We start from the raw sequence: 57,671 nt of genomic DNA on the forward strand, positions 1-57,671 counted from the left end.
TTTACCCGTAATCGGGTGCACACGCACTTAGAGCGGGACAGTCATGTCGGAATAAGACCGACCGTCCACTGCGTCCTCGCTGTGTAATTGCCTGCAAGCATCACCCGAAGGCGACCTCACAGGTCTTTTTCAAAGGAACCTCATCCACCGAAGTGGACGGGGTATCAACTTCTGGCGTTGATTTTTGGCACGCTGTTGAGTTCTCAAGGAACGGACGCTTCCTTCGTACTCACCCTCTCGGGCTTTCCTCCGGGCGCTTCCTTCGTTCTTGCGTTTCCGACTCTATCAGACTCGGTCCCGCTGCTTTCCAGTTCTTCGCTTTCGCGCTTTCCCTTTCCGGCGTTTCCAACTCTACCAGATCATTTCCTCGCCGTTTTCGGCTTGGATTTGAATTGGATGGCCATTGGAGGGCCTTTCCCTTTCGGGCGAGCCAGACTTTATCAGGTTTCCCAGGTCTGGATTCCCACCCGCCCGCCTCGACCGGTCCGGGCACACGTATGTGCCCGGGTGTCGTGCGGGGTGGAGACGTAAACGTACTGGAGCGGGGCCCCCGGACGCAAATCCGGTTGCCCCGCTCCAGTGATGTCAGTACGACGAGGCTCAGACCTCGACGACGACCGGGAGGATCATCGGGCGGCGGCGGTAGCTGTCCGACACCCACTTGCCCATGGTCCGGCGGATGAGCTGCTGGATCTGGTGGGGCTCCGCGACGCCGTCGGCGGCGGCGCGGCCGATGGCTTCCTCGATCTTCGCGACGACCGGGCCGAAGGCCGAGTCCTCGATGCCCGAGCCGCGGGCCTGGATGTTCGGGCCGCTCACGACCTTGCCGGTGGTGCTGTCCACCACGACGTAGACCGAGATGATGCCCTCGTCACCGAGGATCCGGCGGTCCTTGAGCGAGGCCTCCGTGACATCGCCGACCGAGAGGCCGTCGACGTACACGTACCCGGCCTGGACCTTGCCGGCGATGCGGGCCTTGCCGTCGATCAGGTCGACGACCACGCCGTCCTCGGCGATGACGATGCGGTCCTTCGGGACGCCCGTCATGGCACCGAGCTCGGCGTTGGCGCGCAGGTGGCGCCATTCGCCGTGGACCGGCATCAGGTTCCGCGGCTTGCAGATGTTGTAGAAGTACAGCAGCTCGCCCGCGGAGGCGTGGCCGGAAACGTGCACCTTGGCGTTGCCCTTGTGCACGACGTTGGCGCCCCAGCGCGTCAGGCCGTTGATCACGCGGTAGACCGCGTTCTCGTTGCCCGGGATCAGGGACGACGCCAGGATCACGGTGTCGCCGGGGACGATCCGGATCTGGTGGTCGCGGTTGGCCATGCGGGACAGGGCCGCCATCGGCTCGCCCTGCGACCCCGTGCAGACCAGGACGACCTCGTGGGCCGGCAGGTCGTCGAGGGTCTTGACGTCCACGACGAGGCCCGGCGGGACCTTCAGGTAGCCCAGGTCGCGCGCGATGCCCATGTTGCGGACCATCGAGCGGCCGACGAAGGCGACGCGGCGGCCGTACTCGTGGGCGGCGTCGAGGATCTGCTGGATGCGGTGCACGTGGCTGGCGAAGCTGGCCACGATGATCCGGTTGTGGGCGTTCGCGAAGACCGTGCGCAGGACGTTGGAGATCTCGCGCTCGGGCGGGACGAAGCCCGGGACCTCGGCGTTCGTCGAGTCCGAGAGGAGGAGGTCGATGCCCTCTTCGCTCAGACGCGCGAAGGCGTGCAGGTCGGTGAGGCGCTTGTCCAGCGGGAGCTGGTCCATCTTGAAGTCGCCGGTGGCGACGACCAGGCCCGCGGGGGTCCGGATCGCGACGGCCAGGGCGTCCGGGATGGAGTGGTTGACCGCGATGAACTCGCAGTCGAAGGGGCCGAGGTTCTCGCGCTCGCCTTCCTTCACCTCAAGGGTGTAGGGGCGGATGCGGTGCTCCTGGAGCTTGGCCTCGATGAGGGCCAGCGTCAGCTTGGAGCCGATCAGCGGGATGTCCGGCTTCTCCCGGAGGAGGTAGGGGACGGCGCCGATGTGGTCCTCGTGGCCGTGCGTGAGGACGATGCCGTCGATGTCGTCGAGGCGGTCCCTGATGGACGTGAAGTCCGGCAGGATCAGGTCGATGCCCGGCTGCTCCTCCTCGGGGAAGAGGACGCCGCAGTCGACGATCAGCAGACGGCCGTCGAACTCGAAGACGGTCATGTTGCGACCGATCTCGCCCAGGCCACCCAGGGGGGTGACCCTCATGCCGCCCTTGGGCAGCTTCGGCGGCGGTCCGAGTTCAGGATGCGGATGGCTCAAAAGTATCTCCTCACCACACACGCCACGTACCTCGTAAGGCACGTGGCGCGCATGTCATTCGTGCACTTGCTTTTGTCGGTTTCGGTCTTGCTTATTCAGTTGTGAAGTCTGTTGTCAGAGCTGTACCCCGCCGGCGGCAAGATCGATCTTGAGCTGGGCCGTCTCTTCGGCGGTCAGCTCGACCAGCGGGAGCCGCAGCGGGCCCGCGGGCAGGCCCTGCAGGTTCAGCGCGCCCTTGGTGGTGATCACGCCCTGGGTGCGGAACATGCCGGTGAAGACGGGGAGCAGCTTCTGGTGGATCTCCGTGGCCTTCTGGACGTCGCCGCCCAGGTGGGCCTCGAGCATGGCGCGCAGCTCGGGGCTGACCACGTGGCCGACCACGGAGACGAAGCCGACCGCGCCGACGGACAGGAGCGGCAGGTTCAGCATGTCGTCGCCCGAGTACCAGGCCAGGCCGCTCTGCGCGATGGCCCAGCTGGCGCGGCCGAGGTCGCCCTTGGCGTCCTTGTTGGCCACGATACGGGGGTGCTCCGCCAGGCGGACCAGGGTTTCGGTGTTGATCGGGACACCGCTGCGGCCGGGGATGTCGTAGAGCATGACCGGCAGCTCGGTGGCGTCGGCGATGGCCGTGAAGTGCCGGTAGAGGCCCTCCTGCGGCGGCTTGCTGTAGTACGGGGTGACCGCGAGCAGGCCGTGGGCGCCGGTGCGCTCGGCCTGGCGGGCGAGCTCAAGGGTGTGGCGGGTGTCGTTGGTGCCGATGCCGGCGACGACGTGGGCGCGGTCTCCGACCGCCTCGAGTACGGCTCGTACGAGGTCGTTTTTCTCCGCGTCGGTGGTGGTCGGCGACTCACCGGTGGTGCCGTTGACGATCAGGCCGTCGTTGCCTGCGTCCACCAGGTGGACGGCGAGCCGCTGCGCGCCGTCGAGGTCGAGTGCGCCATCAGCCGTGAACGGCGTGATCATGGCGGTGAGGACCCGCCCGAAGGGGGTCTGCGGAGTCGAGATCGGAGCCATGGGTAACACGCTACTCGCTGCCACGCTCGCGGTGTCCCCTCGGGGGACGTGATGACGGTGTTGGAGCCCGGCACTGCCTGCTCGGGGGTTCAAGCAGTGCCGGGTCCGTTTGATCAGCCTAGATGAACTTTACGAAACGCCGCAATACGGACACTTCGGACTTCGTTCCGCACATCTGTACGTCGCCCGTCAGAACGGGCCCGGGCAGGCCTTACGGGGCAACGCGACCGTTGCCGTTGAAGGCGGCGTACGTCAGCGGCATGAGCTGCGCCCAGTGCTGTTCCATCTTCTCGCCGACCATCTCGATCTCCCGCTGCGGGAAGGAAGGGACCGCCGCGAGCTCGTGCTGCGTGCGCAGACCGAGGAAGTGCATCAGCGAGCGCGCGTTGCACGTGGCGTACATCGAGGAGAAGAGACCGACCGGCAGGACCGAACGGGCAACCTCGCGGGCCACGCCCGCCGCCAGCATCTCCTGGTAGGCCTCGTACGCCTGACGGTACGAGTCCTCCATGACCCGGCTCGTCAGCTCCTGCTGGGCCGCGGTGCCCTCGACGAAGACGTACTTGCCCGGGCGGCCCTCCTGGACGAGCTTGCGCTCGGCGTCCGGGACGTAGAAGACCGGCTCCAGCTCCCTGTAGCGGCCGGATTCCTCGTTGTAGGACCAGCCCACGCGGTGCCGCATGAACTCGCGGAACACGAAGATCGGGGCACTGATGAAGAAGGTCATCGAGTTGTGCTCGAAGGGGCTGCCGTGGCGGTCCCGCATCAGGTAGTTGATGAGGCCCTTGGAGCGCTCCGGGTCCTTCTGCAGCTCCTCCAGGGACTGCTCACCGGCCGTGGAGACACGGGCGGCCCACAGCACGTCGGAGTCGGCGGCGGAGTGCTTCACCAGCTCCACCGTCACATCGCTGCGGTAGCTGGGTTTCAGATCTGAAGCGGCGGTCTCGCTCACCGGGGGTCCTTCCGAACGCTCTTACCTGGGGCGCGCCCACTCTACGGCGCCCGCCGCACCTCTCGGCGCACGTCCGTGCGGCCGGTCCGGTCACCCGGTCGGCTGACGGAGCGCCATAAAATTTGGTGAATGTCCCGAAATCCGGCACCGATCCGGCCGTTCGTGCGTCCTACGTAGTAGAACGCACACCAACTCGATCGTGAGGAGATCCACCCCATGTTCCGCCGGCGCGAACCCGTCCCGTTTGCCTTCGTCGCCGAGGCCGACCGTTTCCGCAGTAACGTCACTCCACCGCCGCGCGAGAGTCTGAGCAAGACCCAGATCGCCGCCCGTAGTCTGGTCGGGATGACCGTGGTGGCGGGGCTCGTCGGCTCGCTGCTCTTCGGACTGCCCGCACTGCAGCCCAGCAAGGCGCCCGAGAAGTCGCAGCAGTCGGAGGCGTCCCAGGGGCGGTAGCCTCACGGGCACTGCCCAACCGAACGTGCATGTGAGTGAGGTCCAGCCGTGCCCCTGCCCTTCTTGACGGCCGACGGCGCATTCGACGCGCACGACGGGGAGGACGTCCTCCCCTACGAAGACCACGACCGCTGGCGCCGGCCCTACCGGCCCGGCCCCTGGCGGGTCGCCATCGCCGCCCTGCTGCTCCTGCTGGCCGCGTTCATGCTGCTCGCGACGATGATCATCGCCGCCGCGGGCACGTGGGGCGGTGCGGCGGCCAGCCTGGCCGCCTCGCTCGCCGTGGTCGGCTCGGCGCTGCGCCTGCTGCGCACCGGCGTCTGGGTGAGCCGCAAGGGGCTGCGCCGGGTGTCCTTCTTCGCGACCCGCTCGCTCGCCTGGAGCCAGGTCGCCGAGGTCCGTACGGTGCAGCAGCCCGTGCGCTGGCTCGGACTGCCGAGGACCGTACAGGGGCAGGCCCTGACGGTGGCCGGGCACGGCGGCGCGGAGCTGCCGGTGCTGCTGACCGACCACAACGCCGACTTCCTGTCGCGGACCGAGGCCTTCGACCGGGCTGCCGACACGGTCGAGGCCTGGGCCCACGAGTACCGGGCCGTTCCCGCCTGACCGGCGCCGCCCGGTTCTCCCGCCCGCGCACGGACGGCCCGTACAGGATTCAGACCTGTACGGGCCCTTCCTGTACGGGTACGGCGGCGTGCAGGGAGATCGCCCGCTGCATGGCCTTGCGCGCCCGCGGGGTGTCGCGGGCGTCGTGGTAGGCGACGGCGAGGCGGAACCAGCTGCGCCAGTCCCCCGGGGCGTCCTCCGTCTCGGCCTTGCGGCGCGCGAAGACCTCGTCGGCCGAGTCCCGCAGGATCCGGCCGTACTTGTCCCGCTCCAGCTCGTCCACGGGGAGTCCGCCCTCGGCCTCCAGCTCGGTCGCGAGCTGGTTGGCCTTGGTGACGAACTGCGTGTTCTTCCACAGGAACCACACGCCGATGACGGGCAGGATCAGCACGGCCACCCCGAAGGTGACCGTGATCCAGGTGCCGTGCCGGATCAGCATCAGGCCCCGACTGCCGACCAGGACGAAGTACACGGCCAGGACGGCGGCCGTGATGAAGTAGGTGATCTTCGCGCGCATGGGGACTACTGCCTGCTCATCAGCCGAGGTCGAGGAAGTTTTCCAGGCCGAAGGTGAGGCCCGGGGTCTGCGTCACGCGGCGCACGCCGAGCAGGATGCCCGGCATGAAGCTGCTGTGGTGCAGGGAGTCGTGACGGATGGTCAGGGTCTCGCCCTCGCCGCCGAGCAGGACCTCCTGGTGGGCCAGCAGGCCGCGCAGGCGGATCGCGTGCACCGGGACCCCGTCGACGTTCGCGCCGCGGGCTCCTTCGAGCCCGGTGGCGGTGGCGTCCGGCTGCGGGGCGCAGCCGGCCTCGGCGCGTGCGGCGGCGATGAGCTGGGCCGTACGGGTCGCGGTGCCGGAGGGGGCGTCGACCTTGTTCGGGTGGTGCAGTTCGACGACCTCGACGGACTCGAAGTAGCGGGCCGCCTGGGCGGCGAACTTCATGGTGAGGACGGCGCCGATGGAGAAGTTCGGGGCGATGAGCACACCCGTCGCCGGGGAGGCGGCGAGCCAGGTGTTCAGCTGCGCGAGGCGGTCCTCGGTCCAGCCGGTGGTGCCGACCACTCCGTGGATGCCGTGGCGGACGAGGAAGTCGAGGTTCCCCATCACCGAGTCCGGTGTGGTCAGCTCGACCGCGACCTGGGCACCGGCCTCGGCCAGCGTCTCCAGATCGTCGCCGCGGCCGAGGGCGGCCACGAGCTCCATGTCTTCGGCGGCCTCGACCGCCCTGACCGCCTCGGCGCCGATACGGCCCTTGGCGCCGAGGACTGCCACGCGCAGCTTGCTCATCTTCGCTTCCTAACCTACGTACGGAACTAGGCGACGGCCTCGTCGAGGCGGGCGGCCTGCTTTTCCTTCAGCGGGCCGATCACAGCGAGCGAGGGGCGCTGGGCCAGTACATCCTGTGCGACCGACCGGACGTCGTCCGGGGTCACGGCGGCGATCCGGGCCAGCATGTCGTCGACCGACATCTGGTCGCCCCAGCACAGCTCGCTCTTGCCGATGCGGTTCATGATCGCTCCGGTGTCCTCCAGGCCGAGGACGGTGGAGCCGGACAGCTGGCCGATGGCCCGCCGGATCTCCTCGTCGGAGAGCCCGTCGGAGGCGACCTTGTCGAGCTCGGCCCGGCAGATCCGCAGCACGTCGTGGACCTGGCTGGGCCGGCAGCCGGCGTAGACGCCGAAGAGGCCGGTGTCGGCGAAGCCCGAGGTGTACGAGTACACGCTGTAGGCCAGGCCGCGCTTCTCCCGGACCTCCTGGAAGAGGCGGGAGGACATGCCTCCGCCGAGGGCGGTGTTCAGGACGCCCAGTGCCCAGCGGCGCTCGTCGGTGCGGGCGAGACCCGGCATGCCGAGGACCACGTGGGCCTGCTCGGTCTTGCGGTTCACCAGCTCGACGCGGCCGGAGGTGCGGATGCGCTTGGTGCCGGTGCGCGGGCCGATCGGTTCGGCGTCGGTGCGGGTGAGCGAGCCGGCCTTCTCGAAGGCCGCGCGGACCTGGCGTACGACCTTGTTGTGGTCGACGTTGCCCGCGGCCGCCACGACCAGGTGGGTGGGGTCGTAGTGCTTCTTGTAGAAGCGGCGGATCCGGTCGGCGCCGAGTGCGTTGATCGTCTCGACGGTGCCCAGCACGGGGCGGCCCAGCGGGGTGTCGCCGTACATGGTCTGCGCGAAGAGGTCGTGGACCATGTCGCCCGGGTCGTCCTCGGTCATCGCGATCTCTTCGAGGATGACGCCGCGCTCGGCGTCGACGTCCTCTTCGCGGATCAGCGAGCCGGTGAGCATGTCGCAGACGACGTCGATGGCCAGCGGCAGGTCCGTGTCGAGCACCCGTGCGTAGTAGCAGGTGTACTCCTTCGCCGTGAAGGCGTTCATCTCGCCGCCGACCGCGTCGATCGCGGAGGAGATGTCGAGGGCACTGCGCTTGCCGGTGCCCTTGAAGAGGAGGTGTTCCAGGTAGTGCGTGGCGCCGTTGAGCGTCGGGGTCTCGTCGCGGGAGCCGACGTGCGCCCAGATGCCGAAGGTGGCGGAGCGGACGGAGGGCAGCGTCTCGGTGACGACGCGCAGTCCGCCGGGCAGGACGGTGCGGCGGACGGTGCCGATGCCGTTGCTGCCCTTGAGCAGTGTTTGGGTACGGGCGACGGCCCGCCCCTCCGAGGAGGGGCGGGCCGTCACACGGGAACTACGCGACGTCACTTGTCGGAGTCGTCCTTGTCAGCCTCGTCGCCGGCGGCCTCGCCGTCGATCACGGGGATCAGCGAGAGCTTGCCGCGCTGGTCGATCTCGGCGATCTCGACCTGGACCTTGGTGCCGACCGCGAGCACGTCCTCGACGTTCTCCACGCGCTTGCCACCGGCGAGCTTGCGGATCTGCGAGATGTGCAGCAAGCCGTCCTTGCCGGGCATGAGGGAGACGAAGGCACCGAAGGTGGTGGTCTTGACGACCGTACCCAGGTAGCGCTCGCCGACCTCCGGCATGGTCGGGTTGGCGATCGCGTTGATCGTGGCGCGGGCGGCCTCGGCGGCCGGGCCGTCGGCGGCACCGATGTAGATGGTGCCGTCGTCCTCGATCGTGATCTCGGCGCCGGTGTCCTCCTGGATCTGGTTGATCATCTTGCCCTTGGGGCCGATGACCTCACCGATCTTGTCCACCGGGATCTTGACGGTGATGATCCGCGGGGCGTACTGGGACATGGCGTCCGGCGTGTCGATCGCTTCCATCATCACGTCGAGGATGTGGAGGCGGGCGTCGCGGGCCTGCTTGAGGGCCGCGGCCAGGACGGAGGCCGGGATGCCGTCCAGCTTGGTGTCCAGCTGGAGGGCGGTCACGAACTCCTTGGTGCCGGCGACCTTGAAGTCCATGTCGCCGAAGGCGTCCTCCGCACCGAGGATGTCGGTGAGGGCGACGTAGTGGGTCTTGCCGTCGATCTCCTGGGAGATCAGGCCCATGGCGATACCGGCGACGGGGGCCTTGAGGGGCACACCGGCGTTCAGCAGCGACATGGTGGAGGCGCAGACCGAGCCCATGGACGTCGAACCGTTGGAGCCGAGGGCCTCGGACACCTGACGGATCGCGTAGGGGAACTCCTCGCGGGTCGGGAGGACCGGCACGATGGCGCGCTCGGCGAGCGCGCCGTGGCCGATCTCGCGGCGCTTGGGCGAGCCCACGCGGCCGGTCTCACCGACGGAGTACGGCGGGAAGTTGTAGTTGTGCATGTAGCGCTTGCGGGTCACCGGGGAAAGGGTGTCCAGCTGCTGCTCCATACGGAGCATGTTGAGGGTGGTGACGCCCAGGATCTGGGTCTCGCCACGCTCGAACAGCGCCGAGCCGTGCACGCGCGGGATGGCCTCGACCTCGGCGGCCAGCGTACGGATGTCCGTGACGCCGCGGCCGTCGATGCGGACCTTGTCCTTGATGACGCGCTCGCGCACCAGGGCCTTGGTCAGGCTGCGGTAGGCGGCGGAGATCTCCTTCTCGCGGCCTTCGAAGGCCGGGAGGAGCTTCTCGGCGGCGATCTCCTTGACGCGGTCCAGCTCGGTCTCGCGGTCCTGCTTGCCGGCGATGGTCAGCGCCTGGGAGAGCTCGCCCTTGACGGCGGCCGCGAGGGCCTCGTACACGTCGTCCTGGTAGTCCAGGAAGACCGGGAACTCGCCCTCGGGCTTGGCGGCCTTGGCGGCCAGGTCCGACTGGGCCTTGCAGAGGGCCTTGATGAACGGCTTCGCGGCCTCGAGGCCCGCGGCGACGATCTCCTCGGTCGGCGCCTCGGCGCCGCCCTTGACGAGGGCGATGGTCTTCTCGGTGGCCTCGGCCTCGACCATCATGATCGCGACGTCGCCGTCCTCCAGGGCGCGGCCCGCGACGACCATGTCGAAGACGGCGTCCTCGAGCTCGGTGTGCGTCGGGAAGGCCACCCACTGGCCGCGGATCAGCGCGACGCGGACGCCGCCGATCGGGCCGGAGAAGGGCAGGCCGGCCAGCTGGGTGGACGCGGACGCGGCGTTGATCGCGATGACGTCGTACAGGTGGTCCGGGTTGAGCGCCATGATCGTGGCGACGACCTGGATCTCGTTGCGCAGGCCCTTCTTGAAGGACGGGCGCAGCGGGCGGTCGATCAGGCGGCAGGTGAGGATCGCGTCCTCGGAGGGCCGGCCCTCGCGGCGGAAGAAGGAGCCGGGGATCTTGCCGGCCGCGTACATCCGCTCCTCGACGTCGACCGTCAGGGGGAAGAAGTCGAGCTGGTCCTTGGGCTTCTTCGACGCGGTGGTGGCGGAAAGCACCATCGTGTCGTCGTCCAGGTAGGCAACGGCGGAGCCGGCGGCCTGGCGGGCCAGACGGCCCGTCTCGAAGCGGATGGTGCGGGTGCCGAAGGAACCGTTGTCAATGACGGCCTCGGCGTAGTGGGTCTCGTTCTCCACTAGCGTTTTCTCCATTTTCGTCGTCTCCGTCCGCCACCCGTGTGGTGGTGGACGGTTGCGGAGAAGCGCTCCTTGCGTGCGGGCCGGTCTTCGATCGAAGCATCCGGATTCTGGGCCCGTGGGGGCTTTCCGGGTGCCACTACCGAGGACCGGCGGCGTAGGGAGGGCGCTCCTCCTCTTCAGTTGTGCACGTACTGCGTCATGCACTGTGCACGTGCGTCCAGACTACAAAGCGTCCGGTACGTCCCGCACGTACAGCAAAGGGAGCGGCCCCCTGAGTGTGGGAACCGCTCCCTTCACAGCGTCTTTACTTGGCGCCGGCCGCACCGCGGCGGATGCCGAGGCGCTCGACCAGCGTACGGAAGCGCTGGATGTCCTTCTTGGCCAGGTACTGCAGCAGGCGGCGACGCTGGCCGACCAGGATCAGCAGACCACGACGGGAGTGGTGGTCGTGCTTGTGGGCCTTCAGGTGCTCGGTCAGGTCCGAGATGCGGCGGGACAGCATCGCGACCTGGACCTCGGGAGAGCCGGTGTCGCCCTCCTTGGCACCGAACTCGCTGATGATCTGCTTCTTCGTAGCGGCGTCGAGCGGCACGCGTACTCCTCGTTTAGGTCTTCGTTGCCACCGAGTGCCCCAGGTCGAATTCTCTGGGGATCTTCCGTAACTCGGGAGGCGGGGTCCGCTGAGCGCAGTCCACAGACCTTCGGAGAAGAGTCCGGGGGACGCGTACACAAACGGCCGTCACACAGCGTACCAGGCTGCCGCTCACCCACGTCTCAGCTGGTGAGCGCCCGGGCCCGGGTGTAGACGTCGAGCACGGCCAGGGCCAGCGGGATCAGGCTGAGCAGTACCGCCGCCTCGGTGAGGTCGAGCAGGCGCCCCCAGAAGGGTGACAGACCGCGGCGGGGGATGACCAGCGAAATACCGACGAGGAGGGCCGCGCCGGCGGCCACGGCGGCGGAGAGCCAGATCGTACGGAGGTCCAGGCCGCTGCGGTCGTGGTAGCGGACGTACTCGGCGATCAGGTCGGCCGGGGGGTGCATGGCCAGGCCCAGGATGAGCAGGCCCACGGCGGCGAGGCCGGCGGCCAGGGTGCAGGCGACCTGCGAGGTGTAGCGGAAGAGGCGGGCGCGCAGCAGCATCGCGAGGCCGGCGGCGAGGGCCAGCAGGCGGCCCCAGGTGTCGTCGGAGAAGCCGAGGACGGCGGCGGAGCCGACGGCGACCGCGGCGCAGCCGCCGACCAGGCCGAGCAGCATCTCGTGGCCGCGGCGGGCCTGGGCGGCGATGGCCTCGGCGTCGAGGCGGGCTCCGGCGTCGTGCTGGTCGGCGCCGTCCTGCTCACCGTACGGCTCGGTGTCGTAGCGGTCCGGGGTCGCCGTGTACTCGGTGTACTCCGTGGCGCTCTGCGGGGCGGCGTATCCGATGGGGAGCCGGGCGAAGCGGGCGGAGAGGCCGGGGAGGAAGGCGACGAGCCCGATGGCGACGGTGGCGCAGACGGCGGCGGTGGCGGTCGCGGTGGCCTCGGTGGCGATGGCGAGGAAGGTGGCCAGGGTCCCGGTGGCGCCGAGGAAGGTGGCCGCGACGAACGGGGCGTCGCCGTGGGGGGTGAGCGCGACCAGGGCGACGGAGGCGACGAGGACGCACACGCAGCCGAACAGGAACTGGAGGCGGCCGGGGCCCTCGCCCGCGGCGGGGGCGATGATCGCGGCGCCGGCGATCAGCAGGTGCGGGACGGCGGCGAGGCCGAGGGCGACGGCGGAGCCCCTGTCTCGGTAGACGCGGGCGCGGACCCCGGCGGCGGCGGTGAGCAGGAGGGCGACGGCGCCGGCGATGACCCCGGGCAGTCCGTGCACGTCGTGCAGGGCGGGGTCGGCGTACCAGAGGACGAGGCCGAGCATGACGAAGAGGAGTGCGGCGCCGGCGAGGCCCGCGCCGCGCAGCATGTCGTCGCTCCAGCGGTGCCGGTCGCGGACGACGGCGGAGGCCACGGCGTCGGAGACGTCGTCGAAGACGGCGGGCGGCAGGGACTCGGCGAAGGGGCGCAGGCTCAGCACCTCCCCGTCGAGGACGCGCTGGGCTGCGAGGGTGCGGGCGCCGTCGAGGACGGTGCCGGAGCGGCGGACCAGGTGGAAGCCGGTGGGGGCGCCGACGGGCTGGGTCTGGCCGGTGAGGCGCAGCAGCTCGGGGTAGACGTCGGCGACCGCGATGTCCTCGGGAAGGGCGACGTCGATGCGGCTGTCGGGGGCCACGACGGTGACCCTGCAAAAGCCCGTGGCTCCGGCCGTACTCACCTTGTGTCCCCCGAGGTCGGCGATGTCGGATTCGCGGATGCGCATGCAGCGCGCGTCACACTACCGGGAGTATGCATGACTGTCGGCAAGTAGGATCGCCGTCGCGCGCAGGAGTCCCCCTCCGCGCCCGGGACTTGGGGCCGCCGGTAGCGATGTCCCGTCCGTTTTCGAGGGATTGATGCTCCGGTGAGCCAGATCGTCGTCAGACGCCCGCCGAGGTCGCTGCCGCCCGAACTCCCTTCTGAGGAATTGAGACTTGAGGCTCCGCCGGAGCTTCCGCGGGGGCAGCAGGAGGGCATGCTGATGCAGCTCCTGCCGATGCTGGGCATGGGCTCGTCGGTCGTCTTCTTCTTCCTGCCGGGCAATCACCCGTTCATGCGCGTCATGGGCGTCCTGATGCTCGTGTCCACGGCAGCCATGGCCGCCGCGCAGATCGTGCGCCACCGGCGCGGTACGCAGGGGCAAATGGCCGATGTGCGCCGTGACTACCTGAAGTACCTGGCGCAGACGCGCCGTCGGGTACGCCGTACGGCGCGGGCGCAGCGCGACGCGCAGCTGTACCTGCACCCCGCTCCGGAGCAGTTGTGGTCGGTGGTGGCCGAGGGTTCGCGGCTGTGGGAGCGGCGGGTCGGCGACGTGGACTTCGGGCAGGCCCGGCTGGGGCTCGGCGCGCAGCAGCTGGTGACGCCGCTGGTGGCTCCGGAGACGGCGCCGGTGGACGAGCTGGAGCCGCTGGCGGCGGGGGCGATGCAGCGTTTCCTGCGGGTGCACTCCTCGCTGGACGGGCTGCCGGTGGCGGTGTCGATCCGGGCCTTCTACCACGTGACGGTGTCGGGTGAGCCGGAATCGGCGCGCGGCACGGCGCGGGCGCTGGTGGCTCAGCTGGCGACGCTGCACTCCCCCGACGACCTGGTGGTCGCGGTGGTGGCCGCGCCGGGCGCGGTGCCCTCCTGGGACTGGATCAAGTGGCTGCCGCACGCGCAGGTGCAGGGCGGAGCCGGCGCCTACGACGGGGCCGGTACGAAGCGGCTGTTCGGCGACGACCTGACCGAGCTGGAGGGGCTGCTGGCGCCCCGGCTGGAGGGGCGGCCGCGGTTCAGCCGGGAGGGGTCCCCGGTACTGGACCAGCCGCACCTGGTGATCGTGCTCGACCCCGACTCGCCCCGCGGGGGTCTGGTTCCGCCGGACTCGGTATTCGCGGCGGCCGAGGGGTTGCAGGGCGTCACCGTCGTCGAGGTGGTGGCGGGCACCCTGGACGAGCCCCGCGGCGGACTGTCGGTCGTGGTGCGGCCGGGCCGGCTGCGGCTGGAGTCGGGCGGAGGCGTCGCGTACGAGGGCGTACCGGACGTCCTGTCGCTGCCCGCGGCGGAGGCGCTGGCGCGGCAGCTGGCGCCGCTGCGCACGGGTGGCGGCGACGATGACGAGCCACTGCTCGCCAATCTGGACTTCACGGACCTGCTGAACCTGGGGGACGCGGCTCAGATCGACGTGGCGCGGACCTGGCGGCCGCGGTCGGCCGGGGAGCGGCTGCGGGTGCCGATCGGCGTGGGCGAGGGGGGCGCCCCGGTCATGCTGGACCTGAAGGAGGCCGCGCAGGAGGGCATGGGGCCGCACGGCCTGTGCGTGGGCGCGACGGGTTCGGGCAAGTCGGAACTGCTGCGCACGCTGGTGCTGGGCCTGGCGGTGACGCACACCTCGGAGACGCTGAACTTCGTACTGGCGGACTTCAAGGGCGGTGCCACCTTCACCGGGATGGGGCAGATGCCGCACGTCGCGGCGGTCATCACCAACCTGGCGGACGACCTGACGCTGGTGGACCGCATGGGCGACTCCATCCGCGGCGAGCTCCAGCGCCGGCAGGAACTGCTGCGCTCGGCGGGCAACTACGCCAACATCCACGACTACGAGAAGGCCCGCGCGGCGGGTGCGCCGCTGGAGCCGCTCGCGTCGCTGGTGCTGGTCATCGACGAGTTCTCCGAACTCCTGACCGCCAAGCCCGACTTCATCGACATGTTCATCCAGATCGGCCGCATCGGCCGGTCCCTGGGAGTGCACCTGCTGCTGGCCTCGCAGCGGCTGGAGGAGGGCAAGCTGCGCGGACTCGACACGTACCTCTCGTACCGGATCGGCCTGCGGACCTTCTCGGCGGCGGAGTCGCGGACCGCGATCGGCGTGCCGGACGCGTACCACCTGCCCCCGGTGCCCGGTTCGGGCTATCTGAAGTTCGGTACGGACGAGATGACCCGCTTCAAGGCGGCCTACGTCTCGGGCGCCTACCGTTCGGGCGGGCCGGACCTGCCGGCCGGGCTGTTCCCCGTGGAGCGGCGGCCCGCGCTGTTCACGGCGGCGCCGGTGCCGGTGGTGTACGCGGCCCCGGATCCGGCGTACCTGGCGGCGCAGGCCGCGCAGGGCGACGACACGCTGGCGGACACGGTGCTAGACGTGATCGTGGGCCGGCTGGAGGGGCAGGGGGTGCCGGCGCACCAGGTGTGGCTGCCGCCGCTGGACCAGGCGCCGCCGCTGGACCAGCTGCTGCCCGCGCTGGCCCCGAGCGCCGAGCGGGGGCTGCACGCCGAGGGGTACACGCGGCCCGGGGGGCTCGTCGTACCGCTCGGCCTGATCGACAAGCCGTTCGAGCAGCGGCGCGAGGTGCTGTACCGGGACTTCGCGGGTGCGGCGGGGCACATGCTGGTGGTCGGCGGTCCGCAGTCGGGCAAGTCGACGCTGATGCGGACGCTGATCTCCTCCTTCGCGCTCACGCACACCCCGTGTGAAGTGCAGTTCTACGGGCTGGACTTCGGCGGTGGCAGCCTCTCCTCGCTCGCCGAACTGCCGCACGTGGGCGGGATCGCCTCCCGGCTGGATCCGGAGCGGGTGCGGCGCACCGTCGCCGAGGTCGGCGGGATCCTGAACCGGCGCGAGGAGTTCTTCCGCTCCAACGGCATCGACTCGATCGCCACCTACCGGCGGCGGCGCGCGGCCGGGGAGCTGCCGGGCGAGCCCTGGGGCGACGTCTTCCTGGTCGTCGACGGTTGGGGCGGCTTCCGGGGCGAGTACGAGGGCCTGGAGGCGGTGGTCACCGACATCGCGTCCCGGGGGCTGGGATACGGCATCCACGTGGTGGTCACCGCGGCCCGCTACATGGAGGTGCGGGCGGCGCTGAAGGACCAGATGCTCAGCCGGCTGGAGCTGCGGCTCGGCGACGTCATGGACTCCGAGTTCGACCGGCGGGTCGCCGCGAACGTGCCGACCGGGATGCCGGGCCGCGGCCAGGTGCCGGAGAAGCTGCACTTCCTGGGCGCGCTCCCGCGCATCGACGGTTCGCACGACGCGGACGACCTGTCGGAGGCGACGGCGGCCTTCGTGGCGGCGGTGAAGGAGAACTGGACGGGCGCCGCGGCCCCCGGGGTGCGGCTGCTGCCGCGGCTGCTGCACGCCGAGCAGCTGCCCAAGGGCGGGGAGCACCCCGGCCGCGGGGTGGCGATCGGTATCGACGAGACGGCCCTGGAACCGGTGTTCGTCGACTTCGAGACCGATCCCTTCCTCCTCGTCTTCGGCGAGAGCGAGTCGGGCAAGACGAACCTGCTGCGGCTCATCGCCCGGCAGATCGCCGACCGCTACTCTCCCGACCGGGCCCGGCTGGTGGTCGGCGACTACCGGCGCGGCCTGCTGGGGGCGCTGCCGGAGGAGCACCTGCTGGAGTACGCGCCGATGGCGGGCTCCCTGCAGATGCACATGGAGGCCCTGGTCGGGGTGTTCTCGCGCAGGCAGCCGCCGACGGACGTCACCCCGCAGCAGTTGCGCGACCGCAGCTGGTGGACGGGTCCCGACGTGTTCATCGTCATCGACGACTACGACCTGGTGGCGACGAGCCAGGGCAATCCGCTGGCCCAGCTGGTGGAGTTCCTGCCGTTCGCCCGCGACACCGGGGTCCGCTTCGTCATCGCGCGCAACTCGGCGGGGGCCTCGCGTTCGCTGTACGAGCCGTTCATGCAGCGGATCAAGGAGCTGGGCGCGCAGGGCGTGGTGCTGTCCGGCGACCCCTCCGAGGGCGACCTGGTCGGAAACGTCAGGCCCCGCCCGATGCCCCCGGGACGGGCGTACTTCACCACGCGCAGGCGGGGCACGTCCCTGGTGCAGCTCGGCCGGCTGCCGGAGGCGTGACGATCCGCGGGAAAGCCTCCCCCGGCCACCTGGTCTGCACCGATAATCAGCAGCGAACGCAGCAGTGGCACCGCGCACCGAGGGAGAGGCCGCACATGGGCACCCAGCAGGAGAAGGACGAGCTGTACGCACTCGACATCAGCGGCGTCGAGTGGGAGGGCCCGCCCGGGACCAGCCCGGACGAGGAGCGGGTCGAGATCGCCCGGCTGCCCGAGGGCGCGGTGGCGATGCGGTCCTCGCTCGACCGGGACACCGTGCTGCGCTACACGGCGGCCGAGTGGGAGGCGTTCGTACTCGGGGCCAGGGACGGCGAGTTCGACCTCGACCGGGGTCCGCGCTGACACCGGACGGCGACCGTGCACGGCGAAGGGGCGCGCCCGATGCGGGCGCGCCCCTTCGCCGTCGCGTGGGCGGGGTCCGGTGTCAGTAGGCCTCAGTGAACAGGCGCGAGGCCTTGACGTCGGTGGCGCGGTAGTCGGACTTGCCGCGCTCGACGAGGTCCGCGACGAGCGCCAGCTGGTCGCGCATGTGCTCGGCCTTGCCCTTGTACTTGGCCTGGAGCTGCACGTACTGGGCGTGCGCCTCGCCGTCCCAGGTGTCGGTGACGACCTTCAGGGCGCGGTCCATGTCGGTCAGGTCCTGGACGATCTTCTGGGAGATCGCCCGGATCCGGTCGGCCATGATCTGGACGCTCTCGTACTGGACCTTGGTGTGGCCGTCGTTGCCGGACATGAATCTTCTCCTTCGGACGTGGGATCGGCTGCCGTTCCAGATGCCGTTTCAGATGCCGTTGAGGGCCGAGCCGTTGCCGCCGGTGGCGTTCCTGACGGTGTTGAACGCCGCACGCACGTCGTCGTCCTGGGCGTTGCTCAGGTTCTTCGTCTCGGAGACCGCGTGGTGGAGTACTCCGAGCAGCTTGCGGATCTGATCGTGGTCCTCGTTGACCAGGGTCTGGGCCGAGACGAATCCCGAGGCGCCCACGCCCGTCCAGCCGGCGCTCACGGTGGCGAGGATGTCCGCCAGTTCGCGGGCCTGCTTGGTGACGTTGTTGGCCGTGTCGGCGATCCTGTTCGTCGCCTTGACGACCGGATCGTCGGCGAGTCCGAAATTGTTGGTCATCCGAAGCCCCTCACTTCTCAATACGCCGGTCCGAACCGGCGGATTGCGTGGCGGAGCGGACAGTCCGGGGCGTGGATTCCAGCCACGCGCGCCCGGGAAACCCCCTCCGCTTCACGCCAATCCCCCGATCACAGTCGTGAAGCCGGTTGTCACTGTAGCCAGTTCGCGGTCAGCCCCCAATACCGTCGTGCGGCTTCCGTTGACGAACTGTGACCGTTCACTGCAAACGGCGGCGGCGCCGGCGGGCGTCCCTGATCACGGTCGCGGTCCCGGCGACCACGGCGATGAGCAGGGCGCCGGTCCCCAGGGCGTACGTCCCCAGCCGCTCCTCCCGCTCCTGCGCCGACTCGGCCGTGTTCAGCGCGGGCACGTGCGGGGCCGCAGCTGGGGGCGGGCCCGGGTCCCGGACGGGAGCCCTGGGGGGCTCGCGGTCCTGGGTGACGGCGCGCACCGGGTCGACGACACCCCATCCGACGTAATCGTCACGGCCGTTGACGGCGCGCTCGGCGGTGTTCTCGATCTGCCAGACGATCTGCTGAGCGGTCCACTCCGGGTGCTCGGCGCGCAGCAGGGCCGCGACTCCGGCGACGTAGGGCGCGGAGAAGCTGGTGCCGTTGTCCACGCACTGGCCGTATCCGGGGACGGTGGAGACGATGTCGACGCCGGGCGCCGCGACCCCGATGAAGGCGCCGGGCTGGGAGAAGGCGGCCCGTTCGTTGTTGCGGTCCGAGGAGGCCACGGCCAGGACGCCCTCGAAGGCCGCGGGGTAGGTGTTGCGCTTCTCGCCGCTCAGCCCGTCGTTGCCGGCCGAGGCGATCACCACGACGTTCGCGGCGACGGCCCGTTCCACGGCCTTGCCCAGGGCCGAGTCGGGGCTCAGGGGCACGTCGGTGTCCTGGGAGATGTTGATGATCTGGGCGCCCTTGGCCAGCGCGTGGTCGATCGCCTGGCTCAGCGTCGCGGTGTCGCCGTTTCCCTGCCCGTCGCTCTGCCGGACGGGGATGATGGTGGCCTCCGGGGCCAGGCCCACGAAGCCGGTGCCCGGCTGGGGTCGCGCCGCGATGAGTCCGGCGACCCGGGTGCCGTGCCCGACGGTGTCGCGCGTACCGTCGCCGCCCTGCGGGTCGACGAAGTCCCGGCCGGAGCCCGCGTCGACGGCGGCGGCGAGCTGCGGGTTGGTCCGGTCGACGCCGGTGTCGATGACGGCGACGCGGACGCTGTTGCCCTTCGCGTCGGTGCCCTTGGTCCTGGCCCAGAGCTCGTCGAGCAGGAGCCGCTGCAGGGCCCAGGGGCGGTCCTCGATCTGCTTCTTCATGGGGAAGGTGCACTCGCCGGCGCCGTCGGGGCGCAGCGCGTACGGGAGGTCGTACGGGGCCTGCTGCGCGGCGGCGGCAGCGCAGAGGGCGGCCAGCAGGAGGGCGGCGGCGGGCTTCCGGATCGGCACGGGCTTCCGCTTCGGCACGGGCGGCATCCTCAGGAGCCCTGGGGCTGGCGGGCGGAGTTGGTGTCCAGCCGCGGCCCCTTGGAGAGGAACTCCGACCAGGCGATGGGCACCATGGCCGGCACGACGCCCCCGTAACCGAGCCGGGTCTGCGCCTGGCTGGGCTGGGGGCGTCCGTCGGCCGCGGCCGGAGCCGGGGCCTGCGGCGCGTCGCTGTCGCCGTTGGCCTGCACGGCGTACCGCAGTCCGGTGTCGGTGACCAGGAAGAGGGAGCCGCCGGCGGTGGTCTGGCGGCCCTGCAGCTGGGTGTACAGCAGCCCGGAGCCCGGCGTGACGTACGCGCTCGTGCCGCTGGCGGTGATGTCGACGGGGAAGCCGGTGCCGGCCCAGGTGCTCAGCGTCTGGTTGCCCTGGCCGTCCACCGAGCGCAGGACGTTGCAGACGGTGTCGCGGTCCCCGGTGGGGGCGGGGGCCGGGGTGGAGGCGGAGGCGGAGGCGAAGGCGGGTGCGGCCTGGTTCACCCGGTCGACCTTCTTCTGCGGCCACTTGGCATCGCTCCGGAACGGCGCCGGATCCGGGCTCAGCGACTGGAGGTCCACCTCGCGGGCCTTGCCGTGCATGTTGAGGCCGTCGGTCGCGGGCGAGGAGATCAGCAGCCAGGCGACGAAGTCGGAGACCGGGGCCACCCTGCCGGGCAGCACCACGTAGTGCTGCGCGCCGGATCCGGTCATCGCCTTGAGCACCATGCCGACCCGGTTGTCTTCGCCGACCAGGCCCCGGACGCCCGCGTCGGTCCCGGCCGGTGCGCCACCGGGCAACTGCGGGAAGGCCAGGTCCTCGCCGGAGTTCAGCGTGGCCAGCCACGCCTCGGTGACCGGCTGCGGGGTGGCGCCGGTGCCGACCATGGCGTTGGTCATGGTGCCCGCGTCCGCGGTGCCCTCGGGGAACCGGTACTTCGTCCCCGTCGAGTCGACCAGGTACCGCTCCTTGGCCCCGTCGGAGTTCTGCACGTACAGCGCCTGGGTGTCGCCGAGCCGGCTCGCGCCGTCCATCACCCCCTCCTCCCGCTCCGCGAGCACGAAGGCGGCGGTCTGCACGCCCCGGCCGTTGCCGCCCGGCTGCTGGCAGACGGCCCAGCGCTTGGCCCTGCCCGCGTCGGCGGGGGCCGGGAGCCGGTCGGGGGCGTAGGGGATGCCGATGATGGGGCCGCGCGGCAGCCTGCCCTTGTCGAGCATCCGGTCGTCGACCTGGACGACCTTGAACTTGGCCGGATCGAGCAGGAGCCGGGCGGAGGCCAGGTTCATCACCGGGTGCAGCCGGGTCTGCTCCTTGCCGTTGACGGTGGTCGCCAGAACGACGTACCGGGTCGTGGACTGCTTGCCGACGATCACCTGGGTGCCGGGGGCGTCCCAGTTCTTGGGGGCCACCGGTCTGAACATGCCCCAGGCTCCGAAGGCGCCGAGCAGGAGCGCGCCCGTCACCAGCCCGGGGACGACCGCGCGCAGCGGACGCGGGGCTCCTTCCTCGGTCCCGGTGGCCGAGGGCTGGAGAAACGCGGCCACCGTGCGCCGCTTCGCAAAGGTGTACGCATTGAGCTCATCGCGTCGTGATGCCATGACCGCCTGCTTCTCCCCGCACGGCCCGGCCGGTGACCGCGGTCGCCGGGCCTCGATTGTCAGACCGGGCACCTACTATGCCTCTTGACGGGGCGTCTGACGGTGGCGGGTAGGGTGCGGTTGCCACCGCTGCCCGTAAGGGCCGTGGAATTCTGGGTTGTTGGGGCGGATTGGGGAGGGTTCCGGGGGCGTGCGGCAGGCCGCCGCGCAGCGCCGGGAGCCACGGGGTCCGGTCCTGGAAGGGGAGGTGCGCCCGTGGGATCGAGCACTGCGCAGCCGCAGACCGGTACGGCCGCGCCCCCGCGCGACGGGGTGACCCCGCATCCGGAGGCGGGCCCGGGGCGGTTCGGGCCATTCCGATTGCAACAGCTCGTACTGCTCCAGGTCGCCGCGGCCGCACTGCTCGTGGCCTGGGCGGTAGAACCGCTGCTCCTCGCGCCCGCCGGCGCGCTCGCCCTCGTCCTCGTGGTGCTCGCGGTCGTACGCCGCCACCAGCGCTCGCTGCCCGAGTGGATCGGCACCGCGCTCGCGCTGCGCGCGCGCCGCCTGCGGGCTGCCGCCTCCGCCGTGCCCGCGGGCACCGAGCCGGGGCTGGCCCCGCTGGTCGAGGCCGATCCGGCGCTGCGGACCCTCACCTTCAGCGGCCGGGACCGGCGGCCCGTCGGGATGGTCGGCGACGGGACCTTCCTGACCGCGGTCGTCCAGGTGGACACGGACGCCACCGCCCTGCGGCCCGACCGGACGGCGCGGCCGCTGCCGCTGGCCCTCGTACGGGACATCCTCGAAGTGGACGGCATCCGGCTGGAGTCCGCGCAGCTCGTCCAGCACACCCAGCCGGCGCCCGCGCCGCACCTGCCGGCCCAGTCCATGGCCACCCTCAACTACGCACCGCTGCAAGCCCGGACGGGCTCCCCGGCGGTGCGGCTGACCTGGGTCGCGCTCAAGCTCGACCCCGAGCTGTGCCCCGAGGCGGTCACCGCGCGCGGCGGCGGGCAGGAGGGTGCGCAGCGGTGCCTGGTACGGGCGGCCGACCAGCTGGCGAGCCGCCTGACCGGGGCCGGCTTCCGGGCGACCGTGCTGACCGAGCAGGAGCTCACGGCCGCGCTGGCCACGTCCTCGTGCGCCAACCCGATGGCGATCACCCAGGCCGGCCGGACGGCGGGCACACGCGGTCCGGGGCGGCGTACGGAGGAGACCGCGCGGGTCTGGCGCTGCGACGACCGGCGGCACACGACGTACTGGATAGGGCGCTGGCCGCAGTTGGGCGGCGCCGGGGCGGCCCTGCCGCAGTTCGTGGCGCTCCTGACCTCGCTGCCGGCGCTGGCGACGAACTTCAGCCTGACGGTGGCACCGGGCGGGCGGCACGGGGTGACCCTGACTGGGCACGTCCGGGTCACCGGGCGCAGCGACGAGGAACTGGTCGCCGCGCGGCGCGAGTTGGAGCGGACCGCGCGTGGTGTGAAGACGGGGCTGGTCCGGCTCGACCGCGAACAGGTACCGGGGCTGCTGGCCTCGCTGCCGCTGGGAGGCACGCGATGAGGGGTACCGGTGGCGCACGGGGCGGCTTCGGTCTGATCGGCCCGCGCCGCGAGCGGCACGTGCTGTCGGCGGCGGACCTGGACGCGCTCGCCCTGCCCCTCGGGGACGACGGCGTCGTCATCGGCGTGGACGCCGAGGGGCGGCCCTCGGTGCTCGGCGTCAACCGGCCGACACCGTACGAGATCACGCTGATCGGCGGTCTGTGGACGGCGCAGGTGCTGGCGCTGCGCGCGGCGGCCACCGGTGCGCGGGTGGCGGTGGAGACCGGACGCGGCGCGGTGTGGACCGGGCTGGCCCGGGCCGCGGGCGGCGGCCAGCAGTGCGTGACCCTGCACGACGTGGGCCGGGTGCCGCCGCAGGGAGCGTCGGCCGGCAGCCCGGTACTGGTGGTCCGCGACTGCGGGATGCGGCCGCCGCGCGGGCGCGTGGTGGCGGGACCCTGGCAGTCGGTGCTGACCCTGTTGCCGTACCTGAGCCCGACGGCGCCGCGGCTGCTGCGCAACTCCGCGCTGGTGGGCGTCCAGCGGGTCTCCCCCGACGAGGCGGAGCAGATCGGCCGTCTGATGCACCTGCCGCAGGGGGCGGTGGCCTCGCTGCCCACCCTGGGCGACGGGGTGACGCTGTGGTGCACGCAGCGGGACCGGCAGTTCGTGATGACGCAGCCGACGGAGACGGAGACGGGCCTGCTGGGCGCGGCGAGACGGGTCGACTGAGCCCGGCTGACCCCGGCGGTTGCCCCGGCGGTCGTCTTGAGGGTTGCCCTGGCCGGGGGGCGGTTGGCCCGGAGGGTGTTGTTGTGGGCAGGATGTATGCATGGCCCCCCCTTGTGGGGCGGGTTCATTGGCGGTCCGACCGACGGGGGCGGGCCGACGGGGGCGGACACCGGTGACGGCGCGCGATTAGGCTGAGCGTCGGCGCGGCGTCGTGGTGGGCGCCGGACCAGTGTTCGACAGACCAGGAGGACCAGTGAGCGGCGATCGGAACGAGAGGCGCGGCGGGACGTGGGACGTCCCGACGGACGATCAGTCCGACGCGGAGCCCGAGCTGACGGGCGAGTTCACCATCGACTACACACCGCCGGCCTGGTACACGCAGGGCTCCGCGCCCGCAGCCCCGGCCGTGCCGGCCACGCCGGCCCTGCCCGAGGGCAGCGGGTTCGAGCCGCACCGGCCTGCCGAGGTCGCTCCGCCGCCGTCGCCGTCGGTTCCGGCTCCTGCGGCTCCGGCTCCTGCGGCTCCAGCCGAGGGCGAGGACGCGTCCGCCGCCTCCGCGGCGGCGCCGCAGCAGGGCCCGACTCCGCCCGCCCCGGCTCCTTTCCAGGCCCCGATCTACCGGAGCTCGGCGCTGCCCGACGCGTCGCCCGCGTCCTTCCAGGCGCCGAGCTACTCGGTCGACCGCCCGGCCGGTGCCCCGGCCCAGGAGCCGGAGGCCGCCCCGGGCACGCCGTCCGCCGGCGCGGCACACACGCCGTACCAGCCGCCGAGCTACGCGGTCGAGACCCCGGGCGCCGTCGCGCCCGCGCCGTTCCAGGCCCCGGCCGCGGCTCCGGAGCCGGTGGCCGACCCGGTGGCCGCGCCCTTCCAGCCGCCGAACTACTCGGGCGGGACCCCGGGCGCCAACGCGCCCGCCCCGTACCGGGCATCGGCCCCGGAGCCGGTGGCGGCCCCGATCCCGGTCAGCCCGTCTCCGGCTGACGCGGGATTCACGCCGTACCAGCCGCCGAGCTACTCGATCGACGCCCCGGCCGACACCGCGCCCGCACCGCTCCAGGCACCGGAGGCGGCCCCGGCTCACGCGAGCGCGCCGGCCCAGGCGCCGGAGGCGGCTGAGACCCCGGCGAGCACGCCGTCGTCCGACGCGGCGCACACGCCGTACCAGCCGCCGAGCTTCGCGGCCGCGTCCCCGGCCGATGCCGCGCCCGCGCCGCTCCGGGCACCGGAGGCGGCCCCGAGCGCCGACGCCGCTGCCGCGCCGCTCCCCGCTCAGGCCGAGGAGCCGGAGGCCGCCGAGGCCCCGGAGAGCCCGTCTCCGGCCCACCCGAGCGCGCCGGAGCCCGCCACGGCCGACGCGGCCGCGCCCGTGCGGACGGCCACCCCGGCCGAGGGCACGCCCGTACCTCCGGCAGCCGTCTCGGAGACCCCGTTCGGGGGAACCGTCCCGGAGACCGCACCCGCCGAACTGCCTCCGCTGCCGCCCGCGTTCCCGGCCTCGGCCGCGCCGCAGGACGGCTACGGCTTCCCGCCCGCACAGCCCACGCCGCCCGCCGACGGCTACGGCTTCCCGCCCGCGCCCCCGGTGCCCGCGCAGCCCCAGGCCGCCGACGCCCCGGGCGGCTACGGCTTCCCGCCCGCACCCCAGCAGCCGCAGCCCCAGGCCGCCGACGCCCCGGACGGGTACGGCTTCCCGCCCGCGCCCCCGGTGCCCGCACAGCCCCAGGCCGCCAACGCCCCGGGCGGCTACGGCTTCCCGCCCGCGCCGCAGCCCCAGGCCGCCAACACCCCGGACGGGTACGGCTTCCCGCCCGCGCCCCCGGTGCCCGCACAGCCCGTGGCGCCCGCCGACGGGTACGCCTTCCCGCCCGCACAGCCGCAGGCCGCCAACGCCCCGGACGGGTACGGCTTCCCGCCCGCGCCGCAGCAACCGCAGCCACAGCCGCAGCCGCAGCCGCAGGCCGCCGAGGCTCCGGACGGCTACGCGTTCCCGCCCGCGGCCGCGCAGCCCGGGGCGCCCGCCGACGGCTACGGGTTCCCGCCCGTCCCGCCGCAGGCACAGCCGCAGCCGCAGCCGCAGGCCCAGGCCCCGGCCCCGTACGCCGACCCCCGCGGCGGCGCCCAGTGGCAGGCCGGGGCGCAGCCCCAGCCGTACCCCCAGCCGCAGCCGCAGCAGGCGCACCCGCACCCGCACCCGCAGGGACCCGCCCCCGACCCGCGTTACACGGTCGGCCAGCCCGCCGGCGGGGCGCCCCTCGGCTACACCGCCGCCGTCGAGCTGTCCTCGGACCGCCTGATCCGCGGCAAGCAGAAGGCCAAGAGCGGCTCCACCCCCGCCGCGGGCAGCGGCGGCCTCTTCCGCTTCGGCGGCAAGGCCGCGGAAGCGGAGCGCCAGCGCAAGCTGGAGCTCATCCGCACCCCGGTGATGTCCTGCTACCGCATCGCCGTGATCAGCCTCAAGGGCGGCGTCGGCAAGACCACGACCACCACCGCCCTCGGCGCCACCCTCGCCACCGAGCGCCAGGACAAGATCCTGGCCATCGACGCGAACCCCGACGCCGGAACCCTCGGCCGCCGCGTGCGCCGCGAGACCGGGGCCACGATCCGCGACCTGGTCCAGGCGATCCCGTACCTGAACTCGTACATGGACATCCGCCGGTTCACCTCCCAGGCCCCCTCCGGTCTGGAGATCATCGCCAACGACGTGGACCCGGCCGTCTCGACGACCTTCAACGACGAGGACTACCGCCGCGTCATAGAGACGCTCGGCCGCCAGTACCCGATCATCCTCACCGACTCGGGCACCGGGCTCCTCTACTCCGCCATGCGCGGGGTCCTGGACCTGGCCGATCAGCTGATCATCATCTCTACCCCGTCCGTGGACGGCGCGAGCAGCGCCAGCACCACGCTCGACTGGCTCTCCGCCCACGGGTACTCCGACCTCGTCTCGCGCTCCCTCACCGTCATCTCGGGGGTCCGCGAGACCGCCAAGATGATCAAGGTCGAGGACATCGTGCAGCACTTCGAGACCCGCTGCCGCGGCGTCGTCGTCGTGCCGTTCGACGAGCACCTCGCGGCCGGCGCCGAGGTCGACCTCGACATGATGCGGCCCAAGACGCGCGAGGCGTACTTCAACCTCTCCGCCCTCGTGGCCGAGGACTTCATCCGTGCGCAGCAGCAGGCGGCCCAGGCCCACTGGGGTCAGCCGCAGGCCCAGCAGCCCCAGCACGGGCAGCCCCAGCCGCAGGCGCAGCCGCCGCAGGGCGGCCAGGCCCCGTACCAGCAGCCTCCGCAGGCCCCGCAGCCGTACGGCCAGCCCTACCCCCAGCCCGGCACGCCCTGGCAGCAGCAGCCGCCGCAGCCCCAGCCGCCCCAGCAGCAGCCGCCCCAGGCCCAGCCGCCGCAGCAGCCGCAGCCCGGCCAGCCCCCGCGCGACCCGCGCCTCGGCTGACCCGCGCACGCACGAAGGGCCCGTACCGTCCTGGTGACCAGGTCGGTACGGGCCCTTCGGCCGTTCCTCGGCGCCTCACGGCGCCCCGGCGCCTCAACGCTCGCTGTCGTACGCCTCCGTCAGCACCCGCGCCCGCTTCACGTCGTCCGCGATGGCCTCCAGCAGCCCGTCCAGCGACTCGAACTTGGCCATCCCCCGCACGTACGCGAGGAAGTCGACGGCCACGTGCATGCCGTACAGGTCCAGCCCGACCCGGTCGATCGCGTACGCCTCCACGGTCCGCTCGGTGGCGTCGAACTGCACGTTCGTACCGACCGAGATCGCCGCCGGCATCCGCTCGCCGTCAGCCGTCAGCCAACCCGCGTACACACCGTCCGCCGGGATCGCGGTGTGCGGCTGCGTCTCGACGTTCGCCGTCGGGTAGCCGAGCTCGCGCCCGCGCTGCGCACCGCGCACCACGACGCCCTCGACCCGGTGCGGCCGCCCCAGGATCTCCGCCGCGCCGTCCATGTCGCCCTCGGCGACCAGCTTGCGCGCCAGCGTCGAGGAGAACGGCACTCCGCCGCCCGCCTCTCCGCGCTCCACCAGGTCCACGACCTCGACCTCGTAGTCGTACGTGCTGCCCAGCTCACGCAGGAAGTCGACATTCCCGGCGGCCCGGTGGCCGAACCGGAAGTTGGGGCCCTCGATGACCGCGCGCGCGTGCAGCTTGTCGGCGAGCACCTTCACGATGAAGTCGGCCGGGGACAGCTGCGAGAACTCCGCCGTGAACGGCAGGATCAGCAGCGCGTCCACACCGAGCCCGGCCATCAGCTCGGCGCGCCGGTCGTACGGCGCCAGGATCGGCGGGTGGCTGCCGGGGCGGACGACCTCGCTGGGGTGCGGGCTGAAGGTGACGACGACCGACGGCACGCCGAGCTCGCGGGCCTTGGCCACGGCCCGCCCGATGATCAGCTGGTGGCCCCGGTGAACGCCGTCGTAGGAGCCGATGGTGACGACGCTGCGTCCCCAGTCCTGGGGGATGTCCTCCAAGCCACGCCAGCGCTGCACTGTGACCGCTCCTCGCCCGAACCGTGTAGTCCCTGTACTGATTGCCGATTGCAGGTCTAAGACTGCCATGCCGGTGGCCGGTGCCCATCATCGGCGTCAGGCTGGGACTTGTACCGTGTCCGCCGGGTCAGGCCGGGGCCGCGCCTCCGGGCCCGCCGCGGCCGAGGGTCTCCAGCGCGCGGCGCGCTCCGGGCCCGAGCAGCGCCGCCGCCTCGGTGCCCGCCTCCGCCAGCCACTGGGCGGCCAGCGCGCCGAAGGCCGGGCGCGACCGGGCCAGCTCCACGGTCCGCCGCTCGAACACCGCGGGCCCGCCCGGCGCCCGCAGCAGCTGCCGCCCGGTGCGCCTCAGCAGCTCCCGGCTACGGGCCTCGGGGCGCCCGGCGGCCCCCTCGGCGACGGCTCCGAGGAAGGCTTCGAGCACCACCGGGTCCGTCTCCTCGCGCAGCAGTACGTCGGCGAGCTCGCCCCGCAGCGTGTACGAGGGCTCCCCGCCGGGCGCGGCCAGCACGGCCGCCAGCTCCGCCCGGACCACCGGCGGGCCGGACCGGAGCAGGTCCAGCACCAACGGGCGGAGCACGGGCGCGGCGGCCAGGCCCTGTTCGAGCCGCCGGTCCACGAACGCGGCGGCGTGCGGTGCGTCCTGCGGGTTGCGCGCGAGGTGCTCCCGTACGAGGTCGCCCGCGCGGCGCGCCAGCCCCGGCGTGGTCAGCGCGGCCAGGGCGCGCACCACCTCCCCGTCGGCCCGGGCCCGCAGGGCGGCGAACACCGCGTCCGGGTCGGGCAGTACGGGCAGGGCGGCGACCAGCGCGGAGGCGGGCAGCCGCGACCCGCGGTCGGGGTCGCGGAAGCAGGACAGGGCGTCGGGCAGGTACCGGGCGCGCACCTGGGGGTCGCGCAGCAGCATCCCGAGGGCGCTGCCGTGCAAGGTGGCGTCGCCCGGGCGCGAGAGCAGGGTCTGGGCGGCGTAGCGCAGCAGCTCGCGGTCGGCGGGCGTGCGGACGTGCGGGGCGGTGGCGAGCCCGTAGGCGGCGGCCGCGACGCGCCGCCCGGGGCGCTCGTCGTGGGCCCAGCGGTCGACGGCCCGGCACAGGGCGGAGGGCTCGTCCTCCGCGAGCACCGTGAGCAGCTCGTCGGCGCGGGGGTGCGCGGCGGTGACGAGGGCCTCGGTGAGGTCGTCGACGGCGAGGCCGCGGTGCGTGTGCAGGAGCGCCTGGGCGGCGGTGGCGACGGTCGCCCCCGGACGGCCGAGCAGCCGCCGCTCGTCGGTGAACCAGGCGCAGAGCAGGGGCTGTGCGAGCCGGGGGTCGCGGACGAGGCGGCGGGCCGCGGCGTCGAGGTAGCGGTGGTCGCTGGGGAGCATCCGGCGGAGCAGGTCGAGGCGGTCGGACTCGGGAAGCCGCAGCCGGTTCCAGAACCAGCCGTCGAACTCCTCCTGCCGGCCCGTGTGGGCGATGTGCTCGGCGAGGGCGTGCAGGACGGGCAGGTGCGGACGGGCGGTGGGGGCGCGCAGCAGGGTCTCGCGCAGCAGCCGGCCGGCCCACCAGGCGGGCTCGGGGGCGGGGTCGGCGTTCAACGCCCGTACGAGGCGCATGAGATGGGGTCCGGCCTCGTCGGAGGCGAGCCTGCGCAGAGCCTCCAGCACGGGCCCGATGCGGTGCCGGGGCACGCTGTGGCCGGGGCCCTCCAGGGCCGCGAGGGCGGCCGGCAGGTCGAGGTGGCCGGACTGGAGCCAGTCGGCCAGTTCCTCGTGGGCGAAGCGGTAGCCGGGCCCGGCGGGCACGAGCAGCCCCTCGGTGAGCACGGCGGAGGCCCAGCCGGTGCGCCAGGGGAACAGCTCCTCGAAGGCGGCCCGGTCCAACGCCCCCCGCCCGGGCCCCAGACAGCGCCGCGCGGCCTCGTGCACCTGCCCCGCCACCCGCGCGGCCAGCCGCCCCACCCCGGGCCCGTACGCCACGCCCCCACCCCAGCAGTCCCCCGCCACCGCGCCGTGGCCGCTACCCGCGCCGTACGCCGCCGGGCCGGTGCCGACACCCGTGCCGTACGCCGCCGAGCGGCCGGTCCCCGGAGCCGCGCCGGGACCAGGGCCGAACCCCGCCGGACCGGCAGCCGCGCCGGAGCTGGGCCGGTACGCCGCCGGGCCGGTGCCGACACCCGTGCCGTACGCCGCCGAGCGGCCGGTCCCCGGATCCGGGCCGGGACCAGGGCCGAACCCCGCCGGACCGGCAGCCGCGCCGGAGCTGGGCCGGTACGCCGCCGGCCCGGTGCCGACACCCGTGCCGTACGCCGTCGCACCGGAGCCCGGGCGGGCGGCCTTGGCCGTGCCGCGGTCGTACGCCACCGCGCCGGTGTCCGTGTCGGTGCCCAGGCGGTACGCCGCCGGACCCGTGCGGGTAGCGGAACCCGTACCCGGGCCGCCGGGACCGGCCTCGCGGGGTCTGGGGAGCAGGGCGGCGCCGGCCGCGGCGATGCGGACGGCCACGCGGAGGCACATCAGGTCGAGGTGGGCCCCGAAGACCTCCTCGCGCCCCGGCCGGCCGTCGGTGACCTCGGCGGCGCGGACGCCCGCCAGCAGGTGCAGGGTGAGCGGATGCCTGCTGTCGGACTCCCGGACCGCGTCGGCCGGGACCCCCAGTCGGGCCCGGGCCCGTTCGGCCTCCGCCGGGGTGAAGTCGCCGATCGGGACCGCGGACGGCAGCCTCCTGGCGGGCCGCGCCGGGACGTGCAGCACCTCGGGCGGGTACAGGGCCCCGGCCTGCTCCCAGTGCTCGGGCCGGGCCGCGACGACCAGCCGGGCCCCGGTCTCCCGCAGCCACCGCACGGTGCCTTCGGTCCAGGTTCCGAGCCCCTGGCCGAGCTCCGCGGGCATCTCCTCGGGCGCGTCGAGCACCACGACCAGCGCCCGCCCGGCCCGCCGGGCCAGCCACGCCACCCGCTCCCCCGTCCCCCGGCCACCGCCACCGCCACCGCCACCGCCGTCCGCCGCGCCGGCGGCGGTCGCGGGCGCGGGGGCAGTGGCGACGATGCGGGCCGCCTCGGCCAGCGCCCGCGCCACCGCGTCGGCCAGAGAGGCGTCGGCGGACCGCAGATCGGCGCCGCGGAGCCAGAGCGTCGGGGCCGGGCAGGCGCCGCCGGCCCGGCGGACGGCCAGGGCCGACAGGGCCGTGGTGCGGCCCGTCCCGGGGTGCCCCACCAGCGCGAGGACCAGGCGGTCGCCGGAGGCGAAGGCGTCCAGCTCGGCGGCGACGGCCGGTCGGTCCACCGGCTCCGGGCTGCGTGACGCGAAGGCCGCGCCGAGGGTGGTCCCGGTGAGTTCCAGCCCGCCGGCGAGGTTGAGGTCGCAGCCGTAGCCCGGCACGGTGGCGGCGTTGCGCCGGAGCAGCACGGCCAGCGGCCCGTCCGGATCGGCCGCGGCGGCCGCGGCCAGCGGCACCGCGAACCCGCCCGAGCGGTGCTCCGCCTGCAGAGCGGTGCCCAATACCGCGAGCACCGCTCCGGTCCCGGCATCCAGCACCGGCCCGCCGCACGCCTCTCCGCCGAGGCGGAGCGCGTCCTGCCCGTCGGTCCCGATGGCCAGCTCCAGCGCCGCCGGCAGCATGTGGAAGCGGTCCGTGGCCGTGTAGGTGACCTCCGCGGGACCGAGCACCCGCGCCTGTCGCCATCCCCGCGCGGGCAGCCGTACGTACGTCCCGGGAGCAACGTCCTCCCGTATCGCCACCGGCAGCGGCCGCACCCCGAGCCCGTCGGTCCGTACCAGCGCCAGCCCGCACTCCGGCAGCGCCGTCACGTCCGGGGCATCCGCGAGCCAGGTCCGCTCCCCGGGGCCGTGCAGCACCACCCGGGCCAGCCCGTCCACGGCCTCGTGGCTGGTCACCACCGTCCCGCAGTCGTCGGCGACGAACCCGCTGCCCCGCGGCCGCCCGGCGAGATCGCAGATCCTCACCAGGTCCGCGGTGATCCCTCCCGGCCCGCCGGGCCCACCCGGCCCGCCAAGCCCCTCCGGTCCGCCCAGCCCGCCGACCCAGGTAGCCCCGTCCGCGTCCGCCATCGCCGCACCACTTTCGCCACGCCCCCCGCCACGCCCGTGCTCACGACGGTAGGCACGTGAAGATCAGCGGGAAAAGATCGTGGGACGAAAGCGCCCCCATACGCTCCCTCCATTCACTCCGAGCGCCTGCTCGGACGGGTGAATACGGGGGTCCGGGTGGATAGAGACCTACCCGAGGGGGGTCGTGGAGCGGTGAGCAGCAGTCGATGTGCGCTCACCGCTCCACGTCAATCAGGAACCTCAGACGAAGACCGCGAGGGACTTGGCCTTGCCGCCCTTGTTCTCGACGAGTCCGAGGAGCTGTCCGTCGGGCCCGTAGACCGCCACCGTCCGCCCGGCCTCGTAGGCCTCCGGCATCTCCAGCCGCACGCCGTTGCCCAGCAGCGACGCCCGCCGGGCGTCCAGGTCCCAGCGCGGGAAGGCCGCGGCGGCCGCCTCGCCGATCGGCATGACGGTCAGCTCCTCCTGGAGCTGGTCGAGGGTCCGCGCCCGGTCGATCTTGTACGGGCCCACGCGCGTGCGCCGCAGCGCCGTCAGGTGCCCGCCCACGCCGAGGTCGGCGCCCAGGTCACGGGCGAGGGCGCGGATGTACGTACCGCTGGAGCAGACGACGGAGACGACGAGGTCGACGACCTTGGTGCCGTCCTCGGCCTGCGCCTCCCGCATGTCGTACACCTGGAACGACGAGATCGTCACCGGCCGGGCCGGGATCTCGAAGTCCTCGCCGTCGCGGGCGCGCTTGTAGGAGCGCACGCCCTTGATCTTGATGGCGCTGACCTTGGACGGGACCTGCATGATCTCGCCGGACAGCTTGGCGATGCCTGCGTCCACGCCGTCCCGGGTGACCCCGGAGGCGTCCGTGGACGAGGTGATCTCGCCCTCGGCGTCGTCCGTCAGGGTGTTCTGCCCCAGCCGGATCGTGCCGAGGTACTCCTTCTCCGTCAGCGCGAGGTGGCCGAGGAGCTTGGTGGCCTTCTCGACCCCGAGCACCAGGACACCCGTCGCCATCGGGTCGAGCGTGCCGGCGTGGCCGACGCGGCGGGTCTTGGCGATCCCGCGCATCTTGGCGACCACGTCGTGCGAAGTGAAGCCGGACGGCTTGTCGACGATGACAAGGCCGTCCGGAGTCTTCCCTGCGTTGCTGCTCATTCCGCGGCTGCGTCCTCGTCGGAGTCGTCGGCGTCCTCACCGGGCTTCTTGTACGGGTCGGCGTCGCCGGCGTACTTCGCACCGGAGGAGACCTCGCGCACCTGGGCGTCGGAGGCGCGCGCCTTGTCGAGGAGGTCCTCGATGGTCTTGGCGTTCTCCGGGAGGGCGTCCGCGACGAAGGTCAGGGTGGGCGTGAACTTGGTGCCCGCCGCCCGGCCGACCGCGGAGCGCAGTACGCCCTTGGCGCTCTCCAGGCCCGCTGCCGCGCTGGCCCGGTCCTCGTCGTCACCGTAGACCGTGTAGAAGACCGTGGCCTCCCGCAGGTCGCCGGTGACCCTGGTGTCCGTGATGGTCACGTGCGTACCGAGGCGGGGGTCCTTGACACCACGCTGCAGCTTCTCGGCCACCACCTCCCGGATGAGGTCCGCCAGCTTCTTCGCCCGCGCATTGTCGGCCACTGGTCCGTCTCCTTCTTTGTCTTGCAGTCAGTCTTCATCACCGTGCAGCCGCCGTCGTACCGACAGCAGCTCCACTTCCGGACGTGCCGCGACCAGCCGCTCGCAGCGGTCCAGTACGTCCGAGAGGAACCCCGCGTCCCCACTCACCAGAGCGACCCCTATACGGGCCCTGCGGTGCAGGTCCTGGTCGCCCACTTCAGCCGCGCTCACGGAGAACTTGCGCTGGAGCTCGGCCACGATGGGCCGGACGACGGAGCGTTTCTCCTTCAGCGAGTGAACGTCGCCGAGGAGCAGATCGAAGGACAGAGTCCCCACGTACATGCAGTTCCGGATATCCCGCCGGTGCGGGTTCGGTGGCCTGCCGGCCGTCGCGCGGCAGGGTCACCAGAACCGTACACGCAACGGCCGGGGCCGATCGACGGATATTCCGCCGACCGGCCCCGGTGTTACGAGTTACGACACGGTGCGAACCGCCTCGCGCTTACGCGCGGGGCTTCTCGCGCATCTCGTACGTCGCGATGACGTCGTCGATCTTGATGTCGTTGTAGCTGCCGAGGTTGATACCGCCCTCGAAGCCTTCGCGAATCTCGGTGACGTCGTCCTTGAAGCGGCGCAGACCGGAGATGTTGAGGTTCTCCGCGATGACCTTGCCATCGCGCAGCAGGCGCGCCTTGGTGTTGCGCTTGACCTCGCCGGAGCGGATGAGGACACCCGCGATGTTGCCCAGCTTGGACGAGCGGAAGATCTCGCGGACCTCCGCCGTACCGAGCTCGACCTCTTCGTACTCCGGCTTGAGGAGACCCTTCAGGGCCGCCTCGATCTCCTCGATGGCCTGGTAGATCACCGAGTAGTAGCGGACGTCGACGCCCTCGCGGTCCGCCATCTGCGCGGCACGGCCGGCCGCACGGACGTTGTAACCGATGACGATGGCGTCGGAGCCCATCGCCAGCGAGATGTCGGACTCGGTGACCGCACCCACACCGCGGTGCAGGACCCGGATGTCGACCTCTTCACCGACGTCGAGCTGGAGCAGCGAGGACTCGAGAGCCTCGACCGCACCGGACGCGTCGCCCTTGATGATGAGGTTGAGTTCCTGGACCAGACCGGCCTTGAGCACGGAGTCGAGGTCCTCGAGGGACACGCGACGGACGCGCTTGGCGAAGTTGGCGTTGCGCTCGCGCGCAGCACGCTTCTCGGCGATCTGACGGGCCGTACGGTCCTCGTCCACGACGAGGAAGTTGTCGCCGGCGCCGGGGACGTTGGTGAGACCCAGGACCAGGACGGGGGTCGACGGACCCGCTTCCTCGACGTTGTTGCCCTTGTCGTCGAGCATGGCGCGCACTCGGCCGTAGGCGTCGCCCACGACCATCGTGTCGCCGACGCGGAGGGTACCGCGCTGGACGAGGACGGTGGCAACGGCACCGCGGCCGCGGTCGAGGTGGGACTCGATCGCAATACCCTGAGCGTCCTGCTCCGGGTTGGCGCGCAGGTCGAGCGAGGCGTCGGCGGTGAGGACGACGGCCTCGAGCAGGGAGTCGATGTGCAGACCCTGCTTGGCGGAGATGTCGACGAACATCGTGTCGCCGCCGTACTCCTCGGCGACCAGACCGAACTCGGTGAGCTGACCGCGCACCTTGACCGGGTCGGCACCCTCGACGTCGATCTTGTTGACCGCGACGACGATCGGGACGCCGGCGGCCTTGGCGTGGTTGAGCGCCTCGATCGTCTGCGGCATGACGCCGTCGTTGGCCGCGACCACGAGGATCGCGATGTCGGTCGACTTCGCACCACGGGCGCGCATGGCGGTGAACGCCTCGTGACCCGGGGTGTCGATGAAGGTGATCTTGCGGTCTTCGTCGTTGACCTGGGCGCTGACCTGGTACGCACCGATGTGCTGCGTGATGCCGCCGGCCTCGCCCGCAACGACGTTCGTCTTGCGGATGGCGTCGAGCAGTCGGGTCTTACCGTGGTCGACGTGACCCATGACGGTCACGACCGGCGGACGCGCGACGAGGAACTCCTCGCCACCCTCATCCTCACCGAACTCGATGTCGAAGCCCTCGAGGAGCTCGCGGTCCTCTTCCTCCGGGCTGACGATCTGGACGACGTAGTTCATCTCGCCGGCCAGCATTTCGAGCGTCTCGTCGGAGACGGACTGCGTGGCAGTGACCATCTCGCCGAGGTTCATCATCACGGCGACGAGCGACGCCGGGTTGGCGTTGATCTTCTCCGCGAAGTCGGTGAGGGACGCACCGCGCGACAGGCGCACGGTCTCGCCGCCACCGCGCGGCAGCATCACGCCGCCGACGGACGGGGCCTGCATGGCCTCGTACTCCTGGCGCCTCTGACGCTTCGACTTGCGACCACGACGGGCCGGACCGCCGGGACGGCCGAACGCGCCCTGCGTGCCACCACGGGCACCGGGACCGCCGGGACGCCCGCCGAAGCCGGGACGACCGCCGCCACCGGCACCGGCCGGACCGCCACCGAAGCCGCCGCCACCGGGACGCGGGCCGCCGAAGCCGCCACCGCCGCCGGGACGCGAGCCCGGACCGGCCGGACGGCCGGCGAAGCCGCCGCCCGCGGGACGGCCTGCGCCGCCGCCGGGACGGGGACCGCCCGCACCGGGACCACGGCCACCGGGGCCGCCACCGGGACGGGGACCGGGACCACCGGCAGCGGGACGCTGCGGCATCATGCCCGGGTTCGGACGGTTGCCGCCGGGAGCACCACCAGGACGCGGGGCGCCGCCCTGCGGACGGGGCATGCCGCCCGGGGTCGGACGGCCCGCACCCTGGCCCTGGGGACGCGGAGCGCCGCCGGGACCGCCCTGCGGACGGGGAGCACCCTGGCCGCCGCCGGCGCCGGGGGCACCGGGACGGGGAGCGCCGGCCGGACGGGGCGCCTGCGGGCGCGCCATGCCGGTGGAGCCACCAGAGGTGAAGGGGTTGTTGCCCGGACGGGGACCGGCCGGACGGGCGCCCTGGGGACGCGGGGCCGCGGAGCCGGGGGCACCGGCGGGCCGCTGCGCCTGGGGGGTAGCACCGGCCGGGCGCGGGGCGCCGGGACGGGCGCCGGCCTGGCCGCCCTGACCCTGCGCCGGACGCTGCTGCGCCGGACGGGGGCCGGGAGCCGCGGCGGCGGGACGCTCGGTGCGCGCCGGGGCGGCGGGAGCCGCCGGCGGCGCGGAGAACTCGGTCGCCACGGGAGCCGCCGGAGCGGGCTTCGGGGCGGCCGGGGCCTTCGGGCCGGGACGCGGGCCGGAGGCGGCCGGAGTCACCGGGGCGGGCGCCGCGGCGGCCGGAGCCTCTGCGACGACCGGCTTGGGGGCCGGTGCACCGGGCTTCGGGGCAGCGGGACGTGCGGGACCCGGGGTCGGGGCCCCGGGCTTTGCGGGCGCGGCGCTACGGGGCGCGCCCGGCTTGGCAGCGGACTTGCCGGCGTTGCCGCCGGGCCCCTGCAGTGCGTCGGTCAACTTGCGCACAACCGGCGCCTCGATCGTCGAGGACGCCGAACGGACGAACTCACCGAGTTCCTGGAGCTTGGCCATGACGACCTTGCTCTCAACTCCGAACTCCTTGGCGAGTTCGTATACCCGGACCTTAGCCACTTCGCTCCTTTTAGGTCCGGGTTACGCCGGACCGTTGCTACTTCATGGGCGTACTCATCGCGTACTCATCGAGTGCTCATCGCAATCTCGACCTACTTCCAACTCGCGAGGTACCTGACCGCACGGGGTATCCGTGCCGTTCTACGTCTTACGGTGTCGCCCCGGCCTCACCGGCCACGGCTTTGCGGAGTGCCGTCGTGTCGAGTGCTCCTGCGGACCTGAGGGCCCGGGGGAACGCCCGGCGACGAACCGCCTGGTCGAGGCAGACCACGGCAGGGTGCACATAGGCACCCCGGCCGGGCAGCGTACCGCGAGGATCGGCGACGCATTCGTCACTGATCGCCACGATGCGCAGCAGATCGCTCTTGGCCGCTCGCTCCCGACACCCCACACAGGTGCGTTCGGGGCATGCGCGGGCTTGCGTCCGGCCAGACACGCCTAAGTCTACCTCCCCGTACCGACCTCACCCCTTCAGGTGAAAAATCGAACGGATGTTGTCGTGATCCATTACGTCGCGGCTTGCCGCCCAAACCTCGGCGGCGGGCGGCCGCGCCCGTTGCAGGACTCTGTTGTGGTACCTGTCTACCGCCCGGGTAGCCCCGGGCGGTACCGGTTTATTCCCCGTCCCGGCCCCGGTCCCGGTCGCCGTCCGGGGTCGTCTCGGTGTCGGGACGGATGTCGATGCGCCAGCCGGTGAGGCGGGCGGCGAGGCGGGCGTTCTGGCCCTCCTTGCCGATGGCCAGCGACAGCTGGTAGTCGGGCACGGTCACCCGGGCGGAGCGGGAATCCCAGTCCACGACCTCGACCTTGCTCACCCGGGCGGGTGACAGCGCGTTCGCGACCATCTCCGCCGGGTCGTCCGACCAGTCGACGATGTCGATCTTCTCGCCGTGCAGCTCGGCCATCACGTTGCGCACGCGGCTGCCCATCGGGCCGATGCAGGCGCCCTTCGGGTTCAGGCCCGAGCGGGTGGACCGTACGGCGATCTTGGTGCGGTGACCGGCCTCACGGGCGATGGCGCAGATCTCGACGCTGCCGTCGGCGATCTCCGGGACCTCCAGCGCGAACAGCTTCTTGACCAGGTTGGGGTGGGTGCGCGACAGGGTCACGGACGGACCGCGGACACCCTTCGCCACCCGCACGACGTACGCCTTGATGCGGATGCCGTGCGTGTACTCCTCGCCGGGGACCTGCTCCTGCACCGGCAGGATGGCCTCGAGCTTGCCGATGTCGACGAGGACGTTCTTCGGGTCCTTGCCCTGCTGCACGACGCCGGTGATGACGTCGCCCTCACGGCCGGCGAACTCGCCGAAGGTCAGGTCGTCCTCGGCGTCGCGCAGACGCTGCAGGATCACCTGCTTGGCGGTCGTCGCGGCGATGCGGCCGAAGTCCGACGGGGTGTCGTCGAACTCCTTGGCCTCCTGGCCCTCTTCCAGATCCCGCGGGTCCTCCGTCGCCCATACGACGACGTGGCCATTGGTGCGGTCCAGCTCCACGCGTGCGCGCCGGAAGCTTCCCTCGGTGCGGTGGTACGCGATGAGGAGGGCCGACTCGATCGCTTCGACGAGCAGGTCGAAGGAGATCTCCTTCTCCCGGACCAGACCCCGCAGGGCACTCATGTCGATGTCCACGGCTACGCCTCCTCTTCCTTCTTGTCCTTGCGGTTGAACTCGATCTCGACACGCGCCTTGGCGATGTCGGTGAATGCGATGCGCCGGGCGGTCGCCTTGCGGCCCTTCACGCCCGGGACTTCGAGGTCCATGCCCTCGTCGTCGATGTCGATGATGCGGGCGATGACTTCCCCGCCCGGCTCCAGCTGGAACTTCACGAGACGGCCGATAGCCCGTACGTAGTGACGGTGCTCGGTCAGCGGGCGGTCCGCGCCCGGCGAGCTCACTTCGAGGACGTACTCGTCCTCACCCATCACATCGGTCTCGTCGAGCAGGTCGGAGACCTCGCGGCTCAGCTCGGCGCACGCGTCCAGCTCCACGCCCTCGTCGGAATCCACGATGATGCGCAGCATGCGGCGCTTGCCCGCCTTGGACATCTCGATGTCCTCGAGGTCCAGGCCCTTGGCGGCGACGAGCGGCTCCAGCAGTCCGCGCAGCCTGTCGCTCTGGGGGGTGCTCATCCGGGTGACTCCTCGGCCGCGTGTGCTGTTGTGGTTTCCGTCGTGCGTCAGGACAAAGGGTATCCGGTCGCGGAGGGTGTTGCCGTCCGCCCTGTGGACAGGGCCCCGGGTACGGTGATCACACCTGCCCCCGCCATCACCCCGAGGACGTCCCCGTGCCCTGGACCATGCCTTTGCGGCCCTCGCGAAGGAGCCTGCTCGCCGGCGCCGCCGGCGCGGCCGGCGCCGTGCTGCTCACCGGCTGCTCCGAGGGGAGCCCTGCCGACGAGGACTTCGGGATTCCACTCGAACGGCGGATGCGCGAGACGGCTGTTCGTGACAGCGAGCGGCTGCTGGAACGTTACGACGCGACCACCGCCGCCCATCCGGCCCTCGCGCAGCGCCTCGCCCCGCTGCGTACGGCGGTCGCGGCGCACGCCGCCGCCCTCGCCACGGCGGACCGGGGCTCGGGCGCCGGTTCGGGCGCCGGTTCGGGCGCCGGTTCGGCCGGGAAGGCCTCCGGCGCGCCGGCCGGTACGGCCGCGCCGTCCGCGGCGCCGAGCGGCGGGCCCGTCCCCCCGAAGCCCGCCGACGCCCTGACCGGGCTCGCGGACGCCGAGCGGAGCCTGGCCGAGGAGCGGACCATCGCGCTGGCGGGCGCCCCCGGGGAGCTGGCCCGGATGCTGGCCTCGGTGGCCGCCTGTGGCCATGTGCACGCGTACCTGCTGACCTCGACCCCGGGAGACACCGCGTGAAGCCCGAGCCCTCCCCCGCGAACCACCCCCTGGAGGCCGCGCAGTCGGCGCTCGCCGCCGAGCACGCGGCCGCGTACGGCTACGGCGTGATCGGCGCCCGGGCGGCCGCGGCCCGCCAGGGCGAGGCCCGCGATGCGTACGGCGGCCACCTGGCCCGCCGCGACGCGCTGGCCCGCGCGGTGCGCGAGATGGGCGGTTCGCCCCGGCCGGCGGAGGCCGCGTACACCCTGCCGTTCACGGTGCGCACGCCCGCCGACGCCGAGCGGCTGGCCGCCGAGATCGAGGACCGGGTGGCGGGCGCGTACTCCGATCTGGTGCGTGCGGCGGATGGCCCGCTGCGCCGCGAGGCGGCCGACGCGCTGAGCGCCGCGGCCGTGCGGGCCGCACGCTGGCGCGGTGTCGGCGTAGCCTTCCCAGGGCTCACGGAAAAGCGCTGATCGGAGCGCGATGAGCGCAGCTCAGCTGAAAGGGAACACGCACGCATGGCTTTCGAACCGCCGCAGCGGCTGGTACGGGCGCTCGGCGAGACGCCGGAATCCGCTCAGGACACCGACTGGCTGGGGCAGTTGCCCCGATTGGCGGAGGCCGCGCTGGCCCGGCGTGATGTACGGGCCCAGCGGGTGCAGGCCCCCGGCGGCCGCAGCAGCCTGGTGCTGCTCGTCCGGTACGCCGACGGGACCCCGGCCGCGCTGAAGCTGGCCCCGCCGCACGCCCGCCCCGACCGGGAGCTGGCCGCGCTGGCGCACTGGGCCGGGTTCGGGGCCGTACGGATCCTCGACTCGCGGCACCACGCCGAGGACGGGGGGCTGCTGCTGGAGCGGCTGCACCCCGAGGTGTCGCTGCGGTCGCTGCCCGAGGCCAAGGCGCTGCTGGAGGCCAGCGGGACCCTGCGCAGGCTGTGGGTGGCCGCACCGGAGGGCCACGCCTGGGAGACGGTGGCGCAGCGCACCGACCGGCAGGCCGCGGCCCTGCGCAAGGCCGAACCGGAGGCCGCGGCGCTGGCCGCCGTCGCCCTCGCGGTCCGCGAGGAGCTGACGGCCGTACCCGGTGAGGAACTGCTGCTGCACGGGAACTTCCGTCAGGGCAAGGTGCTGGCGGGCGACCGGGCGCCGTGGCTCGCGGTGGGTCCGGACCCGCTGGTGGGCGAGCGGGCGTACGACCTGGCGCGGCTGGTCCGGGACCGGTTGGAGGACCAGGTCGCCTCCTCGGCGGGGGCGGCGGGGGCCCGGCGGCGGGTGAACAAGCTGGCCGACTCACTGGAGGTGGACCGGGACCGGCTGCGGGGCTGGACGCTGTTCCGGGCGGTCGAGTCCGGGAACCGGGCCCTGGCCGCGGGACGGCGGCAGGACGCGGAGCTGCTGCTGGAGTTCGCGGGCTGGCTGTAGGGCATACCGTAGGTAAAGAGGTATGTCCGGCAGGGGGCCGTCATGGTCGAAGAACTGCTGACAGCGGGAATCGCCGCCGGCGTGGGCGTCGCGTTCTACGTGGGCGCCGCGGCCCGGGTGGTGAAGCAGTACGAGCGGGGCCTGGTCTTCCGCTTCGGTCGGCTGCGGGAGAGCATCCGCGGGCCCGGATTCACCGTGATCGTCCCCGGTGTGGACCGGCTGCGGAAGGTGAACATGCAGATCGTGACGCTGCCGGTGCCGGCCCAGGAGGGCATCACCCGGGACAACGTCACCGTGCGCGTGGACGCGGTCGTGTACTTCAAGGTCGTCGATCCGGCGAACGCGATCGTGGCCGTGGAGGACTACCGCTTCGCCGTGTCGCAGATGGCACAGACCTCACTGCGGTCGATCATCGGAAAGTCGGACCTGGACGACCTGCTCTCCAACCGGGAGATGCTCAACCAGGGTCTGGAGCTGATGATCGACAGCCCGGCCGTGGGGTGGGGCGTGCAGATCGACCGGGTCGAGATCAAGGACGTGTCCCTGCCGGAGACGATGAAGCGGTCGATGGCCCGGCAGGCGGAGGCGGACCGCGAGCGGCGGGCGCGGGTGATCAACGCCGATGCGGAGCTCCAGGCCTCGCACAAGCTGGCCGAGGCCGCCGCGGTGATGTCCGACCAGCCCGCGGCGCTCCAGCTGCGGCTGCTCCAGACCGTGGTGGCGGTCGCGGCGGAGAAGAACTCCACGGTGGTCCTGCCGTTCCCGGTGGAGCTCCTGCGCTTCCTCGAACGCGCCACGCCGCCTGCCGGTTCGGCTGCGCCGTCGGAGCCGGAGCCCGGGCCCCAGCCGGAGCCGACGCCCGAGCCCCAGCCCCAGCCGTCGGCGGAGCCGGGTCCGGAGCAGCCGCGCGGGTAGACCGCTGCGCGGAGCCCAGCCCCGGGCTCCTCCCGGACCCTCCCCCGGACTCCGTCCGGGGGGACTCCCTCTCAAACACCGGCGAGGCTGGATTTGGGCTGATGCCGCCTTTCGGCAGAGCCCCGGCAGCGGCGCCGCCGGCGGGTCAGGTCAGGCGGGCGAGGGCCTCCGCGAGCGGGAGCTCCTCGCGGGTGCCCGCGGCGCGGTTCTGGAGCTCGACCACCGACTCCGCGGAGCGGCGGCCCGCCACCAGGATCCACGGCACGCCGATCAGCTCCGCGTCCGTGAGCTTGACCCCCGGGGAGAGCCCCGGCCGGTCGTCCAGCAGGACCCGCAGGCCCGAGGCGGCCAGGGCGCTCGCCGCCTCCTCCGCCAGCGCGAGCGGCACGGCCTTGCCCGCCGCGACCACGTGCACGTCCGCCGGGGCCACCGCGGCCGGCCAGCACAGGCCTCGTCCGTCGGCCGTCTGCTCGGCCAGCGCCGCCACCGCCCGGGAGACGCCGATGCCGTACGAGCCCATCGTGACGCGGACCGGCTTGCCCTCGCGCCCCAGCACGTCGAGACCGAACGCGTCGGCGTACTTGCGCCCGAGCTGGAAGATGTGGCCGATCTCGATCGCCCGGTCCAGGCTCAGGCCGGAGCCGCAGGAGGGGCACGGGTCGCCGGGCTCGACGACCACCACGTCCAGGTACCGGTCCACCTCGAAGTCCCGCCCGCAGACCACGTTCCGGGCGTGCGTGTCGGCCTTGTTGGCCCCGGTCACCCATGAAGTGCCGGGCGCCACGCGGGGGTCGGCGAGGTAGCGGACCTTGTCCAGGCCCTGCGGGCCGACGTAGCCCCGTACGAGGTCCGGCCGGTCGGCGAAGTCCTCCGCCGTCACCAACTCCACCACCGCCGGGGCCAGGTGCTCGCCCAGCTTGCCGAGGTCGACCTCGCGGTCCCCGGGCACGCCCACGGCGACGATCTCGCCGTCCACCTTCACCAGGAGGTTCTTCAGCGTGGCCGACGCCGGTACGCCGAGCAGTGCGGCCAGGGACTCGATGGTCGGGGTGTCGGGGGTGTCGAGCTCCTCGACCGGGCCGTGTTCGCCCTCCACCGGGGCCAGGGCGAAGGTCACCGCCTCCGTGTTCGCCGCGTAGTCGCAGGAGGGACAGTCCGCGAAGGTGTCCTCGCCCGCCTGCGCCGGGGCCAGGAACTCCTCCGAGGCCGATCCGCCCATCGCCCCGGACACCGCGGACACGATGCGGTGGTCCAGGCCGAGCCGCTCGAAGATGCGTACGTAGGCCTCGCGGTGGAGCCGGTAGGACTCCACCAGGCCCTCGTCGCTCACATCGAAGGAGTAGGAGTCCTTCATCTGGAACTCGCGGCCGCGCAGCACGCCCGACCGGGGCCGCGCCTCGTCCCGGTACTTGGTCTGGATCTGGTAGAGCATGACCGGCAGGTCCTTGTAGGACGTGCACTGGTCCTTCACCAGCAGGGTGAAGATCTCCTCGTGCGTGGGTCCGAGGAGGTAGTCCGCGCCCTTGCGGTCCTTGAGCCGGAACAGCAGGTCCCCGTACTCCGACCAGCGACCGCTGACCTCGTACGGCTCCTTCGGCAGCAGCGCCGGGAGCAGCACCTCCTGGGCCCCGATCGCGTCCATCTCCTCGCGGACGATGCGCGAGACGTTGTCCAGGACCCGCTTGCCGAGCGGCAGCCAGGTCCACACACCGGCCGAGCTGCGCCGGACGTACCCGGCGCGGACCAGGAGGCGGTGGCTGAGGGTATCGGCGTCGGCCGGATCCTCGCGGAGGGTCTTGGCCAGGAGGCTGGACATGCGCTGAACGTGATGCGTCGACATGGGACGGGAGGCTACCGGGGGTCGCCCGGGCCCCGAAATCGAATTCAGCGCCTGGTCAGCGGCAGCGGTGCGCCCATGACGGCGTACGGGAGGCTCGCGCTCGGGAAGTGGACCTGGCGGGCGAGGTCCGTGTAGCCGAGGGCGCGGTAGAGCCCGCGGGCCGGGCTGTCGGTGTCGATGGCGGAGAGGATCGAGCGCGGCTCGTCGGCGCCGTCGGTGATCCGGGTGATGAGCGCGCGGCCGACGCCGTGGCCCTGGAACCCGGGGTGGACGTGCAGTTCGGTGATGACGAAGGAGCCGTCGAGCCAGTCGTCGTGGCCGCCGGCCCGCAGGTAGGGCTCGACGACGGTGGACCACCAGTGGGTGCGGTCGTTCGGCATTCCGTAGACGAAGCCGGCCAGCGCCTCGTCCTCGGTGAAGGCGCCGAGCGCGCGGGCGCCGCGGCAGGTCATGTGGCGCTGGACGATGTAGCGCCGGATGCCGACCTCCTCCTCGCTGAGCCCGAAGGCCAGGGCCTGCACGCGCAGGGCCTCGTCCACGCGGCGGGCGAGGTCGAAGGGCCCGATGCGGAGTCCGGCGGGCCGGTCGGGGTCGTCGACCCCGGGCGTAGGCATCATGCGGGTGACCTTACTGGGCGGCCCCGGCCTGCCGGTATGCCCTGGCGGCGAGGCATCCCGTCCTGTCGGGTCCGGCTCGGTCCGGCCGGGTCCGGGGCCTGGTCCTAGAAGAGCACGCTCATGAACGCGCCCACCTCGCGGAAGCCCACGCGCAGGTACGCCGCCCGTGCGGCGGCGTTGAAGTCGTTGACGTAGAGGCTGACCACGGGCGCCACGTCCCTCAGCGCGTACTCGACCACGGCGGCCATGCCGGTCTCGGAGTGGCCGCGGCCGCGGAACTCGGGGGCCACCCAGACGCCCTGGATCTGGCAGGCGCGGCGGGTGGCGGCGCCGATCTCGGCCTTGAAGACGACCTTGCCGTCCTCGATGCGGGCGAAGGACCTGCCGGTGGAGACGAGTTCGGCGACCCGGGCCTGATAGAGCAGACCGCCGTCGCCGGCCATCGGGGAGATGCCGACCTCCTCGGTGAACATGGCCACGCAGGCGGGCATGATCAGGTCCATCTCGTCCTTGCGGATCCGGCGCACCAGCGGGTCGGGCCGGACCTCGGTGGACGGCTGCTCGGTGACCATGAGCGGCTGGTGGGAGCGGACGTCGCGGGCCGGTCCCCAGCTGGGCTCCAGGAGCTGCCACAGCAGCCGGGTGGCCTCGGCGGGGCCCACGATGGAGGAGCAGCGCCGGCCGGTGCGGCGGGCCCGGTCGGCGAAGGCGCGGACGGCGTCGGGTCCGGCGCAGACGGGGACCAGGTTGGCGCCGGCGTAGCAGAGGGAGCGGAGCTCGCCGTCGGCGTACCAGCCCCACATCTCGCCGCCCAGGCGCCAGGGGTCGAGTCCGGCGACCTGGACCCGCGAGGTGACGAAGGCGTTCTCGACCGGCTCGCGTCCGAGGATTTCGAGCGCGGCGTCGAGATCACTGGGCTCAAGGACCCGGGTCGTGGTCTGCGTCAACACTGGGGCCTCACCATGCAAGTCTGCTGATCTCCGAACTGTACCCGCAGCCGTCGGCGGATGCCGTGCGCCCCGGGTCACGAAAAGGCCCCGGCCCCGCCCGCGAGCTGCGGGAACGGGGCCGGGGCGGAGCGCGGGGATCGGGCCGGTGGCCGGGGGCCGTGACCGGATCAGACGCCGATGGCAACCGTCGGCTCGCCCGACATGACGCCGTCCTTCTCCATCTGCTCGGCGATCTTCATCGCCTCTTCGATGAGGGTCTCGACGATCTTCGACTCGGGGACGGTCTTGATGACCTCGCCCTTCACGAAGATCTGGCCCTTGCCGTTGCCGGAGGCGACGCCGAGGTCGGCCTCACGGGCCTCGCCGGGGCCGTTGACGACGCAGCCCATGACCGCGACGCGCAGCGGTACCTCCATGCCCTCCAGGCCCGCCGTGACCTCCTCGGCCAGCTTGTAGACGTCCACCTGGGCGCGGCCGCAGGACGGGCAGGAAACGATCTCCAGGCGGCGCGGCTTGAGGTTCAGCGACTCCAGGATCTGGGTGCCGACCTTGATCTCCTCGACCGGCGGGGCGGAGAGGGAGACGCGGATGGTGTCGCCGATGCCCTCGGAGAGCAGCGCGCCGAAGGCGACGGCGGACTTGATGGTGCCCTGGAAGGCCGGGCCGGCCTCGGTGACGCCGAGGTGCAGCGGGTACTCGCACTGGGCGGCCAGCTGGCGGTAGGCGTTGACCATGACGACCGGGTCGTTGTGCTTGACCGAGATCTTGATGTCGCTGAAGCCGTGCTCCTCGAAGAGGGAGGCTTCCCACAGCGCGGACTCGACCAGCGCCTCGGGGGTGGCCTTGCCGTACTTCTTCAGCAGCCGCGCGTCGAGCGAGCCGGCGTTGACGCCGATCCGGATCGGGGTGCCCGCGTCCTTGGCGGCCCGCGCGATCTCCTTGACCTTGTCGTCGAACTGCTTGATGTTGCCCGGGTTCACGCGGACGGCCGCGCAGCCGGCGTCGATCGCGGCGAAGACGTACTTCGGCTGGAAGTGGATATCGGCGATGACCGGGATGTTCGACTTCTTCGCGATCACCGCGAGCGCGTCGGCGTCGTCCTGCGTCGGGCAGGCGACGCGGACGATGTCGCAGCCGGAGGCGGTCAGCTCTGCGATCTGCTGGAGCGTCGCCCCGATGTCGGAGGTCCGGGTGGTGGTCATCGACTGCACCGAGATCTGTGCGTCGCCACCGACGGCCACGGAACCGACCTGGATCTTGCGGCTGACCCTGCGGTCGGCAAGCTTCGTCGGCACGGCCGGCATTCCGAGAGAGATGGCAGTCATCTGCTGTGCAACCCCAAGGTGTGGATCAAGGTCCCGAGATCGGCGGGCTCCAGCCTTCGAGATTACGCCAATCAACGCGCGCCCCGCGCATCCGAGGGGGTGCACCACCCGAACGTAGGGAGCCGGGCACGATGCGTGCCCGGCTCCGGTACCCGTGATGCGACAACGGGACGTACTAGGTGATCTTGATCGGGTTCACCACGTCGGCGATGAGCACGAGCGTCGTGAAGCAGATGAAGATCCCGGCCACCACATAGGCGGCGGGCATCAGCTTCGCCACGTCGAACGGACCCGGGTCGGGGCGCCGGAAGACCTTGGCCACCGCGCGCCGCAGCGACTCCCACAGGGCGCCCGCGATGTGCCCGCCGTCCAGCGGCAGGAGCGGGAGCATGTTGAAGAGGAACAGCGAGAGGTTGAAGAACCCGACGAGCTGGAGGAAGAACACCAGCCGCTGCTCGGCCGGGATGTCCAGGGTCGCGATCTCGCCGCTGATCCGGGCCGCTCCGACGATGCCCATCGGGGAGTCCTGCTCGCGCTCGGCACCGCTGAAGGCCGCGTTCCACAGGGCCGGGACCTTGGCGGGGAGCCTGAGCAGCCCCTGCACGCTGTTGTCGACGACCTCGCCCAAGTGCTCCACGGACTGGCCGAAGCCGAGCGGGGCGATTTCACTCTTGGGGCTGAAGCCGAGCCAGCCGGCCGTCACGTACTCGCCCTTGAGGTACCCGCCGTGGCCGTCCGTCTTGGCGACCTTGTTCTCGATCAGGTTCACCGGGAGGGTGACCTGCTGGCCGTCGCGCAGGACGGTGACGGTGGCCGGGCCCACGGTGTCGCGGATCCGCTTCTGCAGGGTGGCCCAGTCGGCCACCTTGTGGCCGTTGAAGGCCGTGATGCGGTCGTCCGCCCGCAGGCCGGCGGCCTTGGCGGGGGCCACCGGGTCGCCGTCCCTGCAGATCTCGCGCTTCTCGCTCTGCTGGATCACGCAGGGCGAGACGCTCGCGACCTGGGTGGTCGTCTGGCTCAGCCCGAAGGTCATCCAGACCCCGAAGAAGATCGCCAGCGCGAGCACCAGGTTCATGAAGGGACCGGCGAACATCACGATGACGCGCTTCCACGGCTTGCGCGTGTAGAAGAGCCGCGTCTCGTCCCCGGGCTTCAGCTCCTCGTACGCCGCCGAGCGCGCGTCCTCGATCATCGAGCGGAAGGGCGAGGTCGACCGGGCGGTGACCTTGCCGTCCTCGCCCGGCGGGAACATGCCGATCATCCGGATGTAGCCGCCCATGGGGATGGCCTTGATCCCGTACTCGGTCTCGCCCTTGTGGCGCGACCAGATGGTCGGGCCGAAGCCGACCATGTACTGCGGCACGCGGATGCCGAAGAGCTTGGCCGTGGAGAGGTGGCCGAGCTCGTGCCAGGCGATCGAGACGAGCAGGCCGAAGACGAAGATCAGTATCCCGATCACCGTCATGAGTGCCGTCATGCGCCCGCCTCCACTGCGGCCCGCGCCGCCATCTCCCGTGCCCGGGCCCTGGCCCAGGTCTCCGCTTCAAGGACGTCCGCGACGGTGAGGGAAGTTCCCGCGTCCGGCGTCCCGTGCTCATCGACCACGGCAGAGACCGTATCCATGATTGCTGTGAACGGCAGCCGACCGGCCAGGAACGCCTCTACGCACTCCTCGTTCGCCGCATTGAACACGGCGGGCGCGGTGCCGCCCAGGGTACCGACGTGCCGGGCCAGGCCCACCGAGGGGAAGGCCTCGGTGTCCAGCGGGAAGAACTCCCAGGTCGAAGCCTTGGTCCAGTCGAAGGCGGGGGCCGCGTCCGGGATCCGCTCGGGCCAGCCGAGGCCGATCGCGATCGGGCCGCGCATGTCCGGCGGGGTCGCCTGGGCCAGCGTGGAGCCGTCCGTGAACTCCACCATGGAGTGCACGTAGGACTGCGGGTGGACCACGACCTCGATGCGGTCGAAGGGGATGTCGTAGAGGAGGTGGGCCTCGATGACCTCCAGGCCCTTGTTGACCAGGGTCGCCGAGTTCACGGTGATCACCGGGCCCATCGCCCAGGTGGGGTGCGCGAGGGCGTCCTTGACGGTGACGTGGGCGAGCTCGGCGTGGGTGCGGCCGCGGAAGGGACCGCCGGAGGCGGTGACCACGAGCTTGCGGACGTCGGCGCGCGTGCCGGCCGCGAGCGCCTGGAACAGCGCCGCGTGCTCGGAGTCCACCGGGATGATCTGGCCGGGCTTCGCGAGGGCCTTCACCAGCGGGCCGCCGACGATCAGCGACTCCTTGTTGGCGAGGGCCAGGGTCCGGCCCGCCCGCAGCGCGGCGAGCGTGGGCGCGAGGCCGATGGAACCGGTGATGCCGTTGAGGACGGTGTGGCACGGGGAGGCCGCGAGTTCGGCGGCCGCGTCGGGCCCGGCCAGGATCTCGGGCAGCGGCTCGGAAGCCGGGTACTGGGCGCTCAGCGCCTCTTTCAGGGCCGGTACGACGTCTTCGCGCGCGACGGCCACGGCGTTCACGCGCAGCTGCCGGGCCTGCTCGGCCAGCAGCCCGACGCGCCCGCCGGCGGCGGACAGCGCGGTCACCCGGAACCGGTCCGGGTTGCGCAGGGCGAGGTCGATGGCCTGGGTGCCGATGGATCCGGTGGACCCCAGGATGACGATGTCCCGGCGGCCGGCCGCGGGGTCGAAGAGGAGGTGCGGATCGGCGAGGGGGGCTGGACGGTCGCTCATGCCCCCATTGTTGCCGCAACTCACGGGCGCTCGGACACGGAGCCCCCGTCCGTGACCCGCAGGAGCAGGTGCGGCAGCGTTCCGGCGAATTCCGGGAGTGTCCGCGCGGCCCGCCACCAGGCGTCCGGGTCGTCGCCGAGGGCCACCGCGAACAGCCGGTCCGCCTCCGCGCGCGCGGCCAGCACGGCCTCGGGACGGTCGTGCCGGTCGGGGTGGTCGATGTCGCCGAGCCAGTGGTCCTCGTCGAGGGCCCAGCAGGCGGGCAGCTTGTGCCGGACCACGTCGGCGCCGGTGAGCAGCCCGCGGTCCAGGCAGTCCCGTACCCAGCGGATGTCCTCCTGGACGGTCTCCATGGGGACGGCGAGGCTGGCCAGGGCGAGTTCGCGCTCCACGTCCCCCGAGGGCTCCTCGGCGGAGGGGGCGAGGCGGGCCACGGCCTCGGCCAGCCCGGGCACCGGCGGCCCGTCCGGCGGCTCGGGCAGGGAGGCGTAGCGCACCCCTGCCACCAGCTCGGGCAGGCCGCCGCGGAAGGTGTGGGCGTGCCGGAGCAGTTCGGCCCACAGGCGCGGGTCCTCCCCCAGCGGGGCCAGGGCGGCGCGCAGGGCCGTGAGCATCCCGGCCCGTTCGGGCAGGGTCCAGCGCAGGCCGCCGGTCACGGGGAGGCGGGCGAGCAGCAGTGCGAGGCGGGCGGGGCGGACGTCGGTGACGAGCTCGCCCTGGGTGAGAAGGCCCATCCGTACGGCGCGGACGGCGGGCCGGTACCAGGAGGGCCCGTACGACCGGGCCGCGCCCGGGAGGGCGAGCAGGCCCCGGGAGATGTTCAGGGGGAGGCCGCCGCGGAGCAGCAGGGCCTCGACGGAGCCGGGCGGCAGCGGATCCCGCGCGTGCTCGATCCACAGCAGCTCGGGGTCGGGTTCGTGCGGGAGGGCGAGGATGCCGAGCGGGACCCTCGGGCGGTGCGTGCCGTGGCGGCGCAGCAGCCGTACCAGTTCCTCGGCACCGAGGGGCCCGTCGGCGGGGTCGCGGCCCAGCTCGGCGGCGAGCACGGGCAGGAGTCCGGGCGGGGTCCGGCGCCGGGCGTAGCGGGCGGGCCCGGGCAGGCCGGGCAGCGGCCGGCCGACGACGCGGGGGTTGCGGGCGATGTAGCCGCGGTCCTCCGCGCTGCCGTGGCGCAGCAGGAGGGTGACGGCCGAGGCGGGCAGCCATTCGTCGCGGCACAGGTACTTGCGGGTCGGCCGGTCGAGCCGGTCGAGCAGGCCGGCGGCGATGTGGTCCGTTGCGTGGCGCAGCAAGTGCGCCACGCACCAGGCCAGCCGTCGGCTGTTGCGGTCTTCCACGGCCGTCGACATCTCGGTCCGCCAGCTCTCGTACTCGTGCTCGTACATCCGTCCTATGACTGCCGATGATCGCAGGTCAGCGAATGGGACGGTGCACGTTTTTCTGTGCGGAGGGGCCGGGGGCGGCGTCGGCGATCCACGGGCCGTCGCCCGAGGGGTCGAGGACGCCCTCCTCCAGCCAGGTGTAAGTGCCGGACAGGACGCCCGCGACGACCTTGCGGTCCAGTTCGTCGGTGTTGTCCCAGAGCCGGCCGAAGAGCTCCTCGACGCGGAGCCGGGACTGCCGGCAGAAGGCGTCGGCGAGCTGGTAGGCCTCGCGACCGTGGTCGTCGGTCGCGCGCAGGTGCTCGGCGCGGACGCAGGCCGCGCTCATGGCGAACAGTTCGGCGCCGATGTCGACGATGCGGCCGAGGAAGCCCTGTTTGGTCTCCATGCGGCCCTGCCAGCGCGACATGGCGTAGAAGGTCGAGCGGGCGAGTTTGCGGGCGCCGCGCTCGACGTAGCGCAGGTGGGTGGCGAGGTCGGGGTGGCCGTCGGGGTGGAAGGCGCGGTAGGTGCCGGGGACCTGGCCCGCGCCGGTGGCGAGCTTGGGCAGCCAGCGGGCGTAGAACCCGGCCGCCCTGGCGCCCGCCCTGGCCTTGTCGCCGAGCGCCTTCTCGGGGTCGATGAGGTCGCCGGCGACCGAAAGGTGGGCGTCGACGGCCTCGCGGGCGATCAGCAGGTGCATGATCTCCGTCGAGCCCTCGAAGATCCGGTTGATGCGCAGGTCGCGGAGCATCTGCTCGGCGGGGACGGCCCGTTCGCCGCGGGCGGCCAGGGACTCGGCGGTCTCGAACCCGCGCCCGCCGCGGATCTGGACGAGTTCGTCGGCCATCAGGCAGGCCATCTCGGAGCCGTACAGCTTTGCGAGGGCGGCCTCGATGCGGATGTCGTTGCGGTCCTCGTCGGCCATCTGGGAGGCGAGGTCCACGACCGCTTCGAGGGCGAAGGTGGTGGCCGCGATGAAGGAGATCTTCGCTCCGACGGCCTCGTGCCGAGCGACCGGGCGGCCCCACTGCTCCCGCACCCCGGACCATTCGCGGGCGATCTTCAGGCACCACTTCCCGGCGCCGACGCACATGGCGGGCAGCGACAGCCGGCCGGTGTTGAGCGTGGTCAGCGCGATCTTGAGCCCGGCGCCCTCGGCTCCGATGCGCTGGCCGGCCGGGACCCGTACCCCGTGGAAGCGGGTGACGCCGTTCTCCAGGCCGCGCAGGCCCATGAAGGCGTTGCGGTGCTCGACGGTGATGCCGGGCGAGTCGGCCTCGACGACGAAGGCGGTGATGCCGCCCCGGTGGTTCTCGGACTTCGGCACCCGGGCCATCACCACGAGGAGGTCGGCGACCACCCCGTTGGTGGTCCACAGCTTCACGCCGTCGAGGACGTACGCGTCCTCGCCGTCCGGGACGGCCGTGGTGGCCAGGCGCGCCGGGTCGGAGCCCACGTCGGGCTCGGTGAGGAGGAAGGCGCTGATGGCCGTGGTGGCGCAGCGCGGCAGGTAGGCGTCCTTCTGCTCCTTCGTGCCGAACATCTTCAGGGGCTGCGGTACGCCGATCGACTGGTGGGCGGAGAGCAGCGCCCCGATGGCCGGGCTGACCGAGCCGACGAGGGCGAGCGCCTTGTTGTAGTACACCTGGGTCAGGCCGAGGCCGCCGTACTCGGTGCCGATCTTCATGCCGAGCGCGCCGAGCTCCTTCAGCCCGCGCACGGTCTCGTCGGGGATCTTCGCCTCGCGCTCGATGCGGGCCGCGAGCCCGTCGGCGAGCGCCGTTTCGCAGAACTCCCGCAGCCGGGCCAGGAAGGCCTCGCCTCGCCGGACGTCCTCGTCGGCGGGCAGCGGGTGGGGGTGGATCAGGTCCAGGCGGAAGCGCCCGAGGAACAGTTCCTTGGCGAAGCTGGGCTTGCGCCAGTCCTGCTCCCGGGCCGCCTCCGCGACCTGCCGTGCCTCGCGCTCGGTCACCTTGGGCTGTACGGGCTGTGTTGCGGACATGCGGGGACTCACCTCGCCGCCGGAGTCGGTCGTACCGGCCTACTGGCCGGTGCTACCTGTGAGTCGTACCCGTTTCCGGCAGTCCGGAAAAGGGGGACGGCCGGAGCCCCCGCACAGTGGGCTCCGGCCGTCGGCTTTCGGCCGTCCGAGTCGGTCAGATGTCGAGGCCCGTGAGGACCAGGACCCGCTCGTACGTGTAGTCGTCCATCGCGTAGCGCACGCCCTCGCGGCCCACGCCGGACTGCTTGACGCCGCCGTACGGCATCTGGTCGGCGCGGTAGGACGGCGCGTCGCCGACGATCACACCGCCGACCTGGAGCTCGCGGTGGGCGCGGAACGCGGTCTGGACGTTCCGCGTGAAGACGCCGGTCTGCAGGCCGAACTTCGAGTCGTTGACGGCGGCGAAGGCCTCGTCGGTGTTCTCGACCCGCTTCAGCGTCAGAACCGGGCCGAAGACCTCCTCGGTGGCGAGCTTGACGCCGTCCGGGACCTCGGCGAGGACGGTGGGCTCGTACGAGGCACCCTCGCGCTTGCCGCCGCTGAGCAGCTTGGCTCCGGCGGAGACCGCCTCGTCCACCCAGGACTCGACGCGCTTGGCGGCGTCCTCGGAGACGAGGGGGCCGACGTCGGTGGCGGAGTCGGACGGGTCGCCCGTGACCTGGGCCTGGACCTTCGCGACGACCTTCTCGACGAGGCGGTCGTAGACGGAGGCGTCGGCGATCACACGCTGCACGGAGATGCAGGACTGGCCGGCCTGGTAGTTCGAGAAGGTCGCGATGCGGGTCGCGGCCCAGTCGAGGTCGGCCTCGGAGGACCAGTCGTCCAGGACGACGGCCGCGGCGTTGCCGCCGAGCTCCAGGGTGCAGTGCTTGTGGGGCACCGACTGCTGGATGGCGTAGCCGACGGTGTCGGAGCCGGTGAAGGAGATGACGGGCAGGCGCTCGTCCTTCACCAGGGCCGGCATCTTGTCGTTGGCGACCGGCAGGACCGACCAGGAGCCCGCGGGCAGGTCGGTCTCGGCGAGCAGCTCACCGAGGATCAGACCGGAGAGCGGGGTGGCCGGGGCCGGCTTCAGGATGATCGGCGCGCCGACGGCGATGGCCGGGGCCACCTTGTGGGCGCACAGGTTCAGCGGGAAGTTGAACGGTGCGATGCCGAGGACCGGGCCCTTGACGAAGCGGCGGGTCAGCGCGAGCCGGCCGACGCCGCCGGCGTCGGTGTCGAGGCGCTGGGCCTCTCCGCCGTTGAAGCGGCGGGCCTCTTCGGCGGCGAAGCGGAACACGGACACCGCACGGCCGACCTCACCGCGGGCCCACTTGATGGGCTTGCCGTTCTCCGCGGAGATCAGCAGGGCGATCTCCTCGGTGCGCTCGGCGAGGCGCCGGGAGACGTGGTCCAGGGCGGCGGCGCGTACGTGGGCCGGGGTCGCGGAGAACTCCGCCGTCGCGGCGTGCGCCGCGGCCACGGCCTCTTCGACCTGCGCGTCGGTGGGCACGCTGACGGTGCCGACCAGCCGGCCGTCCCACGGGGAGTGGACGTCGAAGCTGTCCTCGCCGGTGGCCTGGCGGCCGGCGAGCCAGAAGGCGTGGGTGGAAGTCATGCGAATCCCGGCCCTTCGGAGTTGTGCGGTGGGTCCTGTCCCCTCCACCGTAGGACTCCGGCGGCGTTTCGGCGTTTGTCCGGCATGGAGCGCCGGCGGCGCGTCCTTCGCCGCTTTGTCACTGTCGTCGCACGCGCCCCGCGTGCGGTCCCCGCGATCCGGCGCGGGCTACGACGGGGCCGAGGTGGCCTTCAGGGCCAGCCAGAGCTCCATGCGAACGTCCGGGTCGTCCAGGGAGCGGCCCAGGATTTCCTCCACCCGGCGCATCCGGTAGCGCAGCGTGTGCCGGTGTACGCCCAGGTCGGCCGCGGCGGCGTCCCACTGGCCGTGGCGGGAGAGCCAGGCGTGCAGCGAGGCGACCAGGTCCCCGCGCCCCTTCTCGTCGTGCTCCCGCAGGGCCCGCAGGGTGCCGTCCGCGAAGGCCCGTACGGCGTCGTCCGCCAGCAGGGGGAGCACCGATCCCACGGCCAGGTCCTCGTGCTCCACCATGGGCCGCCCGCGCCGCCTGGCCACGGCGAGGGCCTGGTCGGCCTGTTTGAAGGCGGCCGCCACGCCCGACGGCCCCGCGGGCGCCGACAGCCCGATCACCAGCTCGTCCGGCTCCGGCCCGCCCGCGTCCAGTGCGCGCCGCGATTCCATCGCCTCCGCGTGATCGGCGCACGCCTGCACCGCGGAGCTGCCGTCGGCCGCCAGGACCACCAGCCTGCCGGGCTCCGGCACGACCAGCAGCGCCTCGCCGGTACGGGCGGCCGCCGACTCCACCGCGTCGGCGAGCAGCGCCAGGCCCTGCGGCTGCGCGGTGCCCGAGAGCGCCGGCTCCGCCACGAGCAGCCGGAACGGGGCCTCCAGCAGGGCTCCGTACAGGTCCCCGGCCACGGCCCGCGCGTGGTCCGCCTCGTCTGCCAGCAGGAGCCGCAGTACGGCGGCGCCGAGCCGGGACTCCGCGTCGTGGAGCGAGCGGGAGCGTTCCGTCGTGAGGGTGAGGAGGGCCACCGCGGAGTGGACGGCGTACCGCTCGGCCGTGCCCAGCGGGGCGCCGGTGCCGACCGCGAGGGCGCCGCGCGCCCGCCGACCCGTGCCCAGGGACTGGAGCTCGACCCGGTCCTCCGACCCGCCGACCACCGCGCTGGCGGGCGCGGGCCGCTCCCGCAGCCGCTCCACGTCGGGCGTGAGCCGGGCCGCGCGGCGGGCCGCCCAGTCCGGCGCGGCCGCGACGACGGCGCCCGAGGTGTCGTACAGCGCGGCCCAGCCGTGCACGTGCGCGGCGAGCCTGGTGAGCAGCTCGGCGGGGCCGTCGGCGGACAGCGCGGCCCGGGTCAGCTCCCGCTGTGCTTCGAAGCCGGCCGTGACGGCCCGGTACTGGTCGGCCGCGAGGGCTGCGGAGACGGCCTTGCTGATCGCCAGGAACGGCGTCCGCCGGGGCACCTCCAGCAGCGGCAGGTCCTCCGCACGCGCGGCCTCGACCAGCGCTTCCGGTACGGCCTCGTAGTTGACGCCGACGGCGAAGCCGATGCCGACGACCCCCGCCGCCGCGAGCCGGCGCACGTAGCGCCGCATCTCCTGCGGGTCCTCCGCGTCCAGCTTCATGGCGGTGATCAGGAGCAGTTCCCCGCCCTCCATGTAGGGGACGGGGTCGGCGAGCTCGCTGACGTGGGCCCAGCGCACGGGGGTGTCGAGTCGGCCCTCCCCCGCCCGGACGCTGAGTTTGAGCGCCGAGTGCTGGACGAGCGAGGCGAGGGTGAGCGGCATCGGTTACCAGGCGCCTTAGCAGGAGGGGAGAGCGAGGGGGAATTTCGCCGTGTCGTACGAACGGCTCCCCTCGATTCTGCCACCTCGTACGGGTCCGCTCAGCTGGTTCCGGCGAGCCGGACCAGCAGCGGGGCCGCCCGCTCCCCGCGCACCGTGGTCAGCGACAGGACCGCGTGCCCCGGCGGCACGGCGTGCGCCAGGTCGGAGGGGGACCAGCGCTCGCGCTCCTCCTGCCGAACGGTCACCGCGTCCGTGGTGACGGCGTTGCCGGTGACGAGCTTGCGGAAGGCGTGGATGGCCCGGGTCAGCGGCTGGTCGGCGAAGACCGTCCGGTGCGTGACGGTACGGGTCTCCACCCATTCGGTGCCCCAGGCCTCGGCGAACCGCTTCCCGTCCCAGGTGGTGACCCCGGAGAAGGCCATCCGGCAGCCGACCGCGCCGAGCAGCGGCGTGCGCAGCGCCTCGGGTACGTCATCCAGCGTGCGCAGGGTGAGCAGCACCCCGGCGTTCGCCGAGCGGAGCCGCTGTACGCCGCGGACGGTCTCGGGGGTGAGGGTGTACGAGGCGTCGTCGAAGGCGAGGAAGGCGAAGAGCGAGCGGTCGGCGCGGGCGGCGGCCGCGGCGTTGAACTGGGCGAGCAGCAGCCGGGCCAGCATCCGGGAGGCGTCGGCGTGCCCGCGCTCGGGCAGGTCGATGCGTACGCGCAGCGGGTGTTCGAGGGCCCGCAGCGAGAACGGTCTGCCCTGCCCGGTGGTGTCGAAGAACCCCGCGAAGGCGGGCCGGTCCAGCAGCGCCACCCGCCCGGCGAGCGCCGGTCCGGGGTCGCCGTGGGCGCCGTGCTGGCGTTCGCGCGCGTCGAGCTCGCGGAGCATCGCGTGCGCTCCGGCGGCTTCGAGGCGGGCGCGCAGGGCGGCGAGGGGCCCGGGCACCTGGTCGAGCAGTTCGCGCAGCTCGGGCACCGGGGGGAAGCGGCCGTGGGCCGTGCGGTACGGCCCGAGCAACTGGGCGAGGGCCGTCGCGGCCCGGCGTACGTCGGTCCCCTGGATGTCGCCGACGAAGGCCTCGGCGAGCAGCGTGGCGGCCTCGTCCGGGTCGGTGGTGCCGCCGTAGAGGTCGAGGTCGTAGACGGAGTCGGGGTCCCCGACGCGGACGACGACGTCGAAGGCGGCGTCCGGTCCGAGCTGGGCTCCGGCCGAGGCGACGGCCACGACGGCGGCCTGGCCGGCCAGTGCCTGCAGGGCGAGGGACTCGACGACGGGCCGGACGAGGTGGCGGGTCTTGCCCGCGCCGGAGGGGCCCACCGCGAGCAGGGAGGTCCCGAGCACCGAAGGATCGAGCGCGAGGCCGACGCCGCGCCGGGCGTAGGGGTTGCGCGCGCCCTCGTCGGCCGTGCCGAGCAGCACCTGGCGGGCGAGCATGTCGTGCCGGGAGGCGCGCACGGGCAGGTCGCGGGCCCCGGA

General features: G+C 72.7%; 44 protein-coding genes (1 of these 44 running past the window's edge). 11 read left to right on the forward strand and 33 right to left on the reverse strand.

Going from position 1 to position 57,671, the window contains the following annotated elements; genetic code table 11:
• Nucleotides 1-600 precede the first annotated feature (600 nt).
• The 3 genes from AB0M99_RS05695 to thyX all read right to left on the reverse strand — a co-directional run bounded on the left by AB0M99_RS05695 (nucleotide 601) and on the right by thyX (nucleotide 4,252).
• Nucleotides 601-2,286: a ribonuclease J gene (locus tag AB0M99_RS05695; protein ID WP_365917395.1), complete on the reverse strand. Its 1,686-nt coding sequence runs from the start codon at nucleotides 2,284-2,286 to the stop codon at nucleotides 601-603.
• A gap of 114 nt (nucleotides 2,287-2,400) precedes the next feature.
• On the reverse strand, nucleotides 2,401-3,300 hold the full coding sequence (dapA, locus tag AB0M99_RS05700; RefSeq protein ID WP_365917396.1) for a 4-hydroxy-tetrahydrodipicolinate synthase: 900 nt from the start codon (nucleotides 3,298-3,300) through the stop codon (nucleotides 2,401-2,403).
• Nucleotides 3,301-3,511: 211 nt separating this feature from the next.
• Nucleotides 3,512-4,252, reverse strand: a complete 741-nt coding sequence (gene thyX / locus AB0M99_RS05705) for an FAD-dependent thymidylate synthase (protein ID WP_365917397.1) — start codon at nucleotides 4,250-4,252, stop codon at nucleotides 3,512-3,514.
• A gap of 216 nt (nucleotides 4,253-4,468) precedes the next feature.
• Here thyX and AB0M99_RS05710 point away from each other — a divergent pair, with 216 nt between their 5' ends.
• Complete coding sequence (locus AB0M99_RS05710) at nucleotides 4,469-4,708, forward strand: hypothetical protein (RefSeq protein ID WP_365917398.1); 240 nt, start codon at nucleotides 4,469-4,471, stop codon at nucleotides 4,706-4,708.
• A gap of 48 nt (nucleotides 4,709-4,756) precedes the next feature.
• Nucleotides 4,757-5,314 (forward strand): PH domain-containing protein, encoded by a 558-nt coding sequence (locus AB0M99_RS05715; protein ID WP_365917399.1) that lies wholly within the window; start codon nucleotides 4,757-4,759, stop codon nucleotides 5,312-5,314.
• A 49-nt stretch (nucleotides 5,315-5,363) separates the two neighbouring features.
• Here the strand turns inward: AB0M99_RS05715 and AB0M99_RS05720 are convergent, their stop codons facing one another.
• The 6 genes from AB0M99_RS05720 to eccD form a co-directional block, all read right to left on the reverse strand.
• Nucleotides 5,364-5,831, reverse strand: a complete 468-nt coding sequence (locus tag AB0M99_RS05720) for a hypothetical protein (protein WP_365917400.1) — start codon at nucleotides 5,829-5,831, stop codon at nucleotides 5,364-5,366.
• A 19-nt stretch (nucleotides 5,832-5,850) separates the two neighbouring features.
• Entirely contained in the window at nucleotides 5,851-6,603 is a 753-nt protein-coding gene (gene dapB, locus AB0M99_RS05725) for a 4-hydroxy-tetrahydrodipicolinate reductase (RefSeq protein WP_365917401.1), read from the reverse strand.
• A 26-nt stretch (nucleotides 6,604-6,629) separates the two neighbouring features.
• Nucleotides 6,630-8,009, reverse strand: coding sequence for a pitrilysin family protein (locus AB0M99_RS05730; protein WP_365917402.1), 1,380 nt, complete (start codon nucleotides 8,007-8,009; stop codon nucleotides 6,630-6,632).
• A complete protein-coding gene (locus tag AB0M99_RS05735) occupies nucleotides 8,006-10,228 on the reverse strand; it encodes a polyribonucleotide nucleotidyltransferase (RefSeq protein WP_365917586.1) in 2,223 nt (740 codons plus the stop codon). The genes AB0M99_RS05730 and AB0M99_RS05735 overlap by 4 nt, the downstream gene beginning before the upstream one ends.
• Nucleotides 10,229-10,535: 307 nt before the next feature.
• The gene (gene rpsO, locus AB0M99_RS05740; protein WP_365917403.1) at nucleotides 10,536-10,823 is read right to left on the reverse strand and encodes a 30S ribosomal protein S15; all 288 of its coding nucleotides are present in this window, start codon (nucleotides 10,821-10,823) and stop codon (nucleotides 10,536-10,538) included.
• Between the two features lie 182 nt (nucleotides 10,824-11,005).
• Nucleotides 11,006-12,520, reverse strand: a complete 1,515-nt coding sequence (eccD, locus tag AB0M99_RS05745; protein ID WP_365917587.1) for a type VII secretion integral membrane protein EccD — start codon at nucleotides 12,518-12,520, stop codon at nucleotides 11,006-11,008.
• A gap of 186 nt (nucleotides 12,521-12,706) precedes the next feature.
• Here eccD and eccCa point away from each other — a divergent pair, with 186 nt between their 5' ends.
• Together eccCa and AB0M99_RS05755 are read left to right on the forward strand one after the other, a co-directional pair.
• Entirely contained in the window at nucleotides 12,707-16,684 is a 3,978-nt protein-coding gene (gene eccCa / locus AB0M99_RS05750; protein WP_365917404.1) for a type VII secretion protein EccCa, read from the forward strand.
• Nucleotides 16,685-16,779: 95 nt separating this feature from the next.
• The gene (locus tag AB0M99_RS05755) at nucleotides 16,780-17,025 is read left to right on the forward strand and encodes a DUF397 domain-containing protein (RefSeq protein WP_030303613.1); all 246 of its coding nucleotides are present in this window, start codon (nucleotides 16,780-16,782) and stop codon (nucleotides 17,023-17,025) included.
• Between the two features lie 82 nt (nucleotides 17,026-17,107).
• Here AB0M99_RS05755 and AB0M99_RS05760 read toward each other — a convergent pair whose 3' ends face one another.
• From AB0M99_RS05760 to eccB, 4 genes are all read right to left on the reverse strand, one after another.
• The gene (locus tag AB0M99_RS05760) at nucleotides 17,108-17,416 is read right to left on the reverse strand and encodes a WXG100 family type VII secretion target (RefSeq protein WP_365917405.1); all 309 of its coding nucleotides are present in this window, start codon (nucleotides 17,414-17,416) and stop codon (nucleotides 17,108-17,110) included.
• 48 nt (nucleotides 17,417-17,464) lie between these two features.
• On the reverse strand, nucleotides 17,465-17,803 hold the full coding sequence (locus AB0M99_RS05765) for a hypothetical protein (RefSeq protein WP_365917406.1): 339 nt from the start codon (nucleotides 17,801-17,803) through the stop codon (nucleotides 17,465-17,467).
• Nucleotides 17,804-18,020: 217 nt separating this feature from the next.
• Entirely contained in the window at nucleotides 18,021-19,214 is a 1,194-nt protein-coding gene (mycP, locus tag AB0M99_RS05770; protein WP_365917588.1) for a type VII secretion-associated serine protease mycosin, read from the reverse strand.
• 62 nt (nucleotides 19,215-19,276) lie between these two features.
• Nucleotides 19,277-20,860: a type VII secretion protein EccB gene (gene eccB, locus AB0M99_RS05775; protein WP_365917407.1), complete on the reverse strand. Its 1,584-nt coding sequence runs from the start codon at nucleotides 20,858-20,860 to the stop codon at nucleotides 19,277-19,279.
• Nucleotides 20,861-21,115: 255 nt separating this feature from the next.
• On the opposite strand from eccB, the gene eccE reads away from it, so the two are divergent.
• The 3 genes from eccE to AB0M99_RS05790 all read left to right on the forward strand — a co-directional run bounded on the left by eccE (nucleotide 21,116) and on the right by AB0M99_RS05790 (nucleotide 26,560).
• Nucleotides 21,116-22,399, forward strand: coding sequence for a type VII secretion protein EccE (gene eccE / locus AB0M99_RS05780; RefSeq protein WP_365917408.1), 1,284 nt, complete (start codon nucleotides 21,116-21,118; stop codon nucleotides 22,397-22,399).
• Nucleotides 22,396-23,112, forward strand: a complete 717-nt coding sequence (locus tag AB0M99_RS05785; RefSeq protein ID WP_365917409.1) for a hypothetical protein — start codon at nucleotides 22,396-22,398, stop codon at nucleotides 23,110-23,112. The genes eccE and AB0M99_RS05785 overlap by 4 nt, the downstream gene beginning before the upstream one ends.
• 253 nt (nucleotides 23,113-23,365) lie before the next feature.
• Nucleotides 23,366-26,560, forward strand: coding sequence for an SCO5717 family growth-regulating ATPase (locus tag AB0M99_RS05790; protein WP_365917410.1), 3,195 nt, complete (start codon nucleotides 23,366-23,368; stop codon nucleotides 26,558-26,560).
• A gap of 93 nt (nucleotides 26,561-26,653) precedes the next feature.
• Here AB0M99_RS05790 and AB0M99_RS05795 read toward each other — a convergent pair whose 3' ends face one another.
• The 9 genes from AB0M99_RS05795 to rimP form a co-directional block, all read right to left on the reverse strand.
• A complete protein-coding gene (locus tag AB0M99_RS05795) occupies nucleotides 26,654-27,610 on the reverse strand; it encodes a bifunctional riboflavin kinase/FAD synthetase (protein ID WP_365917411.1) in 957 nt (318 codons plus the stop codon).
• A gap of 127 nt (nucleotides 27,611-27,737) precedes the next feature.
• Nucleotides 27,738-31,550 (reverse strand): serine protease, encoded by a 3,813-nt coding sequence (locus tag AB0M99_RS05800; RefSeq protein ID WP_365917412.1) that lies wholly within the window; start codon nucleotides 31,548-31,550, stop codon nucleotides 27,738-27,740.
• 345 nt (nucleotides 31,551-31,895) lie between these two features.
• The gene (gene truB / locus AB0M99_RS05805; RefSeq protein WP_365917413.1) at nucleotides 31,896-32,804 is read right to left on the reverse strand and encodes a tRNA pseudouridine(55) synthase TruB; all 909 of its coding nucleotides are present in this window, start codon (nucleotides 32,802-32,804) and stop codon (nucleotides 31,896-31,898) included.
• Nucleotides 32,801-33,262, reverse strand: coding sequence for a 30S ribosome-binding factor RbfA (gene rbfA / locus AB0M99_RS05810; protein WP_365917414.1), 462 nt, complete (start codon nucleotides 33,260-33,262; stop codon nucleotides 32,801-32,803). Before rbfA ends, truB begins: the two co-directional genes overlap by 4 nt.
• Before the next feature lie 27 nt (nucleotides 33,263-33,289).
• Nucleotides 33,290-33,583: a DUF503 domain-containing protein gene (locus tag AB0M99_RS05815; protein WP_030651158.1), complete on the reverse strand. Its 294-nt coding sequence runs from the start codon at nucleotides 33,581-33,583 to the stop codon at nucleotides 33,290-33,292.
• A gap of 160 nt (nucleotides 33,584-33,743) precedes the next feature.
• The gene (gene infB, locus AB0M99_RS05820) at nucleotides 33,744-36,872 is read right to left on the reverse strand and encodes a translation initiation factor IF-2 (protein ID WP_365917415.1); all 3,129 of its coding nucleotides are present in this window, start codon (nucleotides 36,870-36,872) and stop codon (nucleotides 33,744-33,746) included.
• 148 nt (nucleotides 36,873-37,020) lie between these two features.
• On the reverse strand, nucleotides 37,021-37,308 hold the full coding sequence (locus AB0M99_RS05825; protein ID WP_365917416.1) for a YlxR family protein: 288 nt from the start codon (nucleotides 37,306-37,308) through the stop codon (nucleotides 37,021-37,023).
• Nucleotides 37,309-37,486: 178 nt separating this feature from the next.
• Complete coding sequence (gene nusA / locus AB0M99_RS05830) at nucleotides 37,487-38,503, reverse strand: transcription termination factor NusA (protein ID WP_365917417.1); 1,017 nt, start codon at nucleotides 38,501-38,503, stop codon at nucleotides 37,487-37,489.
• Between the two features lie 2 nt (nucleotides 38,504-38,505).
• A complete protein-coding gene (rimP, locus tag AB0M99_RS05835; protein WP_365917418.1) occupies nucleotides 38,506-39,003 on the reverse strand; it encodes a ribosome maturation factor RimP in 498 nt (165 codons plus the stop codon).
• Between the two features lie 155 nt (nucleotides 39,004-39,158).
• Between rimP and AB0M99_RS05840 the strand changes: the two genes are divergently transcribed.
• The 4 genes from AB0M99_RS05840 to AB0M99_RS05855 are packed head-to-tail and all read left to right on the forward strand — an operon-like array spanning nucleotide 39,159 to nucleotide 42,037.
• Entirely contained in the window at nucleotides 39,159-39,737 is a 579-nt protein-coding gene (locus AB0M99_RS05840) for a hypothetical protein (RefSeq protein ID WP_365917419.1), read from the forward strand.
• Nucleotides 39,734-40,174 (forward strand): ferritin-like domain-containing protein, encoded by a 441-nt coding sequence (locus tag AB0M99_RS05845; RefSeq protein WP_365917420.1) that lies wholly within the window; start codon nucleotides 39,734-39,736, stop codon nucleotides 40,172-40,174. The genes AB0M99_RS05840 and AB0M99_RS05845 overlap by 4 nt, the downstream gene beginning before the upstream one ends.
• 45 nt (nucleotides 40,175-40,219) lie before the next feature.
• Nucleotides 40,220-41,122: an aminoglycoside phosphotransferase family protein gene (locus AB0M99_RS05850; RefSeq protein WP_365917421.1), complete on the forward strand. Its 903-nt coding sequence runs from the start codon at nucleotides 40,220-40,222 to the stop codon at nucleotides 41,120-41,122.
• 42 nt (nucleotides 41,123-41,164) lie between these two features.
• Nucleotides 41,165-42,037 (forward strand): slipin family protein, encoded by an 873-nt coding sequence (locus AB0M99_RS05855; protein WP_365917422.1) that lies wholly within the window; start codon nucleotides 41,165-41,167, stop codon nucleotides 42,035-42,037.
• 145 nt (nucleotides 42,038-42,182) lie between these two features.
• Here the strand turns inward: AB0M99_RS05855 and AB0M99_RS05860 are convergent, their stop codons facing one another.
• From AB0M99_RS05860 to AB0M99_RS05910, 11 genes are all read right to left on the reverse strand, one after another.
• Nucleotides 42,183-43,877, reverse strand: a complete 1,695-nt coding sequence (locus AB0M99_RS05860; RefSeq protein ID WP_365917423.1) for a proline--tRNA ligase — start codon at nucleotides 43,875-43,877, stop codon at nucleotides 42,183-42,185.
• Between the two features lie 44 nt (nucleotides 43,878-43,921).
• Entirely contained in the window at nucleotides 43,922-44,491 is a 570-nt protein-coding gene (locus tag AB0M99_RS05865; RefSeq protein ID WP_365917589.1) for a GNAT family N-acetyltransferase, read from the reverse strand.
• A gap of 107 nt (nucleotides 44,492-44,598) precedes the next feature.
• Nucleotides 44,599-45,444 carry a GNAT family N-acetyltransferase gene (locus tag AB0M99_RS05870; protein ID WP_365917424.1) on the reverse strand — a complete coding sequence of 282 codons (846 nt, stop codon included), beginning with the start codon at nucleotides 45,442-45,444 and terminating at the stop codon, nucleotides 44,599-44,601.
• A 167-nt stretch (nucleotides 45,445-45,611) separates the two neighbouring features.
• Nucleotides 45,612-46,769, reverse strand: coding sequence for a flavodoxin-dependent (E)-4-hydroxy-3-methylbut-2-enyl-diphosphate synthase (gene ispG, locus AB0M99_RS05875; protein ID WP_365917425.1), 1,158 nt, complete (start codon nucleotides 46,767-46,769; stop codon nucleotides 45,612-45,614).
• A gap of 175 nt (nucleotides 46,770-46,944) precedes the next feature.
• On the reverse strand, nucleotides 46,945-48,246 hold the full coding sequence (locus tag AB0M99_RS05880) for a site-2 protease family protein (RefSeq protein WP_365917426.1): 1,302 nt from the start codon (nucleotides 48,244-48,246) through the stop codon (nucleotides 46,945-46,947).
• The gene (gene dxr / locus AB0M99_RS05885; protein ID WP_365917427.1) at nucleotides 48,243-49,496 is read right to left on the reverse strand and encodes a 1-deoxy-D-xylulose-5-phosphate reductoisomerase; all 1,254 of its coding nucleotides are present in this window, start codon (nucleotides 49,494-49,496) and stop codon (nucleotides 48,243-48,245) included. The genes AB0M99_RS05880 and dxr overlap by 4 nt, the downstream gene beginning before the upstream one ends.
• Before the next feature lie 20 nt (nucleotides 49,497-49,516).
• Complete coding sequence (locus AB0M99_RS05890; RefSeq protein ID WP_365917428.1) at nucleotides 49,517-50,881, reverse strand: hypothetical protein; 1,365 nt, start codon at nucleotides 50,879-50,881, stop codon at nucleotides 49,517-49,519.
• A gap of 28 nt (nucleotides 50,882-50,909) precedes the next feature.
• On the reverse strand, nucleotides 50,910-52,862 hold the full coding sequence (locus tag AB0M99_RS05895) for an acyl-CoA dehydrogenase family protein (protein ID WP_365917429.1): 1,953 nt from the start codon (nucleotides 52,860-52,862) through the stop codon (nucleotides 50,910-50,912).
• Nucleotides 52,863-53,016: 154 nt separating this feature from the next.
• Nucleotides 53,017-54,462 carry an aldehyde dehydrogenase family protein gene (locus AB0M99_RS05900; protein ID WP_365917430.1) on the reverse strand — a complete coding sequence of 482 codons (1,446 nt, stop codon included), beginning with the start codon at nucleotides 54,460-54,462 and terminating at the stop codon, nucleotides 53,017-53,019.
• Nucleotides 54,463-54,630: 168 nt separating this feature from the next.
• Entirely contained in the window at nucleotides 54,631-56,211 is a 1,581-nt protein-coding gene (locus tag AB0M99_RS05905) for a PucR family transcriptional regulator (RefSeq protein WP_365917431.1), read from the reverse strand.
• A 98-nt stretch (nucleotides 56,212-56,309) separates the two neighbouring features.
• Nucleotides 56,310-57,671, reverse strand: the 3' portion of a protein-coding gene (locus tag AB0M99_RS05910) for an ATP-binding protein (RefSeq protein ID WP_365917432.1). Its footprint extends 753 nt past the window's final position; 1,362 of the gene's 2,115 nt are visible here — the last part of the coding sequence; its start codon lies beyond the right edge, outside the window — the gene reads right to left on this strand; the stop codon is at nucleotides 56,310-56,312.

The organism is Streptomyces sp. NPDC051183, assembly GCF_040682455.1.
In the GTDB taxonomy this organism is placed as follows: Bacteria; Actinomycetota; Actinomycetes; order Streptomycetales; family Streptomycetaceae; genus Streptomyces.

Bases quoted from the DNA above. Each gene is read 5' to 3' on its own strand.
- eccB (WP_365917407.1), bottom strand. From the start codon at position 20,860: ATGGCATCACGACGCGATGAGCTCAATGCGTACACCTTTGCGAAGCGG.
- AB0M99_RS05865 (WP_365917589.1), bottom strand. From the start codon at position 44,491: ATGCCTACGCCCGGGGTCGACGACCCCGACCGGCCCGCCGGACTCCGC.
- AB0M99_RS05900 (WP_365917430.1), bottom strand. From the start codon at position 54,462: ATGACTTCCACCCACGCCTTCTGGCTCGCCGGCCGCCAGGCCACCGGC.
- AB0M99_RS05755 (WP_030303613.1), top strand. From the start codon at position 16,780: ATGGGCACCCAGCAGGAGAAGGACGAGCTGTACGCACTCGACATCAGC.
- rimP (WP_365917418.1), bottom strand. From the start codon at position 39,003: ATGAGCACCCCCCAGAGCGACAGGCTGCGCGGACTGCTGGAGCCGCTC.
- AB0M99_RS05890 (WP_365917428.1), bottom strand. From the start codon at position 50,881: ATGTACGAGCACGAGTACGAGAGCTGGCGGACCGAGATGTCGACGGCC.
- AB0M99_RS05785 (WP_365917409.1), top strand. From the start codon at position 22,396: ATGAGGGGTACCGGTGGCGCACGGGGCGGCTTCGGTCTGATCGGCCCG.
- AB0M99_RS05880 (WP_365917426.1), bottom strand. From the start codon at position 48,246: ATGACGGCACTCATGACGGTGATCGGGATACTGATCTTCGTCTTCGGC.
- AB0M99_RS05905 (WP_365917431.1), bottom strand. From the start codon at position 56,211: ATGCCGCTCACCCTCGCCTCGCTCGTCCAGCACTCGGCGCTCAAACTC.
- dxr (WP_365917427.1), bottom strand. From the start codon at position 49,496: ATGAGCGACCGTCCAGCCCCCCTCGCCGATCCGCACCTCCTCTTCGAC.
- AB0M99_RS05720 (WP_365917400.1), bottom strand. From the start codon at position 5,831: ATGCGCGCGAAGATCACCTACTTCATCACGGCCGCCGTCCTGGCCGTG.
- ispG (WP_365917425.1), bottom strand. From the start codon at position 46,769: ATGACTGCCATCTCTCTCGGAATGCCGGCCGTGCCGACGAAGCTTGCC.
- AB0M99_RS05860 (WP_365917423.1), bottom strand. From the start codon at position 43,877: ATGTCGACGCATCACGTTCAGCGCATGTCCAGCCTCCTGGCCAAGACC.
- AB0M99_RS05710 (WP_365917398.1), top strand. From the start codon at position 4,469: ATGTTCCGCCGGCGCGAACCCGTCCCGTTTGCCTTCGTCGCCGAGGCC.
- dapB (WP_365917401.1), bottom strand. From the start codon at position 6,603: ATGAGCAAGCTGCGCGTGGCAGTCCTCGGCGCCAAGGGCCGTATCGGC.
- AB0M99_RS05760 (WP_365917405.1), bottom strand. From the start codon at position 17,416: ATGTCCGGCAACGACGGCCACACCAAGGTCCAGTACGAGAGCGTCCAG.
- dapA (WP_365917396.1), bottom strand. From the start codon at position 3,300: ATGGCTCCGATCTCGACTCCGCAGACCCCCTTCGGGCGGGTCCTCACC.
- AB0M99_RS05895 (WP_365917429.1), bottom strand. From the start codon at position 52,862: ATGTCCGCAACACAGCCCGTACAGCCCAAGGTGACCGAGCGCGAGGCA.
- AB0M99_RS05815 (WP_030651158.1), bottom strand. From the start codon at position 33,583: ATGTACGTGGGGACTCTGTCCTTCGATCTGCTCCTCGGCGACGTTCAC.
- AB0M99_RS05855 (WP_365917422.1), top strand. From the start codon at position 41,165: ATGGTCGAAGAACTGCTGACAGCGGGAATCGCCGCCGGCGTGGGCGTC.
- truB (WP_365917413.1), bottom strand. From the start codon at position 32,804: ATGAGCAGCAACGCAGGGAAGACTCCGGACGGCCTTGTCATCGTCGAC.
- AB0M99_RS05765 (WP_365917406.1), bottom strand. From the start codon at position 17,803: ATGACCAACAATTTCGGACTCGCCGACGATCCGGTCGTCAAGGCGACG.
- AB0M99_RS05850 (WP_365917421.1), top strand. From the start codon at position 40,220: ATGGCTTTCGAACCGCCGCAGCGGCTGGTACGGGCGCTCGGCGAGACG.